This window comes from Kosakonia sp. R1.Fl (genome assembly GCF_023516815.1).
Classification (GTDB): Bacteria; Pseudomonadota; Gammaproteobacteria; order Enterobacterales; family Enterobacteriaceae; genus Kosakonia.
The window spans coordinates 3,443,482-3,501,152 of the sequence record NZ_JAMGSQ010000001.1 but is presented as its reverse complement, the minus strand read 5'-3'; the positions used below and the strand labels follow the sequence as shown (position 1 = coordinate 3,501,152).

The following is a 57,671-nucleotide window of genomic DNA, read 5'->3' as shown; positions in this document are numbered from 1 at the left end:
TCCAGCTGCGGCGGCGGAGAACTTTGGCTTACCGCGACGCGCGCACAGGCGGTATCGAGCAGCGCAACGGCTTTATCCGGCAACTGGCGCGCCGGAATGTAGCGGTGCGAGAGTTTCACCGCCGCGACAACCGCTTCATCCAGCAGCAGCACGCGGTGGTGCTTTTCCAGGGCCGAAACGGTGCTGCGCAGCATCAGAACGGCTTTTTCTTCGTCTGGTTCGGCGACTTGTACGGTCTGGAAACGGCGGGTCAGCGCCGGATCTTTCTCAATGTATTTTTTGTATTCCGCCCAGGTGGTCGCGCCGATGGTGCGAAGCTGACCACGCGCCAGCGCCGGTTTCAGCAGGTTGGCGGCATCGCCCGTGCCCTGCTGGCCGCCGGCGCCAATCAGCGTGTGAATTTCGTCGATAAACAGAATGATCGGTGTCGGGCTCGATTGCACTTCGTTAATCAGCGACTGTAAACGCGCTTCAAACTCGCCCTTCATTCCCGCGCCCGCCTGCAACATGCCAATATCCAGCAGCCACAGTTGCACATCCACCAGCGGCTCCGGCACATCACCTGCGGCAATGCGCAGCGCCAGCCCTTCCACCACCGCCGTTTTACCCACGCCCGCTTCACCGGTGAGCAGCGGGTTGTTCTGGCGGCGACGCATCAGAATATCCACCATCTGGCGGATCTCTTCATCGCGCCCCACTACCGGGTCGATTTTGCCGTCGCGCGCACGCGCGGTCAGATCCTGACCATACTGCGCCAGTGTTCCCTGCTGCTGCGGTACGCCTGCGCCCGCGTCATCGTTCAGCGCCACGGTGACTTGCTGGCTCTCTTTGCTGTTGGCGAAAATGGCATCGAAGTTATCCAGCAGCGCATCGGCGCTGATACGCTCAAACTGCGGCGAAATGCCTTTCAGCACGTTTGCCAGGCTCCAGGTTTTCAGGATCCCGGCCAGCAGGTGTCCGCCGCGAATGCGCGTCACGCCATATTTTAACGAGCCATATACCCACGCGCGTTCAACGGCGGTATCAATGTGTTCTGACAAGTCGGAAACCGAACTTGCGCCGCGCGGCAGTTTGTCCAGCGCCGCGACGATATCGCGCGTCAGCGCCTCTTCATCCAGCGAAAAGTGGCGAATAACCTGTTGCAGATCGCCGTCCGTCTGTTGCATCAGTTGATGCAGCCAGTGAACCAGCTCCACATACGGGTTGCCACGCAGCTTACAAAAGGCGGTGGCGCTTTCCAGCGAGGTAAATAACAGCGTATCGAGTTTGCCGAACAGAACGGCGCGGCTGATTTCTGACATGAGTTCATCCATTATTCATAATTAGTGTGCAGTCATCCTTACAAGCCAGCTCGTCGTGCGATACGACATGCAGGATGTGTGCGTACGTCAGACCAGGAAACTAACAACGGAGGTTATCCCTCCGGGCTGAAAACTAAATCTCCTCGCGCTTGCGGTGTCGGCTGAGCGCCAAGCCAGGCGCTGTAACCCAGACGCCCGGCCCCGCCAAGCGTGGCACCGGCGACATCCTCACTGCGCAAAATCACTTTCACCGCCCACTGGTACTCAATGCCCAGATACTGGCGCACCCAGTCGCGTAGCGCGGTAACCCACTTTTCACCCGGCATAAAACGCCGATAGGTATCAACGGGAAGCGGGCCAATTTCGATGCGAAACTTATGGCACACATCGCGCACGGCTTCGCCAAGAAATGCCGACTGCCCGAGGCGCGGCGCGTGTCGCCCGCCCTGTAAGCGCGCGCGTTCACGTTCGCTGAGCGGCATCCACTGCGGCACGTTTTCGACAATGGTGACCGGCACGTTGAAATAGCTGCGCAGGATCTTCGCCAGCCCTTCCGGGTCGCGCCCGTTACGGGTCAGATGTCCGGCAAGGGCAAAGCGCGCGTGCGGGCTTAAGCTGCCTTTTTCCAGTTGTCCTGGCTGGCCCATGCCGATCAGCGAGGCGATGTACTGCTCAAAACGTTTGTTATCCTGGCGATCCAGTGAAACGGTCGGCTGCGCATCGGCCCAGGCGCGGTAAAACAGCAGCGCCAGACGGTGATGAAAAAGATCGGCGAAGGCGCTCAGGCTGTCATCCTGGTGGTGCGCGATACGTTCGCTGGCATATTCAGTCAGGTGAACCGGCAGCGGGCCGTTGGGGCCAAACAGGCCAAAACTGAGAATCGAGACGTCATACAGCGACGAGTTTTCGCGTTGGCGCACGCTTGACAGCGTCGACGGTGCAAAGCCAAGAGAAGGTGTTTGACCAATGCGCAACGGCTCAAAACGCGGCAACGGCGCGCGACCCAGCGGGTAACGCTCGCCGCCACGCGCATCAACGCGGCGCAGCAGTGTAAACAGATCGTAGCGCCACGGCGTTGCCATTACGTTTTGCCAGAATGCCTCCGGCAGCGCACTGGCGCGCGTAATGACCGGCGCGGTGCTCAGCGTTTCGGTCATATCAGCGCCCTCTTGCCCATGCGCGGCGGCCAGTAACCCACTTCCCCGCGCTGCTGGCTCTTAAGCGTGAACTCGGTAAAGCTGTTCATGCCCACCAGACGGGCAAAAACACGCTCCAGTACGCTGCCAAACAGATACGGGCTGAAGCCGGAAAACGCCTGTTCATCCACCGTGAGCGTAATGCCAATACCGCGCGCGAAAACAATCGGTCCCGGTTCCGGCACGCGGCGATGTACCGGTTCGAGCACGCAGTGGCGCACGCCTTCGATCTGACGCGCGACCGGCGCTTCCGCCAGCCGGGTATAAAGCCCCAGTAACTGGCGCAGCGCCGCAGCGCCTTCGCCGTCTTCGCCATCCATCAGGCTTAAATAGTTCATCTGCAACTGGCTGATCAGCCGCCAGGTGCTCAACCCTTCTGCCAGCGCCGGACGCGGCGGTGTCGGGCCTTTACGCAGCTGTAAGCTTTTGACCGGCAGCGAATCCGGCAGCACAAACTGACCAATCTCCTGCTGCAACATCAGCGGCAGATCGCGGCTGGTGCACAGCACTTCGGCGGTGATGTAGCGTAACTCTTCCCGCCACGGCGCATGCTGTTCATCCACCAGCGAGGCGAACACTTCCGAACCGATGTAGCCGGTACGCGTGCCGTAACGCTGCGCATGTTCCGATAACGCACGCTGTTCGCGACGCAGCGAAAAGTAAGCGCCGTAGTTGCCTTCGTCCTGGCTCCAGCTACTCCAGAACGGGCGAAATGTTTGTTCATCACGCTGACCGTCGATGCTGGCGTGAATTTTGGTAACGGCGTAGATCTCGTAATCCAGCGGACGAATGTTATCGACCACCAGATGGTACTCATGCAGGCTGTCGCTCAGCTTCTGGCGTTCCGCCACTTTCGGAAACAGGTTAATCACCGGCGTGCAGTGCAATGCGAGGTGGCTTTTATCCACCACGCGTTCAAGCTGCGCATCGGCTTTGTCGAGCAGAATGATGATATCGAAGGACTTCGCTTCGCCACTTTGCGCCAGCATTGCGCGCAAGCCATGCAGGCTGATAAACAGGAAACGCGACGGAAAAGCAAAATACTCCTGCAACAGGCGGTAGCCGTCAAAGTTGCGCAGATCGTCCGGCAGCAGTGCCTGGTCTGCGCTGAACCCTTCCTGGCGCAGTGCATCGTCGGCCAGCACCAGCGGTGGGGTTTTCTGCCCGTTCGCCTGGCACAGCATCCCGACCTGATGCTCCATCACCAGCTCGAGGAGCTTCAGCGCCTGCATATCCGGGCCGCTTAAGAAGAACTCCAGACGGTCGAAATCAAGATGGCTGAGGTTTACCGGGCCGTCGCAACTCAGGCGAATACGCAGTGCGCTTTGCGCCCCGCGCTGGCTTAAACCGACCTGCGCCAGCGGCAGATCGGCGGGCACGCCGCCCAGTTCCACCTGGCTGATTTTCAGCGGCAGCAGCGTGACATCATGCGCGGTGGTGTAACTACAGGTGACACCGTTCTTTTTCATCACCTGGCTGTCCATCATGGTGCCGCGCGGCACCACAAAACCGTTGCTCAAATCGCCTTTCGCGCTGTCCGGTTGCAGTTCGGCAATCGCCATGGACGGCGTGGGCGCAAGGTAATTCGGCGCGACCATTTCCAGCAAACGCTGGGAGAAACGCGGGAACTCGGCGTCCATTTTTAACTGCACGCGCGAGGTCAGAAAGGCAAAACCTTCCATCAGGCGTTCGACATACGGGTCGGAGACGTCCATGCCGCGCATACCCAGACGCCCGGCAACTTTCGGGTAGCGCCCGGCGAATTCCTGACCCATTTCGCGCAGCCAGGCCAGTTCGCGGTTGTAATATTCGAGTAATTTGCTGTCCATCGTTACCCCGCGTCTTTCAGCTCGAAATGCCCGTTTTCCAGATCCACATCGGTACGAAACAGGAACTCCAGCGGATAAGGCACGCACCACAGGCGGCCTTTGATCTCAATCGACAGGACGTTATGCAGATCCAGTGACTGGGTATCGGAGATGCAACGCACCTGCAATCCTTGCGGAAGAATGCGCGGTTCAAAATGCAAAATTGCGTCGGTCAGTTTGCGCTGGATATCCTGCCATTCGATATCCGACATGCGCTTGCCCGCCAGCGGCGACACGCCAAAGTTCACCACCGAACGCCGCACCTGGTCAAAACCTGAGAGATCCTGTTGCGCTTCGTTATTAATGGTGTTGAACAGCCACTGCAAATCGCGCAGTACATGGCGGCGCAGCGCGGAGTGCGAAACCAGATTGTTATTCACCGGCTCCTGCACTTTATCCGGCGCGTCATCCGTCAGGCGATCGAGCAGCGAAGGCTGCATTTTATCGCGCGCGCCAACGGTCTCTTTCCCGCGCCGCGAGCGCCAGCCGCTACGCAGCAGGTCGCTCTCTTCATCATGCGCAGAGTTACTCATCTGCGGCTTCCACGTTAAAGCTGACGGTGGCGAGGTCAAGCAGCGAATACTCAGCGCTGTCGTTAAGCCACACTTTTTGCCCCTGCCCGATATAGTGCGGCGCATCGCCTGGCAACGGCTGCCATTCGGTGACGCGACACAGCTTAAAGCGGTCATCGGCATTCGCATCCAGCGGGTAGCGCGCCGGGATCTGGCACACCTGTTCACTGCCATCCTGCAAGCGCACCAGCGTGTGACGCCACACTAAATCGGTGACGCTGGCCGGGGGCTGGAACTGCATGGCGGAAATGGCGCTGAACGGCAGCCAGAAATAACGGCCATTGACGATAGCTTCGCAGACCGGGCCAAAACGGCAATCGCCATCCATCAGCCAGTCAAAGTGCAGCGTTTGACCGTCCTGCGTCGTCAACTGCCCGGGGTTAGCGTCGGCCATTTCCAGCGCGGCTTCACGATCTGCGCTGGCATTCGCCGCTTCCGGCTCCAGCGCGCTGACCATAGACGCCAGCCACGGCCATTGTTGATCCGGCGTAACCGGACGCGCGCGACCGGCCATCACTTCCGCACGCTGGCGTTCGCCTTCAATGGCTTGTTCCAGCAGCGTAACGGTTGGCTGCGCCTGCGGTTTTAACGCCTGCCAGCTTTTTAACTGCGCCAGCGCGCGCGACCAGTTGCCATCAAGGCACAACAGTTGGGCGAACGCGGCGCGCAGATCGGCGTCGCCCGGCTGCGTGCGGATACGGCTTTCGAGCTGCGCCAGGCTTTCCCGCAACGATTCGCCCGCCAGTTGTTGAAACAACGTGTTCATCGCCGCTCCTTAATTAACCGTTTTATAGGTGCCAACCGCCGGGTTGCGCAGCTGCGGGTGCAGCGAGTCAATCAGCAAAATATTCAGGTGCGTACCCGGTTCAAACCACGGCATCCACGCTTTGCGCACTTCTTCAATACGCGCCTGTAAACGCGCCGGGTCATTTGCCACGTCGCGGGAGATTTCCACCGCCACGGTGCCATTGGCCTGCCAGCCATTCAGGGCGTCAACATACGGCAGGATCATCCAGCTCTGCGCCAGCGTACCTTCGCTGACCACCATACGTTCGTTGTTGACGGTGGTGATCAACAGGCGATCAGCATCGACACTGGCATTCAGACCGCTGACCGGGAAACCGTGTACGAAGGTCATGGTGATTTTCTTTTCCACGCCGTTGCTGAGTTGCGTCACCACGCTGCGCCCGTTCAGCCAGCCGCCCTTCTCACACTTGCCATCTTCTTTGGCGGGAATAAACAGCGCGGGCGTACCGGCGCCGCCCTGCCAGAAGGTGCGCAGGTGGCAGCCATCCTGCAAGGTGAACTCCTGCCACGGCGCACGGCTGGCGGGTGGCGAGAGATCTTCGGCGCGTCCGGTAGGGGCAACCAGTCCGGCGCTCGGGGTTGCGGCGGGCGCGGTAGTCGCACCGGTTGAGGTGACCACCGGATCCCACTCTTTGGCTTTATCGGCGGTGCCTTCAGCCAGCGTCGTGCCTTGTGGGTCGGTCAGTTTCCAGCGCACCTGCGTCAGCGTGCCGCACTGGTTTTCCAGCAGCGCGCCAAGACGCGGTAAAAAGCTATTCAGTACCGAGGGTTTTTTATCGCCGCTGGCGACAATACGCAGCGGCAACGTCTTCGCACACCAGCTTTTTGGCGTGTTATCGGCGATGTTGTCGATCCAGACATCCAGTTTTTGCGAAGGCGATTGCACGATGCGGTAGTTTTCTGCCTGCACGCTGCCACACACTGCCAGCAGGGCCAAACCCGGTAGCCAAAGTTTCATAAAAGTCCTTGTAAGCTGTATCAATCACGAAGAGGGAAAAACTGCGCGGCTTCAGAGAGCGTATGCAAAAGCGTCGTCTCCTGAGGCGTGCCCATCCACACCGCTACGGCGCTATAGTTGTCCTGCTGGGTCTGCGCCCCGACACCGTTTTTCAGCAGGATTTGATTCATCAACGTCAGCCACTCATCCGGCGTGTTCACCATATGCAGCGACTGTTGCATCTGCTCCTCGGTGACGCCGTGCCAGAAACCATCCGTGCACAGCAAAAAAGCATCGCCATCTTCAATCGGCACCACATCACTGTAGCTCGGTTCACGCTCATCCTCGCCCAACCCCAACGCGAAATAGAGCAAGTTACCGTTGATGCCTTCGGTCTGGTGCCCGGCGTCTTTCATCTGCTGGACGAGGCTGTGATCGGTGGTGACGTGGTAAAGCCAACCGCGACGAAAAAGATACAACCGGCTGTCACCCGCGTGCGCCCAGTAGGCGAGCTGGTAATCGCGATCGATAAACAGGCTCACCATGGTGGTGCCCATGCGGTGATAATCCTGCACCGCTTTTTGCTCTTCGCGGATGGCGCGGTTCGCGCCATTCACGTACTGACGAATGTACTGGGCATTGAGGTGCTCGTCACCGTCGAACCGGGTGATAATGGCGTTTCGCGCCAGTTTCGCCGCCACGTCACCGCCGGGTAAACCGGCGATGCCGTCGCAGACCACAAAGCAGGCGGCGCGCTCGCCGATGGTTTCCCCGGTCTGATCCTGATTACTGGCACGTTCGCCCTGTCGCGAAATAGAGGCCGTGCTGATATTCATTCTTCCGATCCGCTTTGTGAGTCTTTGTACTGGTTGACTTCCATGTCATAAGCGTGGAGGAACGCTTCGCCAAACAGGGTGTGGAAGTCATCGTCAATCTCACCGGCTGTCTGGGCGTATGTACGCACATAGTAATCCCACAACGCGGCTTTACGGTTGGAGAGCACGCCAAGCCGCGCGGTTGCGCCGTCGCGTTTGGCGTCATCTTCCAGTTGCTCCGGATTAAACTGCTGCAACATGGCGGCGATAATGGCGCGAATACCGGAGATCATCCCCAGCTGGTGCGCCTGTAAATCGATCAGCGCATCACGCACCGATTTTTTTGGCGGCATAAAGCCAGGCATACGCGTGCCGAACATCTGCATCAGCACGGTTTTACCGGACGGCAGCAGTTTGAACGGGTTGTTCGCATCGTCCAGCACCATGGTCATGTCCGCTTTTACACCGCGTTTCAGAATAGAACGCGACGACAACAGCGCAACCGTGCCCTGCGAGAACATGCTCAGCATCTGACCGAACTGGCGCATGTTTTCTTTATCGAACTGCGGCACCGGCTGCATGTCGCTCAGTCCCATGCCTTCAAGCAGCGCATCAAGCAACTCACCTTTCAGCACATCGCCGCTGTCGCCGGTGCTGACTGATGGCGTGCTCTTCGTGCCATTGCTCTGGACCGGATCGATACGCAGACGCCCTTTCGGCGTTTGCGCCGCGCTGCGCTGCACCGCCTGCGGTGTTGGCAGCGTGATGCCAGCGTAATCCTGCGGCTCCTGCACCTCTTCCGGCGCGGAGAGCGGCGCGTCGTCGGCAAACAGCGGCGTCGAACTTAAATCTTCCGGGCGCAGCTCGGTAATAATCGGCTGAGCGGTTGGCGGCGGTTCCGGCGTGTTGAGATCGGTAATGATCGGCTGCGGTTCAGCCGGTTTCTGCGCCGCCAGTTCATCGGCATGCGCCAGCGGCACCGCGCCGCTCAGCAGGCCAAGCGGATCGTCGCTGCGGGTTTGCTTCGTGCTACCGCTACCGCCAAACAGCGCCAGCGGATCGAGCTCGTCGCTATCCGGCGTGTGCGACTTTTGTGTCGGTTCAACCGGCGGCACCAGCGCAGAAGGCGTGGAATCGTTGAAGATGCTGTCGTTTTTAAACAGCTGTTCGTCATTAAACAGCTGATCCGAGGCCAGCGATTTCGGCGTCACCAGCGGTTCATTGTTATTGAGCAGCGACAGCGGATCTTCCGGGTTGCGCTCCGGCCCTTTCGGCGCGGCGAACGGGTTAAGATTTTGCGCTTCCTGCGGTTTCGCACGGCTGCTGGAGATGCTGTCGGAGATGGAAAACTCCTGCATCAGGCTGTCCCAGATTTCCGTCGGCACGGACGCCGGTGCGCCTTCTGGCGCGTTTTTCTGCGCCGGAGCAGGTGCCGGTTTCGCCACCTGCGGCTGCGCTGGCTTCGGATACATCTCTTCCGCCATGCGGGTGACAGGACGGGTATCCTGGATCAGATCGGTGACTTCAATACGGTATTCATCGATGCCAAGAATATCGCCATCCTGCAGCTCAACCTGACGACCACGTTCCAGGGGGATGTCATTCAGTACGACGCGGGTCACGTTGCCACGGTTGGTGACGCGGCATTCGCCATTGCCGGCGATATGAACAATTGCCTGCAAACGTGAAATGGAACGGTCGTTGTCCGGCAGCACCAGATTGTTGTCCGTGCCGCGGCCAATGGTGCCGCCCGGGGGATAAAAGTCGCAGCTACTTTGTGGCGGCTGATGACCGGGTTTACTGGTAATAATAGTGAATCGCATCGCGTATTCCTGCTGGAGTTATGAGCACTCAAACGGTGCCGCTTTAGCTAAAACGGCTGCGTTTGAAGACAAGCGAAAAGAAGGTCGACGTTCGCGAACCCGGCGCAGCCACCGGATAAGTCTCTTGTTTTACTGGATTTTACTGACCAATTCAAAGGTCCGTTGTTGCATCGATTTTGTTAAGCAGGCCGCGTCTGTCTGGCACTGGTTGCGTTTTTTAAGCCAGTCGCGCTGCGCTGCTTTCATGCCCGCCAACGTGGCTTTATCCGCCGGGTCAATTTCTTGCTGTTGCTGCAACTGAATGGTGTAGGCGTCGGTCACGCTGCGATCCCAGGCCGCCAGTTCATTGTCGCCACAAATCGCTTGCTCGGTGGCGCTTAGCTTAGCGTTACAGGAAAAACTGGGCGTAATTTTTTCATCAGCCGTCACGCGTTTCAGCACAAAATAGCTGTTGTCATTCCCGTACATCAGCAGCTTATCGGCAGATAACAACGCTACCCAGTTACCGATGGATTCGCCATCCGGCCCCAGGTGCCCGTGCTGGCATTGCAGCACAATTGGGGTGATTTTCTGCATGCCTTGCCCGTTCAAACCGAAATCTTCTGCAACAGGAATTTTGGGCGGAAAACGGCGCTCGCCGGAGGTTTTTACTATCGCTTCATTTAGCGTCATCGGCGATTGCTGAAGGTATGCGGGTTGCTGGCAATCAATGTTCAGCGCCGCGTCGCCACTTACCGCGTGGTTATCGAAACGAACCACGCGGCCAACATAGCTGGGATCGTTGACTTTGGTATAGAAGGAGATGGTGGCTTGCGTATCCGTTGAATTGGCAATAATACGCCAGGGCCCCGAAATAGAGGCTGGCGCTTCTGCTGCGCTGGCCGCGCAGTGACTCAACGAAACCAGTGCGGCTAAGGCGAGCCATTTCACGCGAGCCGGGGTAAATCGAATGATGCTTCCTGTCATGTTTTCCCTGCCATCTCATCCAGTGGCGTACATGCAATACGTACAAGGTTTTACTGCTTAGCAGGGATGGCAGCTCGCCATCCCCTTATTACACAAACGACTCAGACCCCATCCAGGCTGTGCGCCAGCGTTTCCAGACGATCGTTCATCGATTTTTTCAGGCATTGCACATCGCCATTGCAGCTATTGCGCTGGCTTAACCAGGCTTTCTGTTGCGATTGCAGTTTGTTTTCCAGATCTTTATTGCCCAGGCTTACCGCTTCTTTGCGAAACGAACGGTAAGAACGGGCAACGCTGTTATCCAGCGCCGCCAGCTCGCGATCGCCGCAAATCGCTTTTTCCGGCGCCGAAGCGGCTTTTGCACAATCAAACGAGGCCTGCGGTTTGCTGTTTTTATCCACCGGCGCGAGTAAAAGGATGGTGCCATCCGTCCAGTTCAGCAGTAAGCGCTGATTGACGAACGCCAGACTGGCGTCGCTGCCCGCATCACCGTTGGCAAAGTGACCCGACGCGCAAGTAATGTTTTCAACCTGCGTTTTCGCGCTCCCGTCTAATCCCAGTTCATAGGTTTTCGCCGCGTCTTTCTCCGGGATGGACTGCGTGGCTGCAACCCATGCATCCAGCGTACTGCTGCTTTCTTTCATCGCGGGTGACTGACAATTCGAGCCGCCCGGAAGCGTCGTGCTGATGCCTTGCGGCGTCACGCTCAGAAAGCGCCCGACAAGGCGATCATCGTTGAACTGATAGTTCAGGGTGCGTTCAGTTTCGGTATTAATAAACGCTTTCTCAACCTGCCACTCGCCCTGTACCGGTGAATTGCCAGCCTGCGCCGCCGAAGAGAATAGCGCCAGGCAAGTGAGCGTTGCCGCTACGATCTGTTTAGTGTGAGTCGTCATTGATCAATTAGTCCCGTAGTCGCCGTTTAAGAAAAGATTCACTTCAAAATTACGACGATTAATCAAACCCTTCATAACTTTGTGTTTACTGGTGTTCGCGCGTTTAATTTCCGTCATCGCATCAGAGATCTGCCCGCGATTGATAAAACCAAACACGTTGTTAAGCCGTCCACCGGGGTTATACGCAAAGGAGACCAGCGCGTCGAATTCATACTGCTTCAGCGGCACAAAAATACCATTTCTCACCGCGTTAACGTATGGCGGAACGGTGGCACGCAGTAAATTTGTCTCCTGATCAGCGGTAAGACGCACCAGTTTCGCGTTATCGGCGACAAACTGGCTGGCCTGGTCATCATGCAATCTGGCGGCTTTACTGATTTTTTCCGCGGTTATCGCATCGATGCCGATTTCAATCATTTTCGCTTTGATAGATTGCTCTGAGCGCTCTTTCATGTCGTAGCCCGGCCCGAGCGTCACGCCGCTCGCGCCACCTGGCCAGTGCAGATAACAACTTTTGTTTGCCCAGGCTTCACGGTGAAAAATAAAGGTCATGCCACTGGCGGAGATATCCATCGCACCGACAGCCTGTCGCCCGGCGCTGCCGGAAATCGGCGGCTGCGGCGCGCGGGTAGTGACTGGTTTACCCAATGCAGCAAGGGTGCGTCGCCCGACAATTCCATCGACGTGTAAATTCTGTTTCGCCTGGAATTGTTTGACAGCCATTTCGGTTTTTAAGCCGAAAATACCATCTTCACCGACTTTCGCTCCCGATTTATTCAGCAGCTGCTGTAGCTCTTTAACATTCGTACCACGATCACCCTTGCGCATAACACTCATTCGTTCATCCTCAAATTATTCTTTACTATTTATACGCACTCAAAAGAAACAGCTTTCATAAAAGCGGCTGCGTTTGAGTAGCTAATTATTCTGTTGGGGACAACGTGACTCACTCAATATAAAAAAAGAGACAGCTATTAAAAATTTAAATAATGATCAGGCCGAAAAAAAACACGGTGAGCCCTTGCGGGCTCACCACAGCGATTACGCTTCTTTGTTTTCTTTGATGTTCCAGCCAGCGCTGGTTTCAGCACCTTTACCGCCGGAAGAGGACTGCTCCCAGTACTGCTGTTTCACTTTCGCAGCCTGGAATGCATAGGTCACACCTACGGTGTCGCCGTTGTCAGCACCGGTGTACTGAACGGAAGTCACCAGCACATCTTCCAGGGTGATGCGCGCGTACTCAACCTGCTGGCCGCCTGCTTTGCAGACAGACAGCTCAACCTTGGTCAGGTGTTTGCCGCTGGCGCAATGTTTCAGGATAGCCGTCGTGGATTTATCAATGAGTGCGTTAACATGCAGGTCATTAAAATTGACTTTACCGGCACCGCCGCCACCGCCAACGCTCATGTTTCCAGGTTGTGAAGCACCCCAGGAAAAAGATGTGATATCAGTCCAGCCGGTGTGGTTAGAGTCTTTAGATTCACCCGTAACTCCATCGACCTTCAGAAACATATCAATAGCCATAATATTTACTCTTCGTTAATGATAAATATTGCTTTCGAAAAAGCGCTTATATGGCAAACGGGTAAGCATGGGGCCGAATAAAACCGTCCATATTTTACCTCTGCCTCGTTTGATTCTGAAAAGATGATGCATCTGTTCAGAAACACTCATTCCCTCGATTGAGAGAAAGAATTCATCACATTCTGACGCCAATATAACGACGTGGCGTTACGGAAATAGCACTATCAGCGTTCAGATAATTCGCGCGCGTTATTTATTGCGCGATGGTTTGCTTTTTTCACAGCCACCATGATGCTGCGTCATCGCTTCGATTATTAATCTCGACGCGCGCTCCTGTTTCAGCCTCTCAGGTGGCAAGCTGCGAAAGTAGCTATACACAATTTCATGCAGCGTGATGGATTTGAACCGCCGGTAACTACACCAGACTGTCCCTTCCGTGGTATCCAGCACGCCTAATAAATAGAGATCGGCTTTAATGCGCTCGCGCTCGTTGCTTTTAGATGTCCAGGCGTTGAAAAAGCGCTCGCCGCGCATATTCACATCCTGGCTGGTAAGCAACGTCGGGTCGCGCAAAAAATTGGCGGTATCGTCTTGCGGCAACGCCTGCGCGCGCGGGGTGTAATCCTGTTCTGCCCAACCGAGCGTTGAACAGAACAACAGACCGGCTAACATAATGCGATGTCGCATTGTCACATCCTTGTGGTTAACGAAGCCAGCCTGTCCGGCTTACGCCTCTTTGGTTTTCAGCGACGGCAGTTTGGATACCAGACGCAGAGAAACGGTCAGACCTTCCAGCTGGTAGTGCGGACGCAGGAAGAATTTCGCCGCGTAGTAGCCCGGGTTGTCTTCGATTTCCTGCACCTGTACCTCTGCCGCAGCCAGCGGTTTACGCGCTTTGGTTTCCTGCGAGGAGTTCGCCGGGTCGCCGTCGACGTAGTTCATCACCCAGTCGTTCAGCCAGCGTTCCATTTCGTCACGCTCGCGGAAGGAGCCGATTTTGTCGCGCACAATGCACTTCAGGTAGTGCGCAAAACGGCAGCAGGCGAACAGATACGGCAGACGCGAAGCCAGACGGGCGTTAGCGGTCGCGTCGGCGTCGTGGTACTCCATCGGTTTTTGCAGCGACTGTGCGCCAATAAAGGCGGCGAAGTCGGAGTTTTTACGGTGGATAAGCGGCATAAAGCCGTTTTTCGCCAGTTCTGCTTCGCGACGGTCGCTGATGGCGATCTCGGTCGGGCACTTCATGTCCACGCCGCCGTCATCGCTCGGGAAGGTATGGCATGGCAGGTTTTCTACCGCACCACCGGATTCCACACCGCGAATCGAGGTACACCAGCCGTACTCTTTGAAGGAACGGTTGATGTTGGTCGCCATCGCGTACGCGGCGTTCGCCCACGAATAGTTGTTGTGGTTCGCGCCGTCGGTCTCTTCTTCGAAATCGAAGCTGTCAACCGGGTTGGTGCGAATACCGTACGGCAGACGTGACAGGAAGCGCGGCATGACCAGGCCAAGGTAACGGGCATCTTCAGATTCACGCAGTGAACGCCAGGCGGCATATTCGGTGTTCTGGAAGATTTTCGTCAGATCGCGCGGGTTCGCCAGCTCCTGCCAGGACTCCATCTGCATCACGCTTGGCGCAGTACCGGTAATGAACGGGCAGTGTGCCGCCGCGCCGATGCGCGCCATTTCGCCCAGCAGTTCGACATCCTGCGGGCTGTGGTCGAAGTAGTAGTCGCCAACCAGACAGCCAAACGGTTCGCCGCCGAACTGGCCATACTCTTCTTCATAGATTTTTTTGAACAGCGGGCTCTGATCCCAGCCCACGCCTTTAAAGCGTTTCAGGTTACGGCCCAGTTCCTGCTTGGAGATGCTCATAAAGCGAATTTTCAGCATCTCGTCGGTTTCGGTGTTGTTCACCAGATGGCTCAGACCGCGCCACGCGCTTTCCAGTTTCTGGAAATCTTCGTGGTGGATTATCTGGTTTATCTGCTGCGACAGCTTTTCATCAATCCCGGCAATCAGATTCTGAATGGTGCGGTAGGTATCGCTGGAGAAGGTGACGGTGTTTTCCAGCGCCTGTTGCGCCAGCGTTTTCACCGCACTTTCTACCGCTGAACGCGCCTGGTCCGTTTTCGGACGGAACTCTTTGCTGAGCAGCGCGCTGAATTCATCCTGGCTGAAGGCCTGTGCGCCCTGCTGCAATTCTTGCTGTTGAGAAGGGTTGCTCATGGTTTACTCCTCTTTACCTTGCGCACTGTCTTCACTGTTCGGTAACTGGCTGAGCGATTTCAGCAGGGTTGGATCCTGCAACACTTTGGCAATCAGCTCTTCCGCGCCGTTTTTGCCGTCCATATAGGTCAGCAGGTTGGAGAGCTGCGTGCGCGCTTCCAGCAGTTTGTTCAGCGGCTCAACTTTGCGCGCCACCGCGTCCGGCAGGAAGTCATCCATGCTGTCGAAAGTTAAATCGACGTTCAGACGGCCTTCGCCGGTCAGCGTGTTGTCGACGTTGAACGCCACGCGCGGTTTCAGCGCTTTCATGCGTTCGTCGAAGTTGTCGACGTCGATTTCGAGGAATTTACGATCCTCAATAGAGGGTAAGTTCTCCACCGGTTTCCCTACCAGATCCGCCATTACGCCCATCACAAACGGAAGCTGGATTTTGCGCTCCGCGCCGTACACTTCCACGTCGTACTCAATCTGTACGCGGGGGGCACGGTTGCGGGCGATAAATTTCTGACCACTGTTACTTATTGCCATGATGTTCTCCATCGAATATGCGCGGTGAAGGTTTGACGACCGGCAACGCGCCTGCCGTCATAACTCGGTACGCGTCAGTCCTGACGCCCAAAGATGTTTTGCAGTTGATTCACGCCATCGGGCGCCAGATCGCGAATAATCTCCATAAAGTCCAGTTCGATTAGCCGCTGCACGCGGTCAATCATCAACGGCGCGGGGTGGCTCGGCTCGTGCTGGGTGAAGTATTGCTTCACTTTTTCCAGCATCAGTTGCGCATCGGCACGCGTGGTGACCTGCGCGGTTCGCCAGTCGGTATGCGCCGCAAGCGGTGTCGCGACAACCGGTTGCGGTGCGCTCTCCGCAGGTGCCGTTTGTTCTGTCGCCTGTTGCTCTTCCGTGCGGTTAGCGCGGCTGACGCCGGCGATTAACCCGACCGTTTTGAGTAACTGTTCCATTTCCGGCACCCCGCTTTCGCCCAGTTGTTCGAGCAACCATGTACGGATCGTTTGCAGACGCCCTTCGATTTGGCAGATAGCCTCAATGCCAGGCTGACCGCCGCGCGTGAGTTCATCAATCAGACGTACCCGACCACCGGGGTAGCCTGCACATTCCGTTTTGCTGCCGTCAAGCAACGCCTGCGCGTCGCGCACGTTTAGCTCATCGCCGTTGCTGCGCAGCAGCGTCGCCTGGCGCAGCGTGGTGGTCAGCGAAGATTTATCGCTTAACCCCGCCAGCGCATTAATGCGATAAAACGGGTCGAACTCACCACCGTCGGTCAGCGAAGGCCAGAGTTGATCCCAGTACAGCGCCAGCGCCTGACCTAACAGCATTAAACCATCAGCATAGCCTTCCAGCCCGCGACGTCGAGTCCACGCATGGGTTAACGCCATCATCACGCGGATATCTTTGGTGCGCGACAGCAGCCCGGTGGCCAGTTTTTCAACCCGCGTCCAGTCTGCCGGTTCAGCGGGAATAATGGTGCTGCCAAACTGCTGCTCGGCTTTGCCGAGGCTCGCCTGCTCCATCGCCTGGAAATCGGCGTCGTACTCCAGATTCTCACCGCAAGGCTGCTCCGGGCTGACCGGAGCGAGTAACGATTCTATAGTCATCCGCAACCTGCTTATTCTTCAAACATCGGTGGGTAGAGGCCATGGCGACCGGGTCTTGCGCCACCCGCCGGCTCAAACAACAGCGTGAATAACTGGCCGGTAAAATTGCCGCTGTGCACATGGGTGTAAAGCGGGTAGCCATCGCTGCGGTTGGTCCACCAGAAACTGATCTGGCGCAGCGGATCAAAACATTCGGCGGCCTGTCGCCAGCCGATGGTGGATTCGCCGTCGCCGTCATAACCAATCACATCCAGAATTTCCGAGCGCGTTTCCGGCTCCACCAGTTGCACAGGCGGAATGGAGAGCAGCGCCTGGTCGAGCTGTTCGGGTGAAAACCCATTGCGCACGGCGTGCAGCATGGTGCGCCCGAGTTGTTCATACCAGTCGCCCGCTTTCGCTAAATGGCGCGGCGACCACTCCAGCGGGTTAATCGCCATCAACGCACACAGCGGATACTGACGACCAACGCTGTCGCGCCCTGGCAGCAGACAGCCCATTTGCACCTGCTGCCCGCCGAGCATCGGCGGCACAACAAAATTCCAGATCGGCGCATTGCTGAACTGCCGGTCGTTTGTACGCTGTTCTTCTTTCTGCCAGTTCATCAGCCCCACCTGAAACCAGTGGGACCACTGACGCTGAAGCGCATCAGGAAAGCGGCGTTGTAAAAAATCGCCCGCACTGGGCAGTTTGCCATACCAGCTAATTGCAGAAGTCGTAGTCATTAGGCGTTCCTTTGCAGTTCAAGGACATGCGAAACGTGGAAGCTGGAACGGGTTGCGGATGCTGTTCGGCGCGAATTCCAGCGTCACCTGATGTCCGTCAACCGTGAATGTCGCCTGGCGGCTCAGGCTGCTGCTGCCGGGGCTGATGCGCGCTTTATCGAAAAAGCGGTTCAGCGCCCAGGCGCCGTTGGTCACAAGCGTAGCGGTTGTGCCGTTGGCCAGCCCTAACTGCATCCGCACCTGGTTGGTGCCGCCGGAACCCGGCCAGCTAACGATTTGCACCGCCTGCGGGCCGTGGCTGTAGCGAAGGATTTGTCCGTCTACATCCAGCGTCATATTCAGGATGGTGTTATCCATGCGCACCGTACGCACCGTAGTGCGAAACGACGGTGTTGCGCTGCCGTTGGCAAAGAACGCGTCACGAATCGATTGCGCTTGCTGAAACGGCACCAGCACGCCTTCGCTGCCTGGCAACGTTTTGCCATCGATGCCCGGCATAAAACGCCATGTTGCCTGGGTGGTATCGACTTTGTTGGTCAGGTTGTCGCGAAAAAAGACATCCATCAGACCGGTACCAGGAGCAAACATGCGCGCCAGATCGTCGGGGGTAACTTCGCTGCTGGCGGAACGCACTAACGGGTAGCGTCCGGCAATCGCCTGGCGGCAAAAGCTGCCCACTTCCACGCTGATGCGCTTGCGCACGTTTTCCATATCGCGGCGCTGGGTATCACTGCTCGCGCCAACCGCCATGTTGCTGAACATGGTTTGCAGCCCGCCAGGTAAACGCCCGGCACTGGCCTGCAAACGGCTGATTGCTTCGCCGCCCGGCGGTGGCATTCCGCTGTTGGCGGCATCCTGCACGGCGGTCAGGTAACGATAAAGCTCATCAACCTGTTTAAGAAAGTCATCAAACACGATGGTCTTGCCACCCTTTTCCAGCGGCTGCGCCAGTTCGATGATCGGCGCGAAATGTTCGGTGACACGCTGTTCCGGCGTCTGGCTGGCGGCGGCGTTTGCCGTGGCTGACGCGCCGTCATGGTTGCTGAACAGCGTTTCGAGCATCTGCGTGCCACGGTTGCTGCTCTCCGGCGCTTTCTCTTTGCCATCCGCCACGTCATCACGGCTGAGTTTCAACTGCTGGCTGAGATTGATAACCAGCCGGCGCAGCGGTGAGTTGTTCCCGGAAAGCAGACGCGCGGTATTGATGCGCTGGTTCAGATCCGCGCTGTTATTAAGCTGAATGTCACTTAAGAAGTTATCCCAGATGGCGATAAAATCCCGTGCATACAACTGGCGCACCGCGTTATCGGTTTGCTGTTTGTCTTCCGCTTGCGTGGTGGAGCCAAGCACCCAGACATCATCTTCATGCAGCGAGGCGGTGACCGGCGCGATTTGCGCATTGAAACTGTTCCAGTACCCTTCCGGGGTATACAACCCCGGCAATCCTTCACCGACCGGCTTACCGCTTTTGCGGGAAAAAACCAGTTCACTCTGCGGGCCGCCAAGCGACGCCAGCGAAACCTGCTTCAGGTTTTCATCGCGCTCCAGCAGGCGTTTCAGCCGCCCGTAAACGCGGGTGGAGAGCGGTTGCTGGTTAATTAATGCCTGTTCGCGGCTAATCAGCGCCTCGTCTTTGGCATACGGCGACGACTGAATTTGCGGCTCCAGCAGTTGCGTCAGGTGCCACTCAAGCTGGCTTAACTGCGCTTTGGTGACGTTCTGCGGCAGGTTACGTTGCAGATTGAGCATCACCCACGAGTGCAGGAACTTACCGTCGTAATGCTTCGGCTGATACAGCATCTGATAGGCTTTCAGCGCTTCATAGCTGTATTCCACATCGCTGCCGTTGTCGTTACGCAACCAGGTGGTGATGCGCATCGCCACTTCCGGCAGCAGCATCTGTTGCAGCGCTTTCTGGTACAGGGTTTGCGAGGCGTCAGCCACATCGTTACCGCGATAGAGCCCCATACGGCGGGTGATCGGCGGGTTATTGACGTCAAACTTCTCGCTTTCCGGCAGCGCAGAGAGGCCATTAAGCAGCGGCAGCAAGGCAAAGAGATCGCCCTGTTGGCGGTTACGCAGCGCTTTAATCTGCTGATCAAGGGCCGGTACTTTGGCCTGCACTTCATCCAGATAATCACGGTTGTTGCCGTAGCTGGTAAACCACAAGGCGCTGATAATAATCAGCAGCGCCAGCAGCGCCGCATAACCGGACCAGATCACCGCCCGGCTGCGCAGTTCCCACCAGCGGTTTTGCCCGGCGATACCGGCTTCCTGGAAGATCACGTTTTGCAGCAGATGCTTGATAAAGAAGCTCTGCCCTTTCCCGCCCGGCACCGGTTCCTCTTTGCTGACCGAATCCCAGTTATCGCCAGATTTGCCCTGCGGCAGCGACAGCGCGCGGTTCAGCTCGCCCATCACGCGGTCAAATGGCAGGCCTTCTTGCGTACCGCTGGCAAAATAGATGCCGCGCGGCGAGAACTCGGTTTCAAAGTTAGAACGGGCAAAAATGGTGTTCAGATAGTCTGCCAGCAGCGGACGCAGCGCGGCGAACTCCTGCGGGAACAGGAAACATTCCGCGCGGGCTTGCGCATCGCTTTCACGCAGCAATGTATCCGGCAGAGCCGCGTCCAGGCGCTGTTGCAGCAGCGCGAATTCCTGAATAAAACTGCCCTGCAGGTCGAAATCCGCCAGTTTGGCTTTTTCCCACGGGAAGGTGAAACCCCAGATTTGATCGCGCTGCGCTTTATCAAACCCGGCAAAGTACGCGCGAAAACCTTTCAGCAAGTCCGCTTTGGTGACCAGTACATACACCGGGAAACGGATCCCCAGTTGTTCATGCAACTCGGTCAAACGCTGGCGCAGGTTGAGCGCCTGCTCGCGTGACGCCTCGGCTGACTGGGTGAGCAGATCGGCAATGCTGACCGTCACAATCACGCCGTTGATCGGCTGGCGGCGGCGATACTTTTGCAGCAGGCCAAGAAATTTCAGCCATTCGCTCGCATCCTGAACCTGCTCGCTCTCCTGCGTGGTGTAACGCCCGGCGGTATCGAGCAGCACAGCCTCGTTGGTAAACCACCAGTCACAGTTACGCGTACCGCCAATACCGCGCAGCGCGGTTTTACCGAAGCGATCCGCCAGCGGGAATTGCAGGCCGGAGTTGACCAGCGCAGTGGTTTTACCTGAACCCGGCGCGCCGATAATCACATACCACGGCAGTTGATACAGATACTGGGTGCTGAAGCGCTGCGCCCACTGTCCGCGCTGACCTGGCTGGTTGAAGTGCGCTTTTTTCAGTACCTGCGCGGCTTCTTCGAAACGCTCGTTCAGTACCTGATCTTCGTTATTGAGGCGTTTGCGCTCAACCGGATCTTTCGCTTCTTCGCTTTTCAGGTTGTCCATCAGCTTGCGGTTGAGCCAGGCGTTGTAAAGACGCGGCACAATGTGGCTGTGAACCCAAATCAGGTACATCACCGCAATGGTGATCATGCGGTTTTGCTCAGACTCAAGCGGGCGGGAGTCCACGACGGAGAGCAGCGGGCCAATCATCCAGATAACTGCGGCCAGCCCCGTTACGCCAAGGAAACCCCACAAAATGCGGTTGGTCAGCAATGAAAGCAACATATTCATCCTTTAGTTTCCTTGCGGCAATCCGTTCAGCTCGGCGGCCGTATTTCCCGGCGACACCAGCAAAGTAATCTCTACGCGACGGTTACGGGCGCGGTTTTCAGCCGAGTTGTTCGGCGCTATCGGGTTCATCTCCCCACGCCCTTCCGCTTTCACACGCGCCGGTTGCGACAGGTGTTTTTGCAGCAGCGACTGCACAGAACGCGCGCGCTCAAGCGACAACTCGTAGTTCGAGGCGAAACGCGCACTGCGGATCGGCACGTTGTCACTGAAACCCACCACCAGAATTTTGCCGCTGACGTTATTCATCGCCTGCGCAACACGGTCGATAACCGGTTCGTAGCTTTCGCGTGCCACCGTCGATCCCGAGGCAAACAGGCCATCGCCTTTGAGTGTTACCACGCTGCGATCGGCTTCATCGCGCACCGCCACCAGGCCTGCCTGAATTTCCGGGCGCAGAAACGCGCGCAGGTTAAGTACCGGCTGCACGTTTTGTACCGGCTGCTCAATGGCGGCTTCCGGCAACTGGGTCTGGTAAATTTTCGCCAGCACCGGGTTGGTGCTGTCACCCAGACGCCAGTTGAGCACGATATAAAACAGACAGGCGAGAAAACCCGCCAGCCCGACACACGCCCACAGTGGAATAACCGGACGCCACAATTTGCGCATGACCGGTTGATCTTCCGGGTGCGGCGACAGCGGCGGCGGATAGTTGCCGCGCACACCGCGAATCATCTGCCACAAGCGCTGTTTGATGGTTTCCAGCTGCGTGCGGCCGTTGTCCATCACCCGGTAACGCCCTTCGAAACCGAGTAACAGGCAGAAGTTGATCAGCTCCAGCAGCGCGATATGTTCGCGCGGGTTTTGCGACAAGCGCGCCAGCAGCTGGAAGAATTTCTCCCCGCCCCAGGTTTCGTTGTGAAACGTCACCAACAGACCGCTACCGGACCAGACGCCACGGCTGCCCCACGGCGTGAGCGCCGCCGCTTCATCCAGCGCGGTGCATAAACAGTAACGGGCGCCGACGATCACTTCGTAGGCCAGCCCGGATTGCTGGCAGCGCACTTCAAAACGGCGAATTTCATCAATCAGGTGCTGGCGCAGACCGCTTTGATCATCATGAGAAACGGAATAGCGGATCTGCGGTATCGCGTTAAGTAGCGGATTGGCGGCTGCGACCAAAGGATTGTTGCCACTTGCTCCTGCCAGAGCGGCATCGCTGCCGGAGGCTTGTTGTTCCTGCATATTGTGCGCTCGCTGTATTATTCAGTCGGGCTACGGATGGCCCAAAACTCCATATCAAGACCCGGGAATTCACCTGCCAGATGCAGTGCGAAAGCCCCCGATTTCTCCATTTCGTTCCACAGCTCGCCGCCCTTTTCCAGTTCGAAATAGTTGTAACCGGCATGCCACGGAATTTGCGGCGGCGCGACCGGCATGGTGCGCAGCTTCATACCCGGCAGTTGCAACTGCACCAGGTCGCGGATTTTGGTGACCGGCGCGACTTTCATCTGAGCCGGGAAATGGGTTTGCAGGATTTCGCCCGGGACGCTGGCTTTCACTGCCAGCACGAAACCAAACTCGCGCGCCATGGTAGTGGTCGGCAACGTGGCGATATTCAACCCGTGTGTGCGTTCGGTGAGCGGCAACTGGATGGCGTGCTCTTCCATCACCAGAGACAACCCGTTGCGCAGCATCAGTTGTAACTTGCCAAAACACCCGGCCAGATCGTCATGGTCGTAAACCGGCAGCGTCTCTTCCGGCGAGCGCGACGCGGTCCAGGTAGTCAGCTCGGTGGCAAACGCCAGCCAGCTGCGCCACAACTCTTCCGGGTGGATCATCGGCAGTGTTTTCAGATGCGAAACCTGGCCGACATGGTGGTTAATCAACGCCAGCAGCGTGAATTCCACCATTTCGGAGGTATTAAAACGCCCCGGCTGGCGCAGACGCTGGCCAATCTGCTGGCTACGCTGCATCAGCAAACTTTGCAGATCGTTGATAATGGCGTAAATCGCCGGGTTGTTAACCGCATTCAGCATCGGCGGAATATAACGGCTATCAATTCGAACGTGGTTATCGTTACGTTTTTCTACGACATGCGCGACACCGATCGCCGTCCACTCTGCCGAGAGATCTTTTTCCAGCATCAGTTTCAGACGCAGACGGCCAAACTGCACCGCCGCCGGCCCGACGGACAGGGCGTTATCGTCATCGACTTCGCTTTCCCAGGTGACATAACGCGCCAGCGAATCTTTCTCTTCGCTAAAGATCACCTCATCACGCCCGCCGCGACGGGCAGGCAGCGCCAGCACCACGCGCTCATTGTTGATGTTGTCCGGGATAGCCAGCGGTGTGGGCGCCTGGCGAGCATCGTGGAATGAGAAGAACGTGCCATCCGGCAGTAAACCGCTGGCATAACTCAGGGCAATACAGCCCTGGCGCAGCATGGCATCGTCGAGCTCGATATCAAGGTAGCCCCAAAGATACGGGCGCTGCAGTGTCCCCCACTCGCGAATATGGTGTTGCAGATAGCTTTCCGCTCGCTGAAAGTGATGAGGGCGCAGAAACATACCTTCGGTCCACACGACCTTTTCTGCTTTGTTCATACGGTTTTCCTGTTAAGACTGGCGCTATTTGGAAATCACACGGATGCCATTGACGTCGAGGAAGATGTTGGCTTCCAGTTCGTCTGACGACGATTTCCAGAATTCGTAGAAGTGCGTCTCTCCCTGCACCGGGAGCGGTAAGGACATCCGCCATTTTTTGCCATCCAGCGCCTGATACTCCGCCATCACGCCGATGTAACGCGCGTCGGGCGCGCTTTTACCGCTCAGCGTTTTCGACAACTGGCCGGGCATCAGGAAAAATTCATCACTGTTCAGCAGGTTGGCGCCAAGTACGCTATCTGCGTTGTTTTGCAGCGACCAGAAATCGGCGGACATAAATGTCGCGTCCGATTTCAACAGCAACACCCTGACTTTAAGGGGAGCGGACTCATTGATTTGCGGATGAGCCCTGAACTGAAGGTTATAGCTGGTAGGTACGCTGTGTGAAGAGGAGCCACAACCGCTGGCCAGGGTGGCCAGCACAAAGAAAAACACCAGGCTAATCTGGCGTACAACCGAATTATTATTCATACCAGGTACTCGTCACGGCTGGATTAATTGATGATCCACGTTCCGGAGTTGGCGTTTTTGCAAGCCTTACCGCTGCCATCGACAGTCACGCAGGTCTGTTTTTTACGCACTACGCGGCGTTTATCATCGCGCAGGGTTTTTTCGTACAGCTCGCTTTTCACGACGGCACGCATCGGCACATATCCAATCAGCTCTTCCTGACCTTCATCGGCCAGCGCCATCCAGAAATGTTCAACCTGACCCAGAACCACATAGGTTTTACCGGCTTGCAGCTGGCGAATCACTTTGCCGCCGAAATCCGGGGTGCTCATCACCGACGCCGGGTAAAGCGCGCGATAGTCTTGTTTGATAGGCTGGAATTCCTTCGGCGGAATAACCGCGTAGCGGTGTGTCAGCGTGACACCGTTCACTTCGCTGGTGACGATGGTGTCATCGGTTGGGGCGGGTTTAGGTGGCGCTTTACAAGCCGAAACGCCAAAGACAAAAAGAAGAGCCAATACCATTCGCATGTTCATAACGTTTTTTTCCATTGCAAATATATTACTGTGTTGACCTGGAGCGTTTTGGAAAGGGTATTTAAATCGCTCTAAATGACGCAAATCCATGTCCAGTTAAACGCTCAGATAATGAATAAAAGGCATAGCTACCGCACGAGTCTGTCGCAGGGACAGGCCGCAATAATATTACTTTTCATTGACTATCGTGACACAATTTTACAGATCAGATTATTCAATTCAATATGATCTCCGACCTGTTGAAATACTATTATTTAATTTTTTTGCAAATTAGGACAATTCTCAAGAAAGAATTTCACTTTAGATGCAAACCACAAAAAATGCCAACCCACCACTTTACTAACGGCGCGCAATCTTTGCATAAATTGCTGATTATTAATAGATATTGTTAACAACATGGCAATAGCATATATTTTAAAATGCGAGATAGGATGAATCCTAAAAGCTATTTTAATGAGATAAACCCTACAATATTTAGTAGTGAAATTACCTGAATAAAAGTGCGGATTAACGCAAAAGGTCAGCAAACATGTTATTTTCCCGCCGATAGGCAAAATATATTGAACAAACAAAGATTATTTCCATAGCAAGATAGTCAAGGGTGTAACAGTCCCCAACAGGAAACATTCTTTACTTTCATATGAAATTTTCCCCTGCCTTAAATTATGTAGTCATACTTAATTCTCGTGAACGTGCAATAAACGAAACCTTTCAGCAAAATTGACACAGCGCACTATTTACCCGCTGCGGGCTTTTAGTAACTAAATAAAAAACACCCTGGCGAACAAGTCTGTAGGCGGCGGTCACTTTTCTTGCGTGGTTTGCATAAAAATCAGCCCCCGCTCTACCAGCCAGACGGGGAAATTGTCTGGAATCGTGCAAAATGCCAAACGCGACACACGATTTGTTTCAGATTCGACTATGGTTTTGTGCAAGGTTGATTGCGGCAGCACCGCTGTGCACCCGCTAAGGAGAATAATCGATGACAAGACCTGTTCTACACCGACCGCGCGCTCTGCTGCTGGTCATGCAAATCGCGTTAGGCGGCGCGTTACTCGCCACAGCTACCCACTCTTTCGCCGCCGAGGCGCAAAATACGCCGCAGCCACCGGATGTTCTGCTCGGTCCGCTGTTCAGCGATGTGCAAACCGCTAAGCTCTTTCCCGATCAAAAAACCTTTGCCGATGCCGTGCCGAAAGGCGACCCGCTGATGATCCTCGCGGATTATCGCATGCAGCGCACACAAACCAGTTTCGATTTACGCCACTTTGTCGATGTGAACTTTACGCTGCCCAAAGAGGGGGAAAAGTATGTTCCGCCTGAGGGGCAAAACCTGCGTGAACATATCGACGGGCTGTGGCCGGTGTTAACACGCACCACCGACAGCGCCGGGAAGTGGGATTCGCTGCTGCCGCTGCCAAAACCTTATGTCGTGCCGGGTGGTCGTTTTCGCGAAGTTTATTACTGGGATAGCTATTTCACCATGCTCGGCCTTGCCGAGAGCGGTCACTGGGACAAGATTGAAGACATGGTCACCAATTTTGGCCATGAAATCGATACCTGGGGCCATATTCCTAACGGTAACCGCAGCTACTACCTGAGCCGCTCGCAGCCGCCCTTCTTCTCGTTGATGGTGGAATTGCTGGCCACGCACGACGGTGACGAAGCACTGAAAACCTGGCTGCCGCAAATGGAAAAAGAGTACCAGTACTGGATGGAAGGTGCAGATACGTTGCAGCCAGGCCAGGCCAATAAGCGCGTGGTTAAGCTCAGCGATGGCAGCATTCTGAACCGCTACTGGGACGATCGCGATACGCCGCGCCCGGAGTCGTGGCTGGATGATGTGACAACGGCCAAAAATAACCCCAATCGCCCGGCAACCGAGATTTACCGCGATTTGCGTTCTGCCGCCGCGTCGGGCTGGGATTTTAGCTCCCGCTGGATGGACGATCCTAATCAGCTTGGCACTATTCGCACCACCAGCATTGTGCCGGTCGATCTGAACGCGCTGATGTTCAAGATGGAAAAAATGCTCGCCCGTGGTTATCAGGCAGCCGGCGATAGCGCGAAAGCAAGCCAGTACGATGCGCTGGCGAACGCGCGTCAGAAAGGTATCGAGGCCAATCTGTGGAATGAAAAAGAGGGCTGGTACGCGGATTACGATCTGAAGACGAAGAAGGTGCGTAATCAGCTGACAGCCGCAGCGCTTTACCCGTTGTTTGTTAATGCCGCCGCCAAAGATCGCGCCGATAAAGTGGCCAGCGCGGCAAAAGAACGGTTGCTGAAGCCGGGGGGTATCGCTACCACTACGGTGAAGAGCGGTCAGCAATGGGATGCGCCGAACGGTTGGGCGCCGCTGCAATGGGTGGCAACAGCGGGCCTGCAAAATTACGATCAGCAGAAACTGGCGATGGAAGTGAGCTGGCGTTTTCTGACCAACGTGCAGCACACCTACGATCGTGAGAAAAAACTGGTCGAGAAATATGATGTCAGCACCACCGGCACCGGTGGCGGCGGTGGTGAATATCCGCTACAGGACGGTTTCGGCTGGACCAACGGTGTGACGCTGAAAATGCTCGATCTGATCTGCCCGAAAGAGAAACCGTGCGACAGCGTACCGCAAACGCAGCCCGCGCAGCAGCCTGCCGCGAAGGTTGAACCGACGAGTCAGCCCTCAAAACAGCAGCAAGCCGTCGCACAATAACACCCGCGCAGTAAAAAGCCGCAACATGATTGTTGCGGCTTTTTTGTCTCAAAAACGGATGAACTGGCGGTTAACCTCGTCTGAACAGCCGGAATATGGCCAGCACGACTATCGCACCCAGCACCGCAATCAGGAAACTGTGCCAGTTGAAGCCAGTAATATCTCCGCCATAACCAAATTGTGTCGCGAGCCAGCCGCCGACAACGGCCCCGACGATCCCAAGTATACAAGTCAGAATGAAACCGCCCCCATCCCGTCCAGGCATAATCAACTTAGCAATAACGCCAGCAATCAGGCCAAAAACGATCCACGCGAGAATGCCCATGTTTCTCTCTCCTTCTGTTAGTCTTGTTGACGCGCACATACCACTTCGGCGACGCGTTAGCTACAGTATAGTTGTCGGTCATAAAACATTTTCATCTCACAGACTTAATTCAAACGGATTACGAAAATAATTACGTTATTTGTATTAAGTTCTTGCTGAAAATGCCGATAAAGCAACGAAGGTGTGTCAGCCATCAAGGAGCCATTCGGCGTGAGCAATTACAGTGAGCAGTTCCTGAAACAAAATCCTCTGGCCGTGCTGGGCGTTTTACGCGACCTGCAAAAAAACCAGGTGCCCGTTTGCATCACCTGGGGCAGCGGTCAGTTCATCAGCAAGATACTGGAAGCGAATCCAGAAGAGCTGATCATGGATTTTGGTAGTCAGGAGTACGAGAACAACGCAGTACAGCGTGCCGGAAAGGTGACCGTGACCGCTGAAACACATGGCGCCAAAGTCGAATTCACGCTGACAAAGCTGTCTACCGGCGATTTTCAGGCTTTACCTGCTTTTATTACTCCGCTTCCGGAAACGCTGTGGTTTATTCAGCGCCGTGAATATTTCCGCATCAGCGCCCCGCTCCACCCGGCCTATTTTTGTAAGGCATTGATGCCGGATAAGAGCGAGATTCGCTTTCGTCTGTTCGACCTGTCATTAGGCGGCATGGGCGCACTGCTGGATGGCGAAGCGCCCACCACGTTGCAACCGGGTATGCGCTTTTCCAAAGTGGAACTGGATATGGCGTCGTGGGGGCAGTTCTATTTTGACGCGCAGTTGATTGCGATTGGCGAACGTAAAGTCGTTGATGGCAAGAATGAAACCATTGTTACGCCGCGCCTGAGTTTTCGTTTTTTGAATGTCAGCCCGGGCGTGGAGCGCGAGCTCCAGCGCATTATTTTTGCCCTGGAGCGCGAGGCGCGCGAACGCGCCAGCCGGGTACGCTAATTACATCGCATCCATCGCTTTTTGCACTTTCCAGATATAGCGCGGCGCCTGCGGCGCGGGGTGGTTTTCCGCCACATGCTTCATAAACGCGTCTGCGCTTAACTCGTTTATCTCTTCAATGGCTTCGCTTCTGTCGGACGAGAAAGTCCGCAGTAGCGCGCCTGCGCCATTCACATACGAGACCACCAGCGCGTACTGCATCACTTTCGGATCGCGGATGCCTGCCAGTGCCCCGTGCTCAAGAATACTCAAATAAGCCGCCCCCATGGAGATGTTGCGCTCCGGGTTTTTGAGTTCACTGGTGGACGGCTGCCCGCTCCAGCCCATATGACGGTAAACTTCGCGCCCGGCGGTGGAGGCTTTAAGCTGCATCAGGCCAACGGCGTTGGATTTGCTGACCAGATTCGGGTTACCGCCGGATTCCACGGCGATCATCGCGGTGATCAATTGCGGGCTGACGCCCCAGGCTGCACCGGCTTTTTCGGTGATGGGCATCCACTGCATTGCGCGTTTTACCGGCACTTCCGGGTTCCAGTCCGGGTTACGATAATCCTGTTTTGAACTACATCCGGCGAGCAGTACCACTAAAAAAGCAAACCATCTCAATTTCACGCAAGCTAATCCTTCTATAAGTGTCATCGGCTACGGATGACAACGACACAGGTTAGCGGCATGATAACTGTTTCCCTATAGATGTCAGCAAGGAATTGCCATGTCCACCTTCCACCTGATTGCCCCTTCCGGCTATTGCATTAACCAGCGCGCCGCAGCGCTTGGCGTCGAACGTCTCACTTCGCAGGGGCATCAGGTTAACAACCAACACGTCATCACCCGTCGTGATGAGCGTTTCGCCGGGCGTGACGAAGAGCGCCTCGCGGATATCAACGCGCTGGCGCAATTAGCGGGCGACAACATTATCGTGATGCCGGTGCGCGGCGGGTACGGTGCCGGCCGCCTGCTCGCTGATATCGACTGGCAGGCGCTGGTGGCGCGCCAGCAGCATCAACCGCTGCTGATTTGCGGCCATAGTGATTTCACCGCTATTCAACTGGGGTTGCTGGCACACGGGAAGGTCATCACCTTTAGCGGGCCAATGCTGGCGGGAAATTTCGGGGCCGAAACGCTGGATACCTTTACCGCAGAGCACTTCTGGCGCGCTATCAGCAATGAAACCTTTACCATTGAGTGGGACGGTGAAGGCCCGCAATGTGACGTGGCAGGCACGGTGTGGGGTGGAAACCTGGCGATGTTAACCTCGCTGATTGGTACGCCCTGGCTGCCTTCCATACCCGGCGGCATTCTGGTGGTGGAAGACATTAATGAACATCCCTACCGCGTGGAACGCATGCTGTTGCAGTTGTTGCACTCAGGCATTCTGGCGCAGCAGCGGGCGCTAATACTCGGCAGTTTCTCGCTGGCGCAACCCAACGATTACGATGCGGGCTACAATCTTAATAAGATGATCGGCTATCTGCGCGCGCAATTGACGATCCCGGTGGTCAGCGGGCTGGCGTTTGGTCATGAACCGCAGACCGTTACGCTGCCGCTTGGCGCGCATGCCCGGTTGCAACATGCTGAAAAGACGCAACTGACCTTATCAGGTCATCCCACGATCTCAATGTAAAAAAAGCGCTTTATGCCCTTATTAAAACGTTGTTTCTGCCGTTATTATATAACGCACTAATAAACCCGGCCGGTTAATGCCGCCCGGGATCCCCCACGGTGAGGAATAAGGAGAAGCACACCATTGGACGCTGAGGCGATAATCAGTCTGTTTATTTTGGGTTCAGTTCTTGTAACCTGCAGTATTTTATTAAGTTCTTTCTCCTCCCGCCTTGGTATTCCCATTCTGGTTATCTTTCTGGCAATTGGTATGTTGGCCGGTGTTGACGGTATCGGCGGTATTCCGTTCGATAACTACCCGTTTGCCTACATGGTCAGTAACCTCGCACTGGCGATCATTTTACTCGATGGCGGCATGCGTACCCGCGCCAGCTCGTTTCGCGTCGCGCTTGGCCCCGCGCTTTCCCTGGCGACCGTTGGTGTGCTGGTCACTTCCGGCTTAACCGGGATGATGGCCGCCTGGCTATTCAAGCTCAACATTATGGAAGGCTTTTTGATCGGCGCGATTGTTGGCTCCACCGATGCCGCCGCGGTGTTCTCGCTGCTCGGCGGTAAAGGGCTGAACGAACGCGTCGGCTCGACGCTGGAAATCGAATCCGGCAGCAACGATCCGATGGCAGTGTTTCTTACCATCACGCTGATTGAGATGATCCAGAAGCACACTGCCGATCTCGATATCATGTTCCTCGTGCATATTGTGCGTGAGTTTGGCCTCGGTATTCTGCTCGGCGGCCTGGGCGGCTATCTGTTGCAGCAGATGATTAACCGCATCTCTCTGCCGCCGGGCCTTTATCCGCTGCTGGCACTGAGCGGCGGGATTCTGGTTTTCGCCTTAACTACGGCCCTGCACGGTAGCGGCATTCTGGCGGTCTATCTGTGTGGTTTTGTGCTGGGCAACCGCCCTATCCGTAACCGCTACGGTATCCTGCAAAATTTCGATGGCCTGGCCTGGCTGGCGCAAATCGCCATGTTCCTGGTGCTGGGGCTGTTGGTTACGCCATCCGATTTATTGCCGATTGCGGTTTCCGCACTCATCCTCTCGGCGTGGATGATTTTTGTCGCTCGCCCGCTGTCGGTGTTTGCCAGCCTGTTGCCGTTTCGCGGTTTTAACCTGCGTGAGCGCATTTTTATCAGTTGGGTTGGCTTGCGCGGCGCGGTGCCGATTATTCTTGCCACCTTCCCGATGATGGCCGGGCTTGATCACGCGCGTCTGTTCTTTAATGTCGCCTTCTTCGTGGTGTTAATCTCCCTGCTTTTCCAGGGAACGTCGCTCTCGTGGGCGGCGAAAAAAGCCAAAGTGGTTGTGCCGCCGGTTGGCTGGCCGGTCTCCCGAGTCGGTCTGGATATTCACCCTGACAATCCGTTTGAGCAGTTTGTTTATCAACTCAGTGCAGATAAATGGTGCGTGGGTGCTGCGCTGCGCGATTTACATATGCCTGCGGATACGCGTATTGCCGCGCTGTTTCGTGACAACAGCCTTTTGCACCCCACCGGCAGTACCCGGCTGCGTGAAGGCGATGTATTGTGCGTGATTGGCCGCGAAAGCGATCTCCCCGCGCTCGGGAAACTGTTTAGCCAGTCTCCGCCGGTGGCGCTGGATCAGCGCTTCTTCGGTGATTTTATCCTTGAAGCGGATGCTAAATTTGCCGATGTGGCACTGATTTACGGCCTGGAAGATGGGCTGGAGTATCGCGAAAGCCAGCAAACGCTTGGCGATATTGTGCAGCAACTGCTGGGTGCCGCGCCGGTCGTGGGCGATCAGGTAGAGTTCGCCGGTATGATCTGGACGGTAGCGGAAAAAGCCGATAATGCGGTACTGAAAGTCGGCGTTCGCGTGGCGGAAGACGAGGCGGAATAACCGCCTCGCGTTAAGTTACACCGTCACAACAGGCACGCGCGGTGCCAGGGCGCACATTAATTCATACCCTACCGTTCCGGCCGCCGCCGCCACTTCATCGATTTTTATTTCGTTACCCCATAGTTCAACCGGCGTACCGATGCCGGCCTGCGGGCATGGGGTTAAATCTACCGTCAGCATATCCATTGAGATTGCACCAACAATGCCAGTACGAATGCCATCCACCAGCGCTGGCGTGCCGGAAGGCGCGATGCGCGGATAGCCGTCGGCATACCCGCAGGCGACAACACCAATACGCTGCTCGCTCTGCGCGCGGTAACGACAACCGTAGCCCACCGTTTCACCGGCTTTCAGCGTCTGCACGGCAATGATCTCACTGCTCAGCGTCATTACCGGGCGGATCCCGCTATTGGCGACATCCTGCCACGCGCCCGATGGCGAAGCGCCATACAGCACCACGCCGGGGCGCACCCAGTCATAATGCGTTTCGGGATGCCATAACGTGGCGGCAGAGTTAGCCAGTGAGCGCGGCGCGTCAATGCCCTCCGCCGCCTGCTCAATGCGCGCCAGCGGCGCGGTGATACCGTCTGCCCGCTCCGCTTCAGCAAAATGTGACATCAGCGTCACGGTTGCCACATTGGTTAAGGCATTGAGTTGCTGGTACACGGTATGCACGCGTTCAGGCATAAAACCGAGCCGGTTCATGCCACTGTTGATCTTCAGATAAACGTCGAGCGGCGCTTGCTGACGCGCGTCCTGCAAGGCCTTAATTTGCCAGTTGCTGTGCAGGCTGGTCGTCAGGCGATATTTATCAAACAGCGGTAGTTCATCGGCATGGAAAAACCCTTCCAGCATCAGAATCGGCCCTTTCCAGCCGCGTTCGCGTAGCAAAATGGCTTCTTCAAGATTGAGCATCGCGAAGCCATCTGTGCTGTTGAGCGCGCGCCAGATGCGATCCAGACCGTGACCATAGGCGTTCGCCTTCACAACCGACCAGACTTTTGCGGCAGGTGCCGCGCGGCGCACAACCTGTAAATTATTGCTCAGCGCCGTTAAATCAAGCGTGGCGAGAACCGGACGAGACATTCCTATTCCTTCTTCGAATCAGTTATGAGCACCGTGTAAATGCTGCGCACGCATGGGGGTAAAGCCAGGCGAATAGCGCGCCACGCTCAAATCATCGGCAGCAATGGCAGGCGTGCTGCCGGACATCAGGTCGCTTAACAGCTGGCCGGAACCGCAAGCCATTGTCCAGCCAAGGGTACCGTGCCCGGTATTCAACCACAGGTTTTTATACGGTGTGCGCCCGACAACGGGCGTACCGTCTGGCGTCATGGGGCGCAGGCCGGTCCAGAAAGTTGCTTGCTCGACAAATCCACCACGCGGGAAGAGATCGCGCACCACCATCTCCAGCGTTTCGCGGCGTGGTTTCAGCAGTTCCGTATTAAAGCCAACGATTTCCGCCATGCCGCCGACGCGAATACGCTGATCAAAGCGGGTAATGGCAATTTTGTAGGTTTCATCCAGGATCGTTGAAACCGGTGCGCCGTCTTCTTCGGCAATCGGGATCGTTAATGAATAACCTTTCAGCGGGTATACCGGGATATCGACGATGTTTTTCAGTAAGCCGGTAGACCACGAGCCAAATGCCATCACGTACGCGTCGGCTTTGACCACCTCTTCTCCGCACTTCACACCGTAGATGTTCTCGCCTTCGTACAGCAGGCGATCCACCGGGGTGTTAAAACGAAACTCCACGCCCGCCTGCGCTGCCATCTGAGCCAGTTGCTGGGTGAATAGCTGGCAGTCGCCAGTTTCATCATTTGGCAGACGCAAACCGCCGGTCAGTTTGTGTGCAACTTCCGCCAGCGCGGGTTCGACTTCTGCCAGCCGCGCAGACTCCAGCAGCTGATAAGGCACGCCGGCATCCTGCAACACGGCAATATCGCGCGTGGCGTTTTCATACTGTTCCGCAGTGCGAAACAGCTGCAATGTACCGCCTTGCCGCCCTTCATACTGAATACCGGTAGTTTCGCGCAGCAGTTTCAGGCAATCACGGCTGTATTCCGCCAGACGCACCATGCGGCCTTTATTTTCCATATAGTGGCGCGTGTCGCAGTTGCGCAGCATTTGCCACATCCATTTCAGTTGCGATGAGGTGCCGTCGAGGCTGATTGCGAGCGGCGCATGGCGCTGGAACATCCATTTAATGGCTTTTAACGGCACACCTGGCGCCGCCCAGGGCGCGGCGTAGCCTGGTGAGATCTGCCCGGCGTTACCGGCGCTGGTTTCCTGCGCGGGACCAGGCTGGCGATCAATCACCGTGACGTCATGCCCGGCCTGGCGTAAATACCAGGCGCTGGTGACACCCACCACGCCACTTCCTAACACAACAACTCGCATATCCCTCTCCTGTGAGTAAAGCACGATCATCTGATTACAAATTGATAACCCAGATGAAAATATTATTCAACATATGGCTTTTTTATGGTGAGCTTCCTCACAGCTTCGCCGTATGACAAGGGTTTCTGTTATTTAGCATCTCCTGCTGCACGACTTTTCGCCGCAGCATAATATTTCGCAACAATTGTTATTTACGCCGTTGATATGATGAAAAATCGCGAAGAAAAATTTATGGCTTAGGTACAGATTTAATTGCGTGTTCTATGCTTGAAATGAGACGCTCCATACAGAGAGTGTCGTTAACAACGAGGGCGCGCTAATGGCTACGATTGACTCAATGAATAAGGATTCTATTCGTCTGAGCGATGGACCCGACTGGACTTTCGAACTGCTGGATGATTACCTGGCGGAGATTGACCGGGTGGCGAAACTTTATCGGCTGGATACCTATCCGCACCAAATCGAAGTGATCACCTCAGAACAGATGATGGACGCTTACTCCAGCGTCGGTATGCCGATCAATTACCCTCACTGGTCGTTCGGGAAGAAATTTATCGAAACCGAGCGGCTTTATAAGCATGGGCAACAGGGGCTGGCCTACGAGATAGTCATCAACTCTAACCCCTGCATCGCTTATCTGATGGAAGAGAACACCATTACCATGCAGGCGCTGGTGATGGCACACGCCTGTTATGGTCATAACTCTTTCTTTAAAAACAATTACTTATTCAAAAGCTGGACCGATGCCAGTTCGATTGTCGACTACCTGATTTTCGCGCGTAAATACATCACCGATTGTGAAGAACGCTACGGTGTGGACGAAGTGGAAAAGTTACTCGACTCGTGCCACGCGCTGATGAACTACGGCGTGGATCGCTACAAACGTCCGCAGAAAATCTCGTTGCAGGAGGAGAAGGCACGGCAGAAAAGCCGAGAAGAGTATCTGCAAAGCCAGGTGAATATGCTGTGGCGCACGCTGCCCAAACGCGAAGAAGAAATAACCATCGCGCAGGCGCGTCGCTACCCGGCGGAGCCGCAGGAAAACTTGCTCTACTTTATGGAAAAAAACGCGCCGTTACTGGAGTCGTGGCAACGCGAGATCCTGCGCATCGTGCGTAAAGTGAGCCAGTACTTCTATCCGCAAAAACAGACGCAGGTGATGAACGAAGGATGGGCGACGTTCTGGCACTACACCATCCTTAACCACCTGTATGACGAAGGCAAAGTGACCGACCGCTTTATGCTGGAATTTTTGCACAGCCACACCAATGTGGTGTTCCAGCCGCCCTATAACAGCCCGTGGTACAGCGGCATTAACCCGTATGCGCTGGGCTTTGCCATGTTCCAGGATATTAAGCGTATTTGCCAGTCGCCAACGGATGAAGACCGTTACTGGTTCCCGGATATTGCCGGTTCGGACTGGCTGGAAACGCTGCATTTCGCGATGCGCGATTTCAAAGATGAGAGCTTTATCAGCCAGTTTATGTCGCCGAAGATCATGCGGGATTTCCGCTTCTTTACCGTGCTGGATGATGACCGTAACAATTATCTTGAGATTGCCGCTATCCATAATGAAGAGGGTTACCGGGAGATCCGCTCGAAACTCTCCTCGCAATACAATCTCAGCAACCTTGAGCCCAACATCCAGGTGTGGAATGTCGATTTGCGCGGCGACCGTTCGCTGACGCTGCGCTATATTCCACACAACCGCGCGCCGCTTGATAAGGGTCGCCGCGAGGTGCTGAAACATGTGCACCGTTTGTGGGGTTTCGATGTGTTGCTGGAACAGCAAAACGAAGATGGCAGTGTGGAGTTACTGGAGCGTTGTCCGCCCCGCGCCAACAGCCTGTAATGAAAAACCCCTCTGATGAGGGGTTTTCTTTGCTTATCGGCTTTGTAAGGCTAAATCACCCGGCATCGTTTTCTGCATCCGATGCCAGATCTCACCACTATCATGACCATAGCGGCGAACCACTTCGTAGACTTTGTCATGCTGCGCCTCTTCACACACCTGCGCCAGCTGGTGGTAGAAACCGAGCGCCAGGCTGCGGGCTTCCGGGCTTGAGAAATAGTGGCGACCAATTCGCGTATATAACCCTTTCATGCCGTTAAGGATCAAACCATAAATTGGATTACCGGACGCAAAGGCCAGACCGCGGAAAATGTTGTAATCGAGGTCAGCGAAGGCATCAGCATGATCTTCAACTTCACGCGCGCTGGCCAATACTTTCAGCGCGTCTTCCGGATGCTGGCGAAACGCAGTACGGATAAAAATCGTGGAAATGTTGGTACGCACTGAAAGCAGATTATCGATCAGTTGCGGAACACTCTCGTGATCCAGACGCGCCAGCGTTTCCAGAATATTCAGCCCGGAGGTTTCCCAGAAGTTGTTCACTTTCGTCGGCTTGCCGTGCTGAATTGTCAGCCAGCCATCACGGGCGAGGCGCTGTAAAACTTCACGCAATGTGGTACGAGTGACGCCAATCAGTTCAGAGAGTTCGCGTTCAGCCGGAAGAATCGACCCCGGAGGGAAGCGACTATTCCAGATACTTTCAATGATGTACTCTTCCGCGAAACCCGCCGGGCTCTGCGCCTTAATGACCATAGAGAGATTTCCATTACACAGCTAAGCAAAGGACACTCATCATACCAGACCGCACCCGGTGCAGGTAGCGTACCTCATGAAGAAAAAAGGGGATCGGGGATCCATTTTGGCGATTTAACAACGCTTATCCGTAAAAGCAGCAGCGCTTTCATCTGAAATTTTTGCGCCGCAGCGCGCAGGATATTTTGTTGCGTAAATGGCAGCACTTTGTTGCCAGGTTTGACTTTCCGCATGATAAACATTCGATTACGCATTATTTTTTTGCCCGCTAGTGGCCTGCGCAATGATTTCGTTTACACTGCTTTGTCTACGCATCTCCCAGGGAAATGATTATGTTGCGATATTTAAACGGGTGCTCACATGGGCGCGGCGCCTGGATTTTGATGGCGCTAACAGCGTTTGCGCTGGAAATGGTCGCATTGTGGTTCCAGCATGTCATGCTGCTTAAACCTTGCGTCCTGTGCATTTATGAACGCAGCGCGCTTTTTGGCGTAATGGGCGCGGGTATTGTCGGGGCCATTGCGCCGAAAACGCCGTTACGTTATGTCGCTCTGGCTATCTGGATCTACAGCGCGTGGCGCGGCATCCAGCTGGCCTGGGAACATACCATGATCCAGTTACATCCCTCGCCGTTTATGACGTGCGATTTTGCCGCTCGTTTTCCCAGCTGGCTGCCGCTTGATAAGTGGCTGCCGCAGGTGTTTGTTGCTTCTGGCGACTGTGCCGAGCGCCAGTGGTCATTCCTGACGCTGGAAATGCCGCAATGGTTACTGGGCATTTTTGTCGCTTATCTGGTTGTTGCACTGCTGGTGCTGATTGCCCAGCCGTTCAAACCGAAAAAACGCGACCTGTTTGGTCGCTAACAGAGCGCTCCTTCGGGAGCGTTTTTTTTGGCTGAATCCGGGTAAAGGCAACATTCGCAAAGTCGAATACCGGCAGGGAAAGGGACGATTCGGATGGCTGGCGTTATTGCACTCGTTTACTTCGCATCAGGGACGGTCTTTTTTACGCAGAAGATTAGGCTGTTCGCTATTGTCTCTTCTTTTATTCTTTACATGGCTCTGCATATTGCTGCCGCAAGTGCGCTGCTAACCGGGCTATTGCTGGCCTGTCTGCTCAGCACTTTCGTCATCTTGCTGATCCTAAAGCGCCCCGTGACAAGAAAGCTATTCTTCACTTTTCCCTGCCCTGCTGGCTACTGATTGTCTCAGTTATTTATCACGTTTTCGTTAGTCAGCCCATTCCGGCTTATTAAGAATATGCTCCTGCCAGTCGCGAACTTCTGATTCTTTCACCGCAATGTGGCGTACCGAAATACGCTCCGCATGCATGGCGGCTTTTGAGCCTGTGCGTAGCGGGTGCCACAGCGGCAACGCCTTTCCTTCCGCCAGCAGGCGATAAGCACAACTTGGCGGCAACCATTCGAAAGTGGGGAGATTTTCACGGGTCAGCTTGATGCAGTCCGGCTCATACTCGAAGCGGCGTTCGTAGTTGCGGCACTGGCAGGTTTTAATGTTTAACTGACGACAGGCGACGTTGGTGAAATAGATTTCGTCAGTGTCTTCATCCATCAACTTATGCAGGCAACACTGTCCGCAGCCGTCACACAGCGACTCCCACTCCGCGTCCGTCATTTGCTCAAGGGTTTTGCTTTGCCAGAAAGGAGTGTCGCTCATGATGAAATCCGCCGTTGAAATCCAGGGTGCACCTTATAACCAGTCTGGCATGCGGATGCAAGTTTTGCCGCCAGGAAAGGCGGCAAATTGCTTTAAAGTACGCGGGTCGTTAATGAAAGCCCGTCAAAACTCACTTCCAGCTCATCGCCACTGTTCAATGGCCCTACCCCTTCTGGCGTGCCGGTCAGAATGACATCGCCAGCTTTTAAGGTGAAGAAGCGGCTCATATAAGCAATCAGCGGAATAATTTTATGGATCATATCCGCCGTAGTGCCTTGCTGGCGCACTTCCCCGTTGATTTTCAGCCCAAGCGTGGTGTTTTGCGGATCGCTCTGGAATTCCGCCGCCGGGATAAACCCTGAGATCGGGCAGGAATTATCAAACCCTTTCGCTTTTTCCCATGGCTGACCGGCTTTTTTCATTTTGCCTTGCAGATCGCGCAGCGTCAGATCGAGCGCGACACCATATCCGGCAATTGCTTTTTTCACATGCTCTTCCGTCGCCTGGCGCAGCGTTGCGCCAATCAGCACCGCCAGTTCAACTTCATGGTGAACCGAACCAAAATCCTGCGGCAGCGCCAGCGGCTGGCGAAGATCGCACAGCGCAGTTTCGGGTTTGATAAACAGTACCGGCTCTTCCGGGGTAGCGCTCCCCATCTCTTTAATATGTTTCGCATAGTTACTGCCAACGCAAACTACTTTACTCACCGGGAAATCCAGCAGAGCGCCCTGCCAGTTATGATGTTGATACATGGTGTACGACCTCCGGTAACACATTGAACATGAGCGAAAAATGACTATCCGCGCCACCCGGCGGTTTGTCAAATGCCAATATGTTACGGCGATACAATAGCCATAAAATAAGAAACGGCGGAGCGTTCCGACGTTATTGCCGCGAGATTATTCTTTACCCTGGTTGGCGAGATGCTGCTTCAATAAATTTTCTTGCGGCGGAGGAAGTTGCAAATAATAGCCCTGCGAAATTAACGCCTCTTTTACTTTTTCTAAATCTGCACCGACTAATTTTTTACGGCCATCAAGCGGCAAAATCATTGCCAGCTGTGGCTGACCGAAACTTTGCATTAATGCTTCTGGCACGCGGGAAAAATCGTCTCTTTTTTCGACGTACAGATAAGTCTGATCGCGTCGGGCACTTCGGTAGATCACACAAAACATACTTTTACTCGGAATTATCGGGAGGTTACTTGCCTGAAAATAATAGTGACTATAACATGCCTGATAGTCTTCGGAATATCACTCAAGATGCGGGTGATAATAGCAAAATGAGTAAGGTCAGGATGTCAAATACGCCCATCGAGCTAAAAGGCAGTAGTTTTACCTTATCAGTGGTTCATTTGCATGATGCAAAACCCGAGGTTATTCGTCAGGCGTTAGAAGACAAAATCGCTCAGGCTCCCGCTTTTTTGCTGCATGCTCCTATCGTTGTCAATGTTTCCGCGCTGGAAGGCGCTGTTAACTGGCCCGCGCTGTTGCAGGCTATCACCACAACAGATTTACATGTGGTTGGCATCAGCGGTTGCAAAGATCCAGAACTGAAGGCTGAAGTTGAACGCGCGGGTCTTCCGTTACTGACGGAAGGAAAAGAGAAAGCACCGCGAAAAGAGCGCGCACCGGAACCTACGCCGGTTGCGGTGCCGGTCACAAAAACACGCTTAATTGACGCGCCGGTGCGTTCCGGCCAGCGCATTTATGCGCCAAATTGTGATTTGATTGTCACCAGCCACGTTAGCGCAGGCGCGGAGCTTATCGCCGATGGCAACATTCATGTCTATGGCATGATGCGCGGTCGGGTGCTGGCCGGTGCCAGTGGCGATAAAGACGCCCAAATATTCTGTTCTCATCTCACGCCGGAGCTGGTCTCCATTGCGGGGGAATACTGGCTGAGCGATCAGATCCCGGCCGAATTTTATGGCAAAGCGGCGCGTTTGCAGTTGGCCAACGACGCTTTGACAATTCAACCCTTAAATTAAGCCCTTTTAACAAGGAACTCCTATGGCACGCATTATTGTTGTTACTTCGGGTAAAGGGGGCGTTGGCAAGACCACCTCCAGCGCGGCCATCGCTACTGGTTTAGCCCAGAAGGGCAAAAAGACCGTCGTTATCGACTTCGATATCGGCCTGCGTAACCTCGACCTGATTATGGGCTGCGAGCGCCGCGTGGTTTATGATTTCGTTAACGTTATTCAGGGCGATGCCACACTCAACCAGGCGTTAATCAAAGATAAACGCACTGAGAACCTCTACATTCTCCCGGCATCGCAAACGCGTGATAAAGACGCGCTGACCCGTGAAGGCGTCGATAAAGTGCTGGAAGACCTGAAGAAAATGGACTTCGATTTTATCGTCTGCGACTCCCCGGCAGGCATTGAGACAGGCGCATTGATGGCGCTCTACTTCGCTGATGAAGCGATTATTACCACCAACCCGGAAGTCTCTTCCGTGCGCGACTCTGACCGAATTCTCGGTATTCTGGCGTCGAAATCCCGCCGCGCGGAAAATGGCGAAGAGCCGATTAAAGAGCATCTGCTGCTCACCCGTTATAACCCGGGCCGCGTAAACCGTGGTGATATGCTCAGTATGGAAGATGTACTGGAAATCCTGCGTATCAAACTGATTGGCGTGATCCCGGAAGATCAATCGGTGTTGCGTGCGTCGAACCAGGGTGAGCCGGTTATTTTGGATACCAATGCTGACGCCGGCAAAGCTTATGCCGATGCCGTGGAGCGTCTGCTGGGAGAAGATCGTCCTTTCCGCTTCATTGAAGAAGAGAAGAAAGGTTTCCTCAAACGCCTGTTCGGAGGATAAGTTATGGCATTACTCGACTTTTTTCTCTCCAGAAAAAAGAACACCGCTAGCATTGCGAAAGAGCGTCTGCAGATTATTGTTGCAGAACGCCGCCGCAGCGATGCTGAACCGCATTATTTACCGCAGCTGAAGCGGGACATTCTGGAAGTGATCTGCAAATATGTGCAAATCGATCCGGAAATGGTGTCGGTGCAACTGGAGCAAAAAGGGGATGATATTTCCATTCTGGAACTCAACGTCACCCTACCGGAAACCGAAGAGACAAAATAGATTCCCTCCCATGCAGGGATAAAAAAAGGCAGAATATTTTCTGCCTTTTTTATTTTATTTCCGCAAATAAGCTGTATTTATTTACAGTATTTAACGCGGGTATTCCGCAAGTAATATTTTCAGCTGATCGGCCATCAATTCCCCGCGCCAGCCGCTAATTAATTCCGGTGACGAATTTTGCGGTTTCAATTTCCAGTGCCAGTTGAGTAATTGATTAATCTGCCTACGTGATGCCAGCAGCTCAGCGCTAATCCCCTGACTCTCGCTGATGGTTTGCACCAGCGCTTTGATAGCTTTGAACGCTTTACGATAACCCGGCATATCCATCAGATTAAGCAGCGGCTCTGGCAGCGCCTCTTCCGGCAATGCCTGCGCCTGCGCAACCAGCGCCAGCAGCGTTTTGCCATGGAAGCGGATTTCGCTCCCGGAAAGACCAATACTGTCCAGTTCGCCCATACTGCCAGGCATGTAACGCGCCACTGCCCACAGGTTTTCTTCACGCACCACAAAGTTAACGGCTAAATCACGCTCACGCGCTTTGCGCAGCCGCCAGTCGGCAAGCAAACGCAGGCAGGCAAGCTGGCGCGTACGTAATTGCCATGCGTTGGTAATTTCGCGCCACGCCTCTTCCGGGGCTAACACTTCCTGGCGGCGTTGCATCATCAGGCGACACTCATCCAGCGCAGCATCCAGCCTTCCTGCCTGATCGGTTTCCGCCAGCAATTTTCCGGCGATAGGCAGCAGATACCACACATCGGCGGCGGCGTAATCACACTGGCGCTCGGTCAGCGGGCGCGCCAGCCAGTCAGTGCGGGATTCACTCTTATCAATCACCAGCCCGGTAAACGCTTCCACCATCGCAGCAAAGCCCCACGACAGCGGGCGGCCGCAGAACGCGGCGAGGATCTGCGTGTCAATCATCGGCTGTGGCTGCACGCCAAACGCATTGAGAAACACTTCCAGATCTTCACTTCCCGCATGCAAATATTTGGTCACGGCGGTGTTGATGAGCAAATCGCGAAACGGCGTCCAGTCGGTGATGGCCAGCGGATCAATCAGCGCCACATGTTCACCGTCATACAGCTGGATCAACCCCAGTTGCGGATAATAGGTGCGGGTGCGGACAAATTCGGTGTCCAGGGCAATCGCTGGAAATGCGCGGGCAGCTTCACATAACGCTGCCAGCGCATCGTTCGTCGTTATCATCTGGTAATTCACGTCATCTTCTCTTTAGTTGCGCCCATAAAAAACGCCGGTTTAACCGGCGTTAGGGGGGACTCACGCATAGCTCAGGCGTTATTGTCCACTTTGCCACGCGCTTCGTCACGCAATTCTCGCCTTAAAATCTTGCCAACGTTCGATTTTGGCAGTTCATTGCGAAATTCAACCAGCTTCGGCACTTTATATCCGGTCAGTTGACGGCGACAGAAAGCGATCAACGCCTCTTCGCTCAGCGAGGCGTCCTTTTTCACCACGAAAATCTTCACCGCTTCGCCGCTGTTTTCCGACGGTACGCCGACAGCCGCCACTTCCTGCACGCCGGCATGTTGCATCACCACATCCTCGATTTCATTCGGATAGACATTAAAACCGGAAACCAGAATCATATCTTTTTTGCGATCGACGATGCGCAGGAAGCCTTCATCATCCATTACCGCAATATCGCCCGTGTGCAGCCAGCCGTCACGCAGGATCTCATCCGTGGCGTCCGGGCGCTGCCAGTATCCCAGCATCACCTGCGGCCCTTTCACACACAATTCGCCCGGTTCGCCCGGTGCAACTTCATTGTTGTCGTCATCAACCAGTTTGGCTTCCGTTGAGGGAACCGGCAGGCCGATGCTGCCGCTGTGGTAGTCAATATCATGCGGGTTCACACTGACCAGCGGCGCACATTCGGTCAGACCGTAACCTTCCAGCAGATACTGCCCGGTTAATTTCACCCACCGATCGGCAACCGCCTGCTGAACAGGCATCCCGCCACCGGCGGACAGGTGCAGCGAAGAAAAGTCCAGCTTGCGAAAATCTTCATTATTCAGCAAGGCATTGAACAGCGTGTTCACGCCGGTCATGGCCGTAAACGGATATTTGCCAAGCTCCTTCACCAGCCCCGGAATATCGCGCGGGTTGGTGATCAACAGGTTTTGCCCCCCGAGCTCAATAAACAGCAGGCAGTTCATGGTCAGGGCGAAAATGTGGTACAGCGGCAACGCGGTCACCACCAGCTCTTTCCCGCGATGCAGCAACGGCCCGTAAGTCGCGTTCACCTGTTCAAGGTTTGCCAGCATATTGCGGTGCGTCAGCATGGCTCCTTTTGCCACGCCGGTTGTACCGCCGGTGTATTGCAGGAAGGCAAGATCCTCGGCAACCACTTCAGGTTTGATGTACTGCATTCGGTAGCCGGTTTGCAGCGCCCGACGGAAGGAGATGGCGTCCGGCAGATGATACTTCGGCACCAGTCGTTTTACGTATTTCACAACGAAGTTCACCAGCGTCCCTTTTGCCGGGGAAAGCTGGTCGCCCATGCGTGTCAAAATGACATGCCGCACTTGGGTTTTATCAACGATCTTTTCCAGCGTATGGGCGAAATTCGACACAATAACAATCGCGGCAGCCCCGCTGTCATTAAGCTGGTGTTCCAGTTCACGCGGCGTATAAAGCGGGTTGACGTTCACCACGATCATCCCGGCACGCAAGATACCAAACAGCGCCACCGGGTATTGCAGCAGGTTCGGCATCATCAATGCAACACGATCGCCTTTTTGCAGCCCCAGCCCCTGCTGTAAGTAAGCCGCAAACGCCCGGCTGCGCTCTTCAAGTTTACGGAACGTCATGACCTCGCCCATGTTGATAAACGCAGGCTGGTCGGCGTAACGCGCCGTGGAGTGTTCAAATAATTCAACCAGGGATTGATAACGGTCAGGATTGATCTCCGCCGGAACATCGGCGGGATACCGGTTTAGCCAAACCTTCTTCAATGCATCACCTCTAAAATGAGTATTCTTGGTCATCACAACCCCAGTTAATAAACAAGCCGTTAACATAATATTAACTCAGCGTACCAGTTTATTAATTAAGCGGATTGAAGGTTGCGAAGCGCGTCACTAATTATTTTTCTTATACAAAGCCCAATATAAAAAACAGCGGCTTAGCCGCTGTTTCGTTTTCCTGATAAAACAAGAAATTACTCTGTTACGACCGTCTCGACTCGCGCGGGTTCAGGTGGGAACCAGCCCCAGCCACCGTACCCGCCATGCCACGCGCGCGGATGCGGTCCCGGCCCCCAGTACCACGGGTCGATTGGCTGCGGCGGCAACATCACCTGCTGGGTTAACCGCCAGCGTTTGTAACCCTCTGCCTGCATCACCATAAATTTATAGGGTGCGTTGCCAATTTTGCCGTCGGCCGTGCCAGTTATCGGACCAACCACGGTGACCAACTGATTGCGGAAATCGACTGGATCGAGAAAACCATTCACGTCGGCAAAGATGCGCCCGACGGAGGGTTCGCCCAGAACCGGACGCGCGCCGCTGTCGAGCGGGACGGCAGCGATCTCAAGCCGGGTTTTCCCCTGCTGATTCTGAATATCCACCACTTTGCCACCGAAGCGGGCTTCCTGACCGACATACAGCGACGGCGCACTCATCACGCGCACTAAATCATCCTGCGGCGTGGGACTGGTTCCTTTAATCGCGTCAGGCACAGAAACACAACCGCTTAATACCGCGATTGCCAGCCCCGCCAGCAATCCGCGCACAACCTTTTTTTGACCCGCCATGATGCGACTCCTTACCCCAGTGGATACTACTGAGATTCATTCCCGGCCAGGAAGTTTCTTCCATGCCACTTCGTTACGCAAATAAACCGGCTCGGCATGCTCGACGGCGACGGTTTTCTGCGCAGCCAACAGTTGACGCGCAATGGGCAGCATATCTTCCGCGGCGGGCAATAAGATCTCACCATCACGCAGGGTTGCCGTACTATTGTTGCCCATCTCAGGCCATGCGGGCCAGCCAGTACCGACCATCGCCCACTCGCCATCCAACTGCTGCAAACGTTCAGTAACGGCTTGCGGTTTTAATACCGCTTCCGTCTCTTCGCCGTGCCAGACACCATTTTCATCGCGCTGATACTCTGCCCAATAGACTTCGCCCATTCGTGCGTCAATCGCTGCCAGCACGCGGGTCGCGCCCGTTTTGCGCCACGCGCCCTGCGCCATCGTCGCCAGCGTTGACACGCCAATCATCGGCAGTTCAGCGCCGAGCGCCAGCCCCTGCGCAATACCAATGCCGATACGCACGCCGGTAAAACTCCCCGGGCCACGACCAAAAGCCAGAGCATCCAGTTGCGTCAGTTTAAGTTCAGCATCGTCAAGCACATCCCTGACCAGCGGCAGGATGCGTTGCGTGTGTTCGCGTGGGCAAAGTTCGAAGTGAGCGAAGGTGGTTCCATCGTTCCATAAGGCGACAGAACAAGCTTCTGTGGCAGTATCAATAGCCAGAATGCGCATGGGTATAGCGGTCCATGAAAAACAAAATGGCGCGCATCTTACCACAGTCCACAGAAAATTACTGCGCCGGGGGCGAGGCGAGGAATTCTACCGCGCGGCGAATATCACGGGTTCGCGGCGCAGGCGGCAGGCTGGCGAGAAACACCGCGCCATAGGGACGCATCACCAGACGGTTATCGCAAATGACCAGCACGCCGCGATCGTCAATATCACGTATCAGGCGCCCGACACCTTGTTTCAGGGTAATAACCGCGTCCGGCAGTTGAACTTCATCAAACGGATCGCCTCCACGCAGACGGCAATCTTCCATCCGCGCTTTTAACAACGGATCTTCCGGAGACGTAAACGGCAGCTTATCAATAATGACCAACGATAACGTGTCACCACGCACGTCCACCCCTTCCCAGAAACTGCTGGTTGCCACCAGTAACGCGTTACCGGCATTCACAAATTGCTGCATCAGTTGCCCTTTGCTGGTTTCTCCCTGTAGCAAGACCGGCAGGGTCATGGTGGCGCGAAATTGTTCGGCGAGATCGCGCATCATGGCGTGTGAAGTACACAGCATAAAGCAGCGCCCATTGTTAGCTTCGATCATCGGTCTGAGCATCGCCGCCAGCTGGCGTGCAGCGCCTGGCTGATTGGTCTGCGGGAGATTGCGCGGTACGCACAGCAATGCCTGGCGTTCATAATCAAAGGGGCTTGGCAGCAACAGCGATTGCGCCCCTTCAATGCCAAGCCGCGCGGTAAAGTGGTGCAGATCGTCATTCACCGAAAGCGTTGCAGAAGTGAAAATCCAGCTGCCCTTTTTCTGCGCCATTACCTCGGTAAACTTATCCGCTACGGTCAGCGGCGTTAACGCCAGCGTGAAGTTGCGTGACGTGCATTCATACCAGTAGCTGTAACCTGGCTGGTTGATCTCTTTGAGCCGTTTCAGCCTGGCACGGTATGTCGTCGCGCGTTCGAACGCGGCATCCAGCAGTGCGGAGCGGCCCAGTGACAGCTTCGCCACGTCGTAACAGAGTTCCAGCGCATCATCGAGCAGCAACAGCGCACGTTGAATATGCGCATCCGCCAGCAGCTCGCGCAGGTTACCGCGATAACCCGGCTCACCTAACTGCAAACGAAAATCCTGCGTACTCTGCGCCAGACGATCGGCGCACTTCTGTAACTGCGCGGTATCTTTCAGTTCGGTGCGATAGGCGATGGTGAAATCTTTTGCGAGATCAAGAAGCTGGCGGCTGGAGAGTGTCTGACCAAAATACTGGCTGGCGATATCAGGAAGCTGGTGCGCTTCGTCAAAGATCATCACGTCGGCTTCCGGGATCAGCTCCCCGAAGCCGCTCTCTTTCACCACCATATCGGCAAGAAACAGGTGATGGTTGACCACCACCACGTCGGCATCCATCGCTTTTTTACGCGCCTTGACCACGAAACAGTCTTTGTACATCGGGCAGTCGCTACCCAGACAGTTATCGTTGGTACTGGTCACCAGCGGCCACGCCTGCGAATCCTCCGCCACACTGACGCAGGTACTGATGTCACCATCAGTGGTTTGATTCGACCAGGAGCGCAGCAAAATCACATCACTTAACGTTTGTACCGGCAGATCGCCACCGGCCAGCGCTTGCTGCTCCAGACGTTCAATACAGAGGTAATTGGACCGCCCTTTCAGCAGCGCCGTGCGCCCGGTGAACTCAAGCGCTTTGGCGACGGTGGGTAAATCGCGACTGTAAAGCTGATCCTGCAAGGCTTTCGAACCGGTGGAGATAATCACTTTTTTCCCGGCGCGTAGCGCAGGCGCGAGGTAGGCGTAGGTTTTACCGGTACCGGTGCCCGCTTCCACCACCAGCGGCTGCGTATTCTCAATCGCCTGTGTAACGGCTTGCGCCATCTGGCGCTGCGGTTCACGCGGTTTGAATCCCGCAATGGCTTTGGCTAACTGGCCATCTGTTGCAAAATCGTCCGTCACACTACCCCCTGGTTAAATCGCCAGTGATTATGTCAGGGTGAGCGGATTTACGCCAGCCGGGTTTTTATGGCACTCTTGCCCGCGAATTCATGGCAAATAAGAAGGAACAGATAATGACAATTGTGCGTATTGATGCGGCAGACCGCTGGTCTGATGTGGTTATCCATAACCAGACGCTTTATTACACTGGCGTGCCGGAAAACCTTGATGCCGATGCGTTTGAACAGACGGCCAACACGCTGGCGCAAATTGATGCGGTTCTGCTCAAGCAAGGCAGCGATAAAACGCGCATTCTTGATGCCACCATTTTTCTGGCCGATGGCGACGACTTTGCCGCCATGAATAGAGCGTGGGATGCATGGGTTGTTGCGGGCCATGCACCGGTGCGCTGCACCGTGCAGGCAAAACTGATGAATCCGCGTTATAAAGTGGAAATCAAAATCATCGCCGCGGTGTAATTACTCGTCATCTTCATCTTCAAAGCGCGCCACAATTCGTTCGCCGGTATGGCTGGCGCGTAACTCTTCAGCAACCTGCGCAATCGCCTGCCCGCTGCTCATGCCACCGGACATTAATTCCTGAATACGCTCTACCGCTTTTTGCTGCTGCTCGTGGCTGAGGGAAGGTAAACCTGCAAACATTGTCAACTCCTGCTAAATTGTTGGCGCTAATTATTCCATGCGTCGGCGCGCTTCACCAGCGCAGACGCACATGAGTCAGGATCAATGAAGACGTTATCCCCCGCCGTTATTTCGCTGCCGTGGCGCCAGGACGCCGCCGAACACTACTTTGCGCCACTCAGCCACCAGCCCTGGGCCATGCTGTTACATTCTGGCCATGCTGAACATCCGCACAATCGTTTTGATATTGTGGTTGCCGATCCGCTGGAGACACTGACGACACACGGCGAGGCCACTACCCTTAATGGTAGCGAGATATCGCAGGAAGATCCGCTACACCTGCTGCAACAACGTCTGGATGCTTACCCGTTTCGATGCGAATCGCATGCCGATCTGCCGTTTCAGGGCGGTGCGCTGGGGCTGTTTGGCTATGATTTAGGCCGTCGTTTCGAAAAGCTGCCCGCGATTGCCGAACAGGACATTCGCATCGCGGATATGGCGGTCGGCATTTATGACTGGGCGTTGATTGTCGATCATCAGTTGCAGCAAGTGACGTTGCTCAGCCATAGCGATGTTAACGCCAGACTGGCATGGCTACAGGCGCAATGCGAACCGCAGCGCCAGCCGTTTCGGCTGACATCCGCCTGGCAGACCAATATGACGCGTGGCGAATATGGCGAAAAATTCCGCCAGGTTCAGGCATGGTTACACAGCGGCGACTGCTACCAGGTCAACCTGGCGCAACGTTTTGCTGCGGACTATTGCGGAGATGAGTGGCTGGCATTTACCCAACTCAACCGTGAAAACCGCGCGCCGTTCAGCGCTTTTTTACGCCTTGAACACGGCGCGATCCTGAGCCTGTCGCCGGAGCGTTTTATTCGCCTTGAACGCGACAATATCGAAACACGGCCGATTAAAGGCACGTTGCCAAGGCTTGCCGACCCGCAGGCAGATGCGCAGCAAGCACAGAAACTCGCCGCCTCACCGAAAGATCAGGCCGAAAACCTGATGATTGTTGATTTGATGCGTAACGATATCGGTCGCGTGGCGACACCGGGTTCGGTGCGCGTACCGGAACTTTTCGTGGTCGAACCTTTTCCTGCCGTCCACCATCTGGTCAGCACCGTAACAGCGAAATTGCCCGCCGGACGTCATGCCAGCGATCTGCTGCGCGCGGCGTTTCCGGGCGGCTCGATCACCGGCGCACCGAAAGTGCGGGCGATGGAAATTATCGATGAACTTGAACCGCAGCGGCGAAACGCCTGGTGCGGCTCGATTGGCTATCTTAGTTTCTGTGGAAACATGGATACCAGCATCACCATTCGCACCCTCAGCGCCTGTGCGGGGAAAATTTACTGTTCCGCAGGCGGCGGCATTGTAGCCGACAGCCAGGAAGAGGCGGAGTATCAGGAAACTTTTGATAAAGTTAACCGTATCCTGCGGCAACTGGAGAGATGATTCGTGGAGCAACCGGCTTTAACTCTGGATGATTTTTTATCGCGCTTTCAGCTTCTACGCCCACAACTCAATCCGGCGGTGGCGAATACACGTCAGGCGGCGGTGCTGGTGCCGGTGGTGCGCCGTGAGCAGCCCGGCTTATTACTGACGCAACGCTCGCCGCTGCTTCGCAAGCATGCCGGTCAGGTAGCGTTCCCCGGTGGCGCGGTTGACAGCACGGATGCGTCGCTTATCGCTGCTGCATTACGTGAAGCACAGGAAGAAGTCGCCATTCCGCCTGAGGTCGTTGAAGTGATTGGCGTTTTACCGCCAGTTGATAGCGTGACCGGTTTTCAGGTTACGCCGGTAGTGGGCATTATCCCGCCGGATTTACCCTATCACGCCAGTGAAGATGAAGTGGCGGCGGTGTTTGAAATGCCGCTCGCCGAAGCACTGCGTCTTGGTCGCTATCATCCGCTGGATATCCACCGCCACGGCAATGCGCATCGGGTGTGGTTATCCTGGTATCAGCATTATTTTGTCTGGGGCATGACGGCAGGAATTATTCGTTCGCTGGCGCTGCAGATTGGGCGCAGACCTTGACTATACTTTACATATAGCACTTTTGTGACAGCGTACGCGCTATTAGTAAAATCAGGGTTAGCCATTAGTTTAATTCATGTGAATAGTTAAGCTGATGATGGCCTTCCCTCTTACACTATGCGCAGTTATTACATCGTTACTGGAAACGCCGGTAACCCTGTCAGGAGCGTTAATGTGATTAGTCTATTCGACATGTTTAAGGTGGGGATTGGTCCCTCATCTTCCCACACTGTAGGCCCGATGAAGGCCGGTAAGCAGTTCGTCGATGATCTGGTCGAAAAAGGATTGCTGGATAACGTCACCCGCGTGGTAGTGGATGTGTACGGCTCGCTCTCCCTTACCGGGAAAGGCCACCATACCGATATCGCCATTATTATGGGGCTGGCGGGCAATGAGCCGGCCACGGTCGATATCGATGCAATCCCGGGTTTTATCCGTGATGTGGAAAATCGCGGTCGTCTGCTGCTGGCGCAGGGGCGTCATGAAGTCGATTTCCCGAAAGATGACGGGATGCGTTTTCACAGCGATAACCTGTCGCTGCATGAGAACGGCATGCGCATCACTGCGCTTAATGGCGAAAACGCTATCTACAGCAAAACCTACTATTCCATCGGCGGGGGGTTTATCGTCGATGAAGAGCATTTTGGTAAAGAGACCACCAGCTCGGTAGATGTCCCTTATCCGTTCAATTCCGCGACCCAGATGCTGGAGTATTGCAAAGAAACCGGCCTGTCACTGTCTGGCATGGTGATGCAAAACGAACTGGCATTACACTCGAAAAAAGAGATTGAAGAGTACTTCGGTAATGTCTGGTCCACCATGCGCGCCTGTATCGATCGCGGCATGAATACGGAAGGCGTATTACCAGGGCCGCTGCGCGTTCCGCGCCGCGCTTCCGCACTCCGCAGCATGTTGGTTGCCAGCGATAAGCTCTCCAGCGATCCGATGAATGTTATCGACTGGGTGAATATGTTTGCGCTAGCGGTTAACGAAGAAAACGCCGCCGGTGGCCGCGTGGTAACCGCGCCAACCAACGGTGCCTGCGGCATCGTTCCGGCTGTACTGGCCTATTACGACCACTTTATTGAGTCCGTCAGCCCGGATATTTATATCCGCTATTTCCTCGCCGCTGGCGCCATCGGCGCATTGTACAAAATGAACGCCTCCATTTCTGGCGCTGAAGTTGGCTGCCAGGGCGAAGTGGGCGTTGCCTGTTCGATGGCAGCGGCGGGCCTGGCAGAACTGCTGGGCGCCAGCCCGGAACAGGTCTGCGTGGCGGCGGAAATTGGCATGGAACACAACCTGGGCCTGACCTGCGACCCGGTGGCTGGTCAAGTGCAAGTACCGTGCATTGAGCGTAACGCCATTGCTTCGGTAAAAGCGATTAACGCCTCGCGCATGGCCATGCGCCGTACCAGCGCGCCGCGCGTCTCGCTCGATAAAGTGATCGAAACAATGTATGAGACCGGCAAAGATATGAACGCCAAATACCGCGAAACATCGCGTGGTGGACTTGCCATCAAAGTGCAGTGTGATTAATTCTTGCTTATCAACGCCGTTCAGCCGAACGGCGTTTTTTTTAACCTTTGCTGCAGTTGAGTGATCTTTCACCGATTTATCGTCGCTTCGGTAATTCCCCACTACACTTTGAATGTTCTGGCATGGAAATCAGGCCAGGGATTTTACAGGCGGCAGCGGCATGCAGACGGCTCAACGGATCATCAAAAGTTACCGACGACGGCGCGCCATTGTTTGCGTGCTGGTTGGCGCTGTCGCACTATTTTTAACCCTCACGTTTCGCTTTATTTCGGAGCGTAATTTAAATCATCAGCGTGTTTACGCCTTTACCAACCACGCGGTCAAAACCCTTGAGCGATTGATGCTGCCGCTGGAAGCGGGTCGCAGTGTGCTGGTGCAGCTGGTTGGCATCCCCTGCAGCGATATTCACCTGCAGCTTCGCAAGCTGGCCGCAAGCCTGCAAACCGTGCGATCTATCGGTTTGATTCAAAACGGAACGCTCTACTGTTCGAGTATTTTTGGCCAGCGTGATGTTGCCATTCATCAGCTTCAGCCCTCTCTGCCTTCACGCTCGCAAAAACTCGTGCTCACCACCGATCAGTCACTGCTAAAAGATCGCCCTATATTGATCATGTGGTATCCCACCAGTGAGGACGGGCAAAGTGGCGTGATGGAGGCGGTAAATATTGAGCTGCTGAGTAATTTAATGCTGGAGCCGCAAGTGCCATTGATTACCAGCGTCAGTCTCAGCGTAGGCGGCAAACATCTGGTTGAAGGCAAAGGTGTGCTGGATAACTTACCGCCGCTGGAAAACGAAAAGCGCTACCAGCGCACTTCTGCTCATTTTCCTTTTACCATTAGTGTTACCGGGCCGGGTTCGACGCGACTGGCGCTGTGGCATTTACCTTCGCAGTTGCCGCTGGCGCTGATGATGAGTTTATTAACCGGTTTTATTGCCTGGTTTGCCACCGCCAGCCGGATGAGTTTTTCCCGCGAGATAAACCTCGGACTTGCCGGGCATGAGTTTGAGCTGTTTTGCCAGCCATTGCTCAATGCACACAACATGCAGTGTGCGGGCGTCGAAATTTTGTTGCGCTGGCACAACCCACGCCAGGGGTGGATTTCGCCGGAGATATTTATCCCGATTGCCGAAGAGCAGCATCTGATTGCCCCGCTGACACGTTATGTGCTGGCTGAGACCCAGCGTCAACTGGCGCTCTTTCCTGCTGATCCTGACTTTCATATCGGCATCAACGCCGCGCCAAGCCACTTGCGCCACGGTGAATTGCTAAAAGATCTCGTCCAGCTTTGGTTTAACAAAAATCCCGCCCAGCAGTTAACCATTGAACTCACCGAGCGCGATGCACTGCTGGATGTCGAATCCCGTATGCTGCGCGAACTTCATCGCCATGGCGCGAAAATAGCCATTGATGATTTTGGTACGGGTAATAGCTCGCTTTCGTGGCTGGAGAAATTACACCCGGACATCCTGAAAATTGATAAGTCTTATACCGCCGCTATCGGTACAGATGCGGTGAACTCGACAGTGACGGATATGATTATCGCGCTCGGCCAACGGCTGAATATCGAGCTTGTCGCGGAAGGTGTGGAGACAACGCAACAAGCGCTGTATTTACGTCAACAGGGTGTGCATATGTTGCAGGGATTTCTTTTTGCAGCACCGATGCCGGTGAAGGATTTTCCGGCCTGGCTGGCGGGGAATATCTCCCCGCCGCCGGAACGGCATAACGGCCATGTCGCACCGTTAATGCCGGGGTAAAGGTTACTCTTCTTCGTCGTGAGCAGGTTGCTCTTTAACAATACGGACCAGATCAACACGGTAATCGTTGGCTTCCATCACGGTGATATGCAACGGTGCCATTTCGAAGGTTTCGCCCACAGGCGGGATTTGCCCTCGCGCGGCAATCACCAGCCCCGCCACAGTGGCAATGTCTTCGTCTTCATCGATGAAGTTCTCCAGGCCCAGCGTGTGTTGCAGCGCATGTAAGTCTGTGGTGCCTTTCACCAGCCAGCCGTCACCATCGGCAACGATTTCTGGCGTTTCATCCGCGTCCGGGAATTCACCGGCGATCGCTTCCAGCACGTCCAGCGGCGTGACCAGGCCCTGCACGACACCGAACTCATTGGTAACGATAACGAAACTCCCGCGTGCCCGGCGCAATACGGCCAGCAGCTTAATCGGATCCAGGGTTTCCGGCACAACAATCGCTGGCGTTGCCGAAGCGATGGCGGCGACATCTACGCCCTCTTCCAGCGCGACCAGTATCTCCTTTGCACGCACAATGCCAATGACTTCGTCCAGCTCGCCACGGCAAACCGGGAACAGGCTGTGCGGCGAGGACAGCAGTTGCTGGCGGATCTGTTCAACACCGAGGTTGGCATCCACCCAACTGATATCACCGCGCGGCGTCATAATGCTGCGAAGCGAGCGTGAGGCCAGCGTTAATACGCCGTTAATCATATAACGCTCTTCTTCCGCAAACGCGCCTTCGGGCACCGGTACAGAGGCCTGGCTATCCGCTTCGATTTGCGGGTTCGACTGACGGCGGCCGCCCATCAAACGCAGGATGGCATCAGCCGTACGGGCGCGCAGCGGCAGGTGCGACTGATGGCGAATAAAGTTGCGGCGCGCAATCTGGTTAAAGAACTCAATGATGATCGAGAAACCAATCGCCGCGTACAGGTAACCTTTCGGAATATGGAAGCCAAAACCTTCGGCCACCAGGCTCAAACCAATCATCAGCAGGAAGCTCAGACAGAGCACGACCACCGTGGGATGTTGGTTCACAAAACGCGTCAGTGGTTTTGACGCCAGCAGCATCACCGCCATGGCAATAACGACAGCCGCCATCATCACCGGCAGGTGATTGACCATGCCCACTGCGGTGATGACCGCATCGAGTGAGAACACCGCGTCAAGAATAACAATCTGCACGACGACCACCCAGAAGCTGGCGTAGCCTTTGCCGTGCCCACTGTCATGCTCGCGGTTTTCCAGCCGTTCATGCAGCTCCGTCGTCGCCTTGAATAACAGGAACACACCGCCGAATAACATAATCAGATCGCGCCCGGAGAAGGTGAAATCCCAGACGGAAAAAAGCGGTTGTGTCAGCGTGACCATCCACGAGATCAGCGACAACAGCCCCAGTCGCATCACCAACGCGAGCGACAGGCCAATAAGACGCGCTTTATCACGCTGTTTCGGCGGCAGTTTGTCGGCAAGGATGGCAATAAACACCAGGTTGTCGATACCCAGAACAATTTCCAGAACAACCAGCGTCAATAATCCCGCCCAAATCGAGGGATCCATTAAGAATTCCATGACAGGCTCCTGAGAAGAGATGCGTTATTCAGTGTGCACAAACGCACAAATGTGACATTGAACGTCGTTGGGAAATGGCGGAAAACGCCGGGCTGCGTGGCACGAGAAGGCCAAAAAGTGAACTGACGTCGGTGACGATCCATACGGTGGGCTGCTGCCCTATACTCCTGACTAATTAAACGGAGGATAAACATATCAGAGAGACTTTGGCATTTGCAAAGATTTACCGGAATTTGCAATTTGTGTGGATATTTTGCGCTTCGAAATTTCACGAAGAGGAAACCTAAATTACGGATCTTCATCACATAAATTATTTTTTCACTATCTAAAATAATTCCCGAAAGTCATCGGTGTTCTCTTTAACCCTTATCTGAATCGATTCGGTTTACCGTTACCGGGACAGATTCACAATACATCAATTAATGGTGTGTTAACGACAAGAAGAAGGAGGTAGCAAGTGACCATTGCTATTGTTATAGGCACACATGGTTGGGCTGCGGAACAGTTGCTCAAAACCGCCGAGATGCTGCTGGGCGAGCAGGAGAACGTCGGTTGGATTGATTTTGTTCCCGGTGAAAATGCGGAAACGTTGATCGAAAAGTACAACGCGCAACTGGAGAAGCTGGATACCGGCAAAGGGGTGCTGTTTCTCGTCGATACATGGGGCGGCAGCCCGTTTAACGCTGCCAGCCGCATTGTCGTCGATAAAGAGCATTATGAAGTCATTGCTGGCGTCAATATCCCGATGCTGGTGGAAACACTGATGGCCAGGGATGACAACCCGACGTTTGACGAACTGGTGGCACTGGCGGTGGAGACCGGACGTGAAGGCGTGAAAGCGCTGAAAGCACAACCGGTGGCAAAACCCGCACCAGCTGCTGTGGCACCGAAAGCGGCAGCACCGGCCAAACCCATGGGACCTAATGATTATATGGTTATTGGCCTGGCCCGTATTGATGACCGTCTGATCCATGGCCAAGTGGCTACCCGCTGGACAAAAGAGACTAACGTTACGCGTATTATCGTCGTGAGCGACGAAGTGGCAGCAGATAATGTCCGTAAAACCCTGCTGACTCAGGTTGCGCCTCCAGGTGTGACGGCGCATGTCGTTGATGTCGCCAAAATGGTGCGTGTGTATAACAACCCTAAATACGCGGGCGAGCGCGTGATGCTGTTGTTCACCAATCCGACGGATGTGCTGCGCGTCGTTGAAGAGGGGGTAAAAATCACCTCCGTCAACATTGGCGGTATGGCTTTTCGTCAGGGTAAAACCCAGGTGAATAACGCGGTTTCGGTGGACGAGAAAGATATTGACGCGTTCAAGAAATTGAACGAACGCAATATTGAGCTGGAAGTCCGCAAAGTTTCAAACGATCCGAAACTGAAAATGATGGATTTAATCAGCAAAGTGGCGAAATAACCGCGACGGCCTGATTGACTCAGTTTTCACACTTACGTCTGATTTAGCTATAGGAGAAGTACAATGGAGATTACCACTCTTCAGATTGTGCTGGTGTTCGTCGTCGCGTGTATTGCCGGTATGGAGTCGATACTCGATGAATTCCAGTTCCACCGTCCGTTGGTGGCATGTACGCTGGTGGGCATCGTTCTGGGTGATATGAAAACCGGTATCATTATCGGCGGTACGCTGGAAATGATTGCTCTGGGCTGGATGAACATCGGTGCAGCGGTCGCACCCGATGCGGCGCTGGCGTCGATTATCTCGACCATTCTGGTCATTGGCGGTCATCAAAGCATCGGTGCCGGTATTGCGCTGGCCATTCCTCTGGCGGCGGCAGGCCAGGTTCTGACCATTATTGTTCGTACCATTACTGTCGGCTTCCAGCATGCCGCGGATAAGGCAGCCGAAACCGGTAACCTGACGGCACTTT

The 57,671-nt window shown here is 55.1% G+C and carries 54 protein-coding genes (2 of these 54 only partly in view); 17 read left to right on the top strand and 37 right to left on the bottom strand.

Features of this window, described 5'->3' with window-relative positions:
• The 22 genes from tssH to M8Q36_RS16485 all read right to left on the bottom strand — a co-directional run.
• Positions 1–1,301 carry the start of a type VI secretion system ATPase TssH gene (gene tssH, locus M8Q36_RS16590; RefSeq protein WP_044489630.1) on the bottom strand. Its footprint begins 1,318 nt before the window's first position, so the window shows 1,301 of its 2,619 coding nt (coding positions 1–1,301); the start codon lies at positions 1,299–1,301; the stop codon falls past the left edge of the window.
• Between the two features lie 113 nt (positions 1,302–1,414).
• On the bottom strand, positions 1,415–2,458 hold the full coding sequence (tssG, locus tag M8Q36_RS16585) for a type VI secretion system baseplate subunit TssG (protein WP_249881604.1): 1,044 nt from the start codon (positions 2,456–2,458) through the stop codon (positions 1,415–1,417).
• Positions 2,455–4,326: a type VI secretion system baseplate subunit TssF gene (gene tssF / locus M8Q36_RS16580; RefSeq protein ID WP_249881603.1), complete on the bottom strand. Its 1,872-nt coding sequence runs from the start codon at positions 4,324–4,326 to the stop codon at positions 2,455–2,457. Before tssF ends, tssG begins: the two co-directional genes overlap by 4 nt.
• A gap of 2 nt (positions 4,327–4,328) precedes the next feature.
• Complete coding sequence (gene tssE, locus M8Q36_RS16575; RefSeq protein WP_249881602.1) at positions 4,329–4,898, bottom strand: type VI secretion system baseplate subunit TssE; 570 nt, start codon at positions 4,896–4,898, stop codon at positions 4,329–4,331.
• A complete protein-coding gene (locus M8Q36_RS16570) occupies positions 4,891–5,703 on the bottom strand; it encodes a type VI secretion system accessory protein TagJ (protein WP_249881601.1) in 813 nt (270 codons plus the stop codon). Before M8Q36_RS16570 ends, tssE begins: the two co-directional genes overlap by 8 nt.
• Positions 5,704–5,712: 9 nt before the next feature.
• Positions 5,713–6,702, bottom strand: a complete 990-nt coding sequence (locus tag M8Q36_RS16565; RefSeq protein WP_249881600.1) for a hypothetical protein — start codon at positions 6,700–6,702, stop codon at positions 5,713–5,715.
• Positions 6,703–6,722: 20 nt separating this feature from the next.
• Positions 6,723–7,517, bottom strand: a complete 795-nt coding sequence (locus tag M8Q36_RS16560; RefSeq protein ID WP_016495661.1) for a PP2C family protein-serine/threonine phosphatase — start codon at positions 7,515–7,517, stop codon at positions 6,723–6,725.
• Positions 7,514–9,319, bottom strand: coding sequence for a type VI secretion system-associated FHA domain protein TagH (gene tagH / locus M8Q36_RS16555; RefSeq protein ID WP_249881599.1), 1,806 nt, complete (start codon positions 9,317–9,319; stop codon positions 7,514–7,516). The genes M8Q36_RS16560 and tagH overlap by 4 nt, the downstream gene beginning before the upstream one ends.
• Before the next feature lie 129 nt (positions 9,320–9,448).
• Positions 9,449–10,285: a lysozyme inhibitor LprI family protein gene (locus M8Q36_RS16550; protein ID WP_249881598.1), complete on the bottom strand. Its 837-nt coding sequence runs from the start codon at positions 10,283–10,285 to the stop codon at positions 9,449–9,451.
• Positions 10,286–10,386: 101 nt separating this feature from the next.
• Positions 10,387–11,181 (bottom strand): lysozyme inhibitor LprI family protein, encoded by a 795-nt coding sequence (locus tag M8Q36_RS16545; protein ID WP_249881597.1) that lies wholly within the window; start codon positions 11,179–11,181, stop codon positions 10,387–10,389.
• 3 nt (positions 11,182–11,184) lie between these two features.
• Positions 11,185–12,018, bottom strand: a complete 834-nt coding sequence (locus M8Q36_RS16540; RefSeq protein ID WP_045509807.1) for a DUF8812 domain-containing protein — start codon at positions 12,016–12,018, stop codon at positions 11,185–11,187.
• 204 nt (positions 12,019–12,222) lie between these two features.
• Positions 12,223–12,705: an Hcp family type VI secretion system effector gene (locus M8Q36_RS16535; protein WP_017457017.1), complete on the bottom strand. Its 483-nt coding sequence runs from the start codon at positions 12,703–12,705 to the stop codon at positions 12,223–12,225.
• Positions 12,706–12,954: 249 nt separating this feature from the next.
• Complete coding sequence (locus tag M8Q36_RS16530; RefSeq protein ID WP_249881596.1) at positions 12,955–13,392, bottom strand: Rap1a/Tai family immunity protein; 438 nt, start codon at positions 13,390–13,392, stop codon at positions 12,955–12,957.
• Between the two features lie 39 nt (positions 13,393–13,431).
• On the bottom strand, positions 13,432–14,934 hold the full coding sequence (gene tssC, locus M8Q36_RS16525; RefSeq protein WP_017457015.1) for a type VI secretion system contractile sheath large subunit: 1,503 nt from the start codon (positions 14,932–14,934) through the stop codon (positions 13,432–13,434).
• Positions 14,935–14,937: 3 nt separating this feature from the next.
• Complete coding sequence (gene tssB / locus M8Q36_RS16520; RefSeq protein ID WP_016495653.1) at positions 14,938–15,462, bottom strand: type VI secretion system contractile sheath small subunit; 525 nt, start codon at positions 15,460–15,462, stop codon at positions 14,938–14,940.
• Positions 15,463–15,536: 74 nt separating this feature from the next.
• The gene (gene tssA, locus M8Q36_RS16515; RefSeq protein ID WP_249881595.1) at positions 15,537–16,550 is read right to left on the bottom strand and encodes a type VI secretion system protein TssA; all 1,014 of its coding nucleotides are present in this window, start codon (positions 16,548–16,550) and stop codon (positions 15,537–15,539) included.
• Between the two features lie 11 nt (positions 16,551–16,561).
• Positions 16,562–17,272, bottom strand: coding sequence for a type VI secretion system-associated protein TagF (tagF, locus tag M8Q36_RS16510; RefSeq protein WP_016495651.1), 711 nt, complete (start codon positions 17,270–17,272; stop codon positions 16,562–16,564).
• An 18-nt stretch (positions 17,273–17,290) separates the two neighbouring features.
• Positions 17,291–20,902, bottom strand: coding sequence for a type VI secretion system membrane subunit TssM (tssM, locus tag M8Q36_RS16505; protein ID WP_249881594.1), 3,612 nt, complete (start codon positions 20,900–20,902; stop codon positions 17,291–17,293).
• 3 nt (positions 20,903–20,905) lie between these two features.
• Complete coding sequence (locus tag M8Q36_RS16500) at positions 20,906–22,144, bottom strand: DotU family type VI secretion system protein (RefSeq protein ID WP_016495649.1); 1,239 nt, start codon at positions 22,142–22,144, stop codon at positions 20,906–20,908.
• Positions 22,145–22,161: 17 nt separating this feature from the next.
• Positions 22,162–23,505, bottom strand: coding sequence for a type VI secretion system baseplate subunit TssK (gene tssK, locus M8Q36_RS16495; RefSeq protein ID WP_249881593.1), 1,344 nt, complete (start codon positions 23,503–23,505; stop codon positions 22,162–22,164).
• A 24-nt stretch (positions 23,506–23,529) separates the two neighbouring features.
• Entirely contained in the window at positions 23,530–24,036 is a 507-nt protein-coding gene (tssJ, locus tag M8Q36_RS16490; RefSeq protein ID WP_016495647.1) for a type VI secretion system lipoprotein TssJ, read from the bottom strand.
• 23 nt (positions 24,037–24,059) lie between these two features.
• Positions 24,060–24,551: a hypothetical protein gene (locus M8Q36_RS16485; protein WP_086874123.1), complete on the bottom strand. Its 492-nt coding sequence runs from the start codon at positions 24,549–24,551 to the stop codon at positions 24,060–24,062.
• Between the two features lie 982 nt (positions 24,552–25,533).
• Here M8Q36_RS16485 and M8Q36_RS16480 point away from each other — a divergent pair.
• Positions 25,534–27,255: an alpha,alpha-trehalase gene (locus tag M8Q36_RS16480; RefSeq protein WP_249881592.1), complete on the top strand. Its 1,722-nt coding sequence runs from the start codon at positions 25,534–25,536 to the stop codon at positions 27,253–27,255.
• 70 nt (positions 27,256–27,325) lie between these two features.
• On the opposite strand, the gene M8Q36_RS16475 is transcribed toward M8Q36_RS16480, so the two are convergent.
• Positions 27,326–27,580 (bottom strand): GlsB/YeaQ/YmgE family stress response membrane protein, encoded by a 255-nt coding sequence (locus tag M8Q36_RS16475; protein WP_249881591.1) that lies wholly within the window; start codon positions 27,578–27,580, stop codon positions 27,326–27,328.
• 210 nt (positions 27,581–27,790) lie between these two features.
• On the opposite strand from M8Q36_RS16475, the gene ycgR reads away from it, so the two are divergent.
• A complete protein-coding gene (ycgR, locus tag M8Q36_RS16470; protein ID WP_249881590.1) occupies positions 27,791–28,522 on the top strand; it encodes a flagellar brake protein YcgR in 732 nt (243 codons plus the stop codon).
• On the opposite strand, the gene emtA is transcribed toward ycgR, so the two are convergent.
• On the bottom strand, positions 28,523–29,134 hold the full coding sequence (gene emtA, locus M8Q36_RS16465) for a membrane-bound lytic murein transglycosylase EmtA (RefSeq protein ID WP_016495642.1): 612 nt from the start codon (positions 29,132–29,134) through the stop codon (positions 28,523–28,525).
• Positions 29,135–29,234: 100 nt separating this feature from the next.
• Here emtA and ldcA point away from each other — a divergent pair, with 100 nt between their 5' ends.
• Both ldcA and M8Q36_RS16455 read left to right on the top strand, forming a co-directional pair.
• Positions 29,235–30,146, top strand: a complete 912-nt coding sequence (gene ldcA / locus M8Q36_RS16460) for a muramoyltetrapeptide carboxypeptidase (protein WP_249881589.1) — start codon at positions 29,235–29,237, stop codon at positions 30,144–30,146.
• Between the two features lie 123 nt (positions 30,147–30,269).
• Positions 30,270–32,003, top strand: coding sequence for a potassium/proton antiporter (locus tag M8Q36_RS16455; RefSeq protein ID WP_249881588.1), 1,734 nt, complete (start codon positions 30,270–30,272; stop codon positions 32,001–32,003).
• 15 nt (positions 32,004–32,018) lie between these two features.
• On the opposite strand, the gene dadX is transcribed toward M8Q36_RS16455, so the two are convergent.
• Positions 32,019–33,089: a catabolic alanine racemase DadX gene (gene dadX, locus M8Q36_RS16450; RefSeq protein ID WP_249881587.1), complete on the bottom strand. Its 1,071-nt coding sequence runs from the start codon at positions 33,087–33,089 to the stop codon at positions 32,019–32,021.
• A gap of 18 nt (positions 33,090–33,107) precedes the next feature.
• Positions 33,108–34,448, bottom strand: a complete 1,341-nt coding sequence (locus M8Q36_RS16445; protein ID WP_349654610.1) for a D-amino acid dehydrogenase — start codon at positions 34,446–34,448, stop codon at positions 33,108–33,110.
• A 277-nt stretch (positions 34,449–34,725) separates the two neighbouring features.
• Between M8Q36_RS16445 and M8Q36_RS16440 the strand changes: the two genes are divergently transcribed.
• Positions 34,726–36,258 carry a SpoVR family protein gene (locus M8Q36_RS16440; RefSeq protein WP_016495637.1) on the top strand — a complete coding sequence of 511 codons (1,533 nt, stop codon included), beginning with the start codon at positions 34,726–34,728 and terminating at the stop codon, positions 36,256–36,258.
• Between the two features lie 33 nt (positions 36,259–36,291).
• Here M8Q36_RS16440 and fadR read toward each other — a convergent pair whose 3' ends face one another.
• Complete coding sequence (fadR, locus tag M8Q36_RS16435; RefSeq protein ID WP_017456999.1) at positions 36,292–37,011, bottom strand: fatty acid metabolism transcriptional regulator FadR; 720 nt, start codon at positions 37,009–37,011, stop codon at positions 36,292–36,294.
• A 332-nt stretch (positions 37,012–37,343) separates the two neighbouring features.
• Here fadR and dsbB point away from each other — a divergent pair, with 332 nt between their 5' ends.
• Together dsbB and M8Q36_RS16425 are read left to right on the top strand one after the other, a co-directional pair.
• Positions 37,344–37,874 carry a disulfide bond formation protein DsbB gene (dsbB, locus tag M8Q36_RS16430; RefSeq protein WP_017456997.1) on the top strand — a complete coding sequence of 177 codons (531 nt, stop codon included), beginning with the start codon at positions 37,344–37,346 and terminating at the stop codon, positions 37,872–37,874.
• Positions 37,875–37,967: 93 nt separating this feature from the next.
• Complete coding sequence (locus tag M8Q36_RS16425; protein WP_249881585.1) at positions 37,968–38,213, top strand: hypothetical protein; 246 nt, start codon at positions 37,968–37,970, stop codon at positions 38,211–38,213.
• Between the two features lie 27 nt (positions 38,214–38,240).
• Here the strand turns inward: M8Q36_RS16425 and ycgN are convergent, their stop codons facing one another.
• From ycgN to M8Q36_RS16410, 3 genes are all read right to left on the bottom strand, one after another.
• Entirely contained in the window at positions 38,241–38,687 is a 447-nt protein-coding gene (gene ycgN / locus M8Q36_RS16420) for a cysteine cluster protein YcgN (RefSeq protein WP_020454068.1), read from the bottom strand.
• 92 nt (positions 38,688–38,779) lie between these two features.
• Positions 38,780–39,439 (bottom strand): fumarylacetoacetate hydrolase family protein, encoded by a 660-nt coding sequence (locus M8Q36_RS16415; protein ID WP_045509843.1) that lies wholly within the window; start codon positions 39,437–39,439, stop codon positions 38,780–38,782.
• A 147-nt stretch (positions 39,440–39,586) separates the two neighbouring features.
• Positions 39,587–39,862 (bottom strand): YcgL domain-containing protein, encoded by a 276-nt coding sequence (locus M8Q36_RS16410; protein ID WP_249881584.1) that lies wholly within the window; start codon positions 39,860–39,862, stop codon positions 39,587–39,589.
• Positions 39,863–39,984: 122 nt separating this feature from the next.
• Here M8Q36_RS16410 and minC point away from each other — a divergent pair, with 122 nt between their 5' ends.
• Genes minC through minE form a run of 3 tightly spaced genes read left to right on the top strand, consistent with a single transcriptional unit; the run spans position 39,985 to position 41,782 of the window.
• Positions 39,985–40,677 carry a septum site-determining protein MinC gene (gene minC / locus M8Q36_RS16405; RefSeq protein WP_249882791.1) on the top strand — a complete coding sequence of 231 codons (693 nt, stop codon included), beginning with the start codon at positions 39,985–39,987 and terminating at the stop codon, positions 40,675–40,677.
• A 22-nt stretch (positions 40,678–40,699) separates the two neighbouring features.
• Positions 40,700–41,512, top strand: coding sequence for a septum site-determining protein MinD (gene minD, locus M8Q36_RS16400; protein ID WP_017456991.1), 813 nt, complete (start codon positions 40,700–40,702; stop codon positions 41,510–41,512).
• Positions 41,513–41,515: 3 nt separating this feature from the next.
• Complete coding sequence (gene minE / locus M8Q36_RS16395) at positions 41,516–41,782, top strand: cell division topological specificity factor MinE (protein WP_017456990.1); 267 nt, start codon at positions 41,516–41,518, stop codon at positions 41,780–41,782.
• Positions 41,783–41,872: 90 nt separating this feature from the next.
• Here minE and rnd read toward each other — a convergent pair whose 3' ends face one another.
• From rnd to yoaA, 5 genes are all read right to left on the bottom strand, one after another.
• Positions 41,873–43,000, bottom strand: coding sequence for a ribonuclease D (gene rnd, locus M8Q36_RS16390; protein WP_249881583.1), 1,128 nt, complete (start codon positions 42,998–43,000; stop codon positions 41,873–41,875).
• A gap of 71 nt (positions 43,001–43,071) precedes the next feature.
• Positions 43,072–44,757, bottom strand: a complete 1,686-nt coding sequence (fadD, locus tag M8Q36_RS16385) for a long-chain-fatty-acid--CoA ligase FadD (RefSeq protein WP_249881582.1) — start codon at positions 44,755–44,757, stop codon at positions 43,072–43,074.
• A 206-nt stretch (positions 44,758–44,963) separates the two neighbouring features.
• Positions 44,964–45,557, bottom strand: coding sequence for a Slp/YeaY family lipoprotein (locus M8Q36_RS16380; RefSeq protein WP_249881581.1), 594 nt, complete (start codon positions 45,555–45,557; stop codon positions 44,964–44,966).
• A gap of 36 nt (positions 45,558–45,593) precedes the next feature.
• On the bottom strand, positions 45,594–46,289 hold the full coding sequence (gene tsaB, locus M8Q36_RS16375; protein ID WP_249881580.1) for a tRNA (adenosine(37)-N6)-threonylcarbamoyltransferase complex dimerization subunit type 1 TsaB: 696 nt from the start codon (positions 46,287–46,289) through the stop codon (positions 45,594–45,596).
• Positions 46,290–46,347: 58 nt separating this feature from the next.
• Positions 46,348–48,258, bottom strand: coding sequence for a DNA repair helicase YoaA (yoaA, locus tag M8Q36_RS16370; protein WP_249881579.1), 1,911 nt, complete (start codon positions 48,256–48,258; stop codon positions 46,348–46,350).
• A 113-nt stretch (positions 48,259–48,371) separates the two neighbouring features.
• Here yoaA and M8Q36_RS16365 point away from each other — a divergent pair, with 113 nt between their 5' ends.
• Positions 48,372–48,716 (top strand): RidA family protein, encoded by a 345-nt coding sequence (locus M8Q36_RS16365; RefSeq protein WP_020454077.1) that lies wholly within the window; start codon positions 48,372–48,374, stop codon positions 48,714–48,716.
• On the opposite strand, the gene M8Q36_RS16360 is transcribed toward M8Q36_RS16365, so the two are convergent.
• Complete coding sequence (locus M8Q36_RS16360) at positions 48,717–48,899, bottom strand: YoaH family protein (protein WP_097399590.1); 183 nt, start codon at positions 48,897–48,899, stop codon at positions 48,717–48,719. It abuts the gene before it with no gap.
• A gap of 84 nt (positions 48,900–48,983) precedes the next feature.
• On the opposite strand from M8Q36_RS16360, the gene pabB reads away from it, so the two are divergent.
• The 4 genes from pabB (at position 48,984) to pdeD (ending at position 54,216) form a co-directional block, all read left to right on the top strand.
• The gene (pabB, locus tag M8Q36_RS16355; RefSeq protein ID WP_249881578.1) at positions 48,984–50,336 is read left to right on the top strand and encodes an aminodeoxychorismate synthase component 1; all 1,353 of its coding nucleotides are present in this window, start codon (positions 48,984–48,986) and stop codon (positions 50,334–50,336) included.
• Positions 50,337–50,339: 3 nt separating this feature from the next.
• A complete protein-coding gene (locus tag M8Q36_RS16350; protein WP_249881577.1) occupies positions 50,340–50,918 on the top strand; it encodes a CoA pyrophosphatase in 579 nt (192 codons plus the stop codon).
• Positions 50,919–51,092: 174 nt separating this feature from the next.
• The gene (sdaA, locus tag M8Q36_RS16345) at positions 51,093–52,457 is read left to right on the top strand and encodes an L-serine ammonia-lyase (RefSeq protein WP_249881576.1); all 1,365 of its coding nucleotides are present in this window, start codon (positions 51,093–51,095) and stop codon (positions 52,455–52,457) included.
• 160 nt (positions 52,458–52,617) lie between these two features.
• Entirely contained in the window at positions 52,618–54,216 is a 1,599-nt protein-coding gene (gene pdeD / locus M8Q36_RS16340) for a cyclic di-3',5'-guanosine monophosphate phosphodiesterase PdeD (RefSeq protein ID WP_249881574.1), read from the top strand.
• A 3-nt stretch (positions 54,217–54,219) separates the two neighbouring features.
• Here the strand turns inward: pdeD and yoaE are convergent, their stop codons facing one another.
• Positions 54,220–55,779 carry a CNNM family cation transport protein YoaE gene (gene yoaE / locus M8Q36_RS16335; protein WP_249881573.1) on the bottom strand — a complete coding sequence of 520 codons (1,560 nt, stop codon included), beginning with the start codon at positions 55,777–55,779 and terminating at the stop codon, positions 54,220–54,222.
• Positions 55,780–56,236: 457 nt separating this feature from the next.
• Here yoaE and manX point away from each other — a divergent pair, with 457 nt between their 5' ends.
• Both manX and M8Q36_RS16325 read left to right on the top strand, forming a co-directional pair.
• Complete coding sequence (manX, locus tag M8Q36_RS16330; RefSeq protein WP_249881572.1) at positions 56,237–57,199, top strand: PTS mannose transporter subunit IIAB; 963 nt, start codon at positions 56,237–56,239, stop codon at positions 57,197–57,199.
• A 63-nt stretch (positions 57,200–57,262) separates the two neighbouring features.
• On the top strand, positions 57,263–57,671 hold the 5' portion of the coding sequence (locus tag M8Q36_RS16325) for a PTS mannose/fructose/sorbose transporter subunit IIC (protein WP_249881571.1). Its footprint extends 392 nt past the window's final position; the window shows 409 of its 801 coding nt (coding positions 1–409); the start codon lies at positions 57,263–57,265; the stop codon falls past the right edge of the window.

What these genes read in the sequence shown, in the direction of transcription:
- M8Q36_RS16485 (WP_086874123.1), bottom strand. Translation starts at nt 24,551, where the DNA reads ATGAACATGCGAATGGTATTGGCTCTTCTTTTTGTCTTTGGCGTTTCG.
- M8Q36_RS16475 (WP_249881591.1), bottom strand. Translation starts at nt 27,580, where the DNA reads ATGGGCATTCTCGCGTGGATCGTTTTTGGCCTGATTGCTGGCGTTATT.
- M8Q36_RS16570 (WP_249881601.1), bottom strand. Translation starts at nt 5,703, where the DNA reads ATGAACACGTTGTTTCAACAACTGGCGGGCGAATCGTTGCGGGAAAGC.
- minC (WP_249882791.1), top strand. Translation starts at nt 39,985, where the DNA reads ATGTCAAATACGCCCATCGAGCTAAAAGGCAGTAGTTTTACCTTATCA.
- M8Q36_RS16535 (WP_017457017.1), bottom strand. Translation starts at nt 12,705, where the DNA reads ATGGCTATTGATATGTTTCTGAAGGTCGATGGAGTTACGGGTGAATCT.
- fadR (WP_017456999.1), bottom strand. Translation starts at nt 37,011, where the DNA reads ATGGTCATTAAGGCGCAGAGCCCGGCGGGTTTCGCGGAAGAGTACATC.
- tssM (WP_249881594.1), bottom strand. Translation starts at nt 20,902, where the DNA reads ATGAATATGTTGCTTTCATTGCTGACCAACCGCATTTTGTGGGGTTTC.
- tssB (WP_016495653.1), bottom strand. Translation starts at nt 15,462, where the DNA reads ATGGCAATAAGTAACAGTGGTCAGAAATTTATCGCCCGCAACCGTGCC.
- tagH (WP_249881599.1), bottom strand. Translation starts at nt 9,319, where the DNA reads ATGCGATTCACTATTATTACCAGTAAACCCGGTCATCAGCCGCCACAA.
- M8Q36_RS16365 (WP_020454077.1), top strand. Translation starts at nt 48,372, where the DNA reads ATGACAATTGTGCGTATTGATGCGGCAGACCGCTGGTCTGATGTGGTT.
- M8Q36_RS16480 (WP_249881592.1), top strand. Translation starts at nt 25,534, where the DNA reads ATGACAAGACCTGTTCTACACCGACCGCGCGCTCTGCTGCTGGTCATG.
- tssC (WP_017457015.1), bottom strand. Translation starts at nt 14,934, where the DNA reads ATGAGCAACCCTTCTCAACAGCAAGAATTGCAGCAGGGCGCACAGGCC.
- tagF (WP_016495651.1), bottom strand. Translation starts at nt 17,272, where the DNA reads ATGACTACGACTTCTGCAATTAGCTGGTATGGCAAACTGCCCAGTGCG.
- M8Q36_RS16410 (WP_249881584.1), bottom strand. Translation starts at nt 39,862, where the DNA reads ATGTTTTGTGTGATCTACCGAAGTGCCCGACGCGATCAGACTTATCTG.
- pabB (WP_249881578.1), top strand. Translation starts at nt 48,984, where the DNA reads ATGAAGACGTTATCCCCCGCCGTTATTTCGCTGCCGTGGCGCCAGGAC.
- tssG (WP_249881604.1), bottom strand. Translation starts at nt 2,458, where the DNA reads ATGACCGAAACGCTGAGCACCGCGCCGGTCATTACGCGCGCCAGTGCG.
- minE (WP_017456990.1), top strand. Translation starts at nt 41,516, where the DNA reads ATGGCATTACTCGACTTTTTTCTCTCCAGAAAAAAGAACACCGCTAGC.
- tssJ (WP_016495647.1), bottom strand. Translation starts at nt 24,036, where the DNA reads ATGAATAATAATTCGGTTGTACGCCAGATTAGCCTGGTGTTTTTCTTT.
- dadX (WP_249881587.1), bottom strand. Translation starts at nt 33,089, where the DNA reads ATGTCTCGTCCGGTTCTCGCCACGCTTGATTTAACGGCGCTGAGCAAT.
- M8Q36_RS16425 (WP_249881585.1), top strand. Translation starts at nt 37,968, where the DNA reads ATGGCTGGCGTTATTGCACTCGTTTACTTCGCATCAGGGACGGTCTTT.
- minD (WP_017456991.1), top strand. Translation starts at nt 40,700, where the DNA reads ATGGCACGCATTATTGTTGTTACTTCGGGTAAAGGGGGCGTTGGCAAG.
- dsbB (WP_017456997.1), top strand. Translation starts at nt 37,344, where the DNA reads ATGTTGCGATATTTAAACGGGTGCTCACATGGGCGCGGCGCCTGGATT.
- M8Q36_RS16565 (WP_249881600.1), bottom strand. Translation starts at nt 6,702, where the DNA reads ATGAAACTTTGGCTACCGGGTTTGGCCCTGCTGGCAGTGTGTGGCAGC.
- pdeD (WP_249881574.1), top strand. Translation starts at nt 52,618, where the DNA reads ATGCAGACGGCTCAACGGATCATCAAAAGTTACCGACGACGGCGCGCC.
- yoaE (WP_249881573.1), bottom strand. Translation starts at nt 55,779, where the DNA reads ATGGAATTCTTAATGGATCCCTCGATTTGGGCGGGATTATTGACGCTG.
- M8Q36_RS16440 (WP_016495637.1), top strand. Translation starts at nt 34,726, where the DNA reads ATGGCTACGATTGACTCAATGAATAAGGATTCTATTCGTCTGAGCGAT.
- tssF (WP_249881603.1), bottom strand. Translation starts at nt 4,326, where the DNA reads ATGGACAGCAAATTACTCGAATATTACAACCGCGAACTGGCCTGGCTG.
- ldcA (WP_249881589.1), top strand. Translation starts at nt 29,235, where the DNA reads ATGTCCACCTTCCACCTGATTGCCCCTTCCGGCTATTGCATTAACCAG.
- M8Q36_RS16545 (WP_249881597.1), bottom strand. Translation starts at nt 11,181, where the DNA reads ATGACGACTCACACTAAACAGATCGTAGCGGCAACGCTCACTTGCCTG.
- M8Q36_RS16530 (WP_249881596.1), bottom strand. Translation starts at nt 13,392, where the DNA reads ATGCGACATCGCATTATGTTAGCCGGTCTGTTGTTCTGTTCAACGCTC.
- tssA (WP_249881595.1), bottom strand. Translation starts at nt 16,550, where the DNA reads ATGACTATAGAATCGTTACTCGCTCCGGTCAGCCCGGAGCAGCCTTGC.
- M8Q36_RS16550 (WP_249881598.1), bottom strand. Translation starts at nt 10,285, where the DNA reads ATGACAGGAAGCATCATTCGATTTACCCCGGCTCGCGTGAAATGGCTC.
- M8Q36_RS16380 (WP_249881581.1), bottom strand. Translation starts at nt 45,557, where the DNA reads ATGGCGGGTCAAAAAAAGGTTGTGCGCGGATTGCTGGCGGGGCTGGCA.
- tssE (WP_249881602.1), bottom strand. Translation starts at nt 4,898, where the DNA reads ATGAGTAACTCTGCGCATGATGAAGAGAGCGACCTGCTGCGTAGCGGC.
- M8Q36_RS16360 (WP_097399590.1), bottom strand. Translation starts at nt 48,899, where the DNA reads ATGTTTGCAGGTTTACCTTCCCTCAGCCACGAGCAGCAGCAAAAAGCG.
- ycgN (WP_020454068.1), bottom strand. Translation starts at nt 38,687, where the DNA reads ATGAGCGACACTCCTTTCTGGCAAAGCAAAACCCTTGAGCAAATGACG.
- M8Q36_RS16415 (WP_045509843.1), bottom strand. Translation starts at nt 39,439, where the DNA reads ATGTATCAACATCATAACTGGCAGGGCGCTCTGCTGGATTTCCCGGTG.
- tsaB (WP_249881580.1), bottom strand. Translation starts at nt 46,289, where the DNA reads ATGCGCATTCTGGCTATTGATACTGCCACAGAAGCTTGTTCTGTCGCC.
- M8Q36_RS16500 (WP_016495649.1), bottom strand. Translation starts at nt 22,144, where the DNA reads ATGCAGGAACAACAAGCCTCCGGCAGCGATGCCGCTCTGGCAGGAGCA.
- M8Q36_RS16560 (WP_016495661.1), bottom strand. Translation starts at nt 7,517, where the DNA reads ATGAATATCAGCACGGCCTCTATTTCGCGACAGGGCGAACGTGCCAGT.
- tssK (WP_249881593.1), bottom strand. Translation starts at nt 23,505, where the DNA reads ATGAACAAAGCAGAAAAGGTCGTGTGGACCGAAGGTATGTTTCTGCGC.
- M8Q36_RS16540 (WP_045509807.1), bottom strand. Translation starts at nt 12,018, where the DNA reads ATGAGTGTTATGCGCAAGGGTGATCGTGGTACGAATGTTAAAGAGCTA.